The sequence below is a fragment of the Paenibacillus sp. J31P190 genome (assembly GCF_059692075.1).
In genome coordinates this window covers 57672-115342 of the sequence record NZ_JCAUAS010000001.1, presented here as the reverse complement: position 1 = coordinate 115342, position 57671 = coordinate 57672, and the positions used below count along the sequence as shown (strand labels likewise).

The window sequence follows — 57671 nt, the reverse complement described above, 5'->3', positions numbered from 1 at the left end:
TCCTGTCGAAACTAACTTATTCTCCGATAGTGGCAAGACCTAGAAGCCTGTTTGCTAAGGAATATATGATAGTTGCTAAAGAGAATACGGGGCTTTTGTTTCCTGCTTGGAGTAAGTATTTTAAAATAGTTAGTGAGATTGGTAGCGGAACTGCAGCTCGCTTAGTTATCTCTTGTGATATGAAGGGTATTTGGCAGGATAAATATCCAAATCTTTCTTTTCCGGAATTTAAATACCACTTTTTTAGTTCGGAAGAAAAGGTCAAGTTACCGTTTAAAAGCAAGCTAACACCCGTGATGCAGATTATGGTCACGTTAAAGCAGTCCAGTGAAACTGCCTTCTTATCAGAAGCGCGTCTTTGGATTGATCGGATGGGATCTATCATGGGGCGCTATGCAAAAAGTCGTGAATATTTTAATGCTTCCGATATCGCTCTTGATTTACTTGAGACAAATGGAGTAACTTCCAAATATCAAGCGGAGATGTTAGCAGATATTATTCTGAATTCGATGTATGCATTTGACCGCTTGATGCGTAAAGCGAATAATTTCTATAATCGTTATCTGAAATTTGACGAAAGTCGAAATGCTTATCATTTTTTAAACACGGGTTATGCAGGTTTTCTTGATTGGCTTACTCATGAGACGGCGAATCTATTTAAAGAGAATCCAGGGCGTCAGTTGAGTTCAACCGAATTTGAGGTTTATGATCCAAAGGTTTTTGGCCAGAATCAGGAAAAGCGGTTTTTATACCTTGGAATGATGGAAGCAATGGGGCTGATGCTGTACCAAATCAATGGTGGTGAGTGCCCTGAGATATACATTCGTGTGAACTCACGTGCTGTACTTGTACGGACTGTCAATCAACCAGCGGCATATCGTAATACAATTTTGAGCAACGTGCAGATGAGACATGAGATGTCGGTGGAAATGCTGCGTTATTTATTTGAGAAAGAAGCGGATACTTCAATGTTTTGGGAACTGATTGAGGACTATTTCCTTGGTCAAGTTCCTGAGGAAGTTACGCAGAGATTAGTGGCGAGAAAGAAAAGCTAGCTTTAAAATGTATTTACCTCAAAAAACAGGAAAGGTGCCATTGTGCATCTTTCCTTGTGAGGTTTTATTATCATTTACACTATAATATAATGATATATTTTGAATGAAACTAGTTGATAGGAAAATATCAACCAATTAGGTTCCTAAGAGGTAACTCAATGTATAGCGAAAATGATATTTTCTCTAAAATAAGAATCCTGCCTATGTCGAAGAAGGAATTTAATTTTCAATCCTTTGAAAGTGTTCAAAATCAATTTTTTCAAGGAACATTATTAACTCGCGAATATAGATTCAAGTCCCTGGGAATGAAAGCAGATGCTGGTACTCTTGTTTTATTCCAATATGATGGGCATATCATTGCTATGGGAGTTCTTGAAGATATAATCTTATATCAATATTCATATGAAGGGATTTACACTGGGGGATACAAATTTGACCCGCGTTCTATTGTAGTATTTAATCCAATAAGTAAAGATGAAATAAAACAAATTTGGTATAGTTTTAAACAGTTTAGTCAGGCGAAGCAGTATCTTGATCCAGCATTATTTTCAGATTTCTTTAAAAAAGTGCTGAATCGGAAGAGCCTTAAATATGTTTCTGCGTGATCCTATGTAAAGGAAAGGAGTTGCTCTATGGATTTGCACCAAAAAAGAAGAATGCGCAGATTTGAGTTAGATCTACCCGCAGTTGACAAGACATTTGCTCCTCTAGATGCAGGTTTGACTATAGGAAGCCATTCAATGGCCCAGTGGATGGCCGAGGAATTCAACCATAATTTTGATGCTTATGACCAAGCGATTGATTCCGTATATAATTCCACCCATATTGGTGGGTCACAGTACCATCACTTGTTGGATGGACAACATAGTTTCTTAAGCTCTTTACACGCGGTGAAAGATGTTGGCACGGACGATTCGTTTGTTACGGAGCTTTCACAAGCAGCGGAACACCTTCTCCGTGATACCGCTTCTGTAAGTGGGATTAATCCTTTTTTCTCATTAACCCAGCATCAATTCGATCAAATAGCTGATTCTTTGCAGCAGATAGGTATCTCCAAGCCATTCCTTGCTGATGCACTGATGGTTAACGGGCCCGAACTGTTAGGAGGTTCAATCGCTTTATTGGGTGGGTTACTTCTTGGGAAAAAAGGGGATTCCAGTCGTTTATCTAGCTTGGCGGGGTCTTATCTTGTCTCATCCATCGCTTCAGCTAACCCAGTATTGCTGCCTATTGCTGCAGGTGGGCTCGTTTATTCCTTATACAAGGCAGAGGACAAGAAGAAAAGTCTTGTTCAAGCAGGGAAGGGGACGATTGTTTCCGGAAGTGCTCTAGCGGTGGGTGCTTTGATAGGCGGACCCGTATGGATTGGCTGTTTAGCAGCAATTGGCACAGCTGTAGCGGTAAAGTACACGATCGATAATCCTGACAAAGCGTTCCAACGAGTGCAGGAACTAGTCGGGCCAGCTAAACGAACACTTCGTCACATGATTTTACAACCTTAAAGTTGGAGGCTAACTAATGAGCACATACCGGGTACTAGAGCCGATTGTTGGATTGGATGCGTTTCAAGATACCTTTCGTCAATTAAAAGAAATTGATGAAAGCTTAGCGAATAATATTGAACAATCCTTAAAAGCATCTATCGATAAGTTTCACGTTGTTCTCACCGATCCGAATTCCCATACACAGCAAAAACTCGTAGTTTTGCTGCAGGAACAGATTACGATTCAGGCCAAGGCCAGCCAATATTTAAACATCTGTGAGCAGATGACTTTTTGGGAGAAACAGCTTTGGCAGTACGTTCCGGAAAGTGTTGAGTCCTTTTTCGATAACTTATATGAAAAAATGGATGTTTATTTCTTGTCTAAGGAGAAATCCATGTGCAATGAAATTGAAAAAGATGGAGAATGGTATACAGGCATACGTGATACCGCTAAAAAAGCGGGGAGTGTAGTCAATTGGGTAGTTAAGAAGGCTAATGAAGCAAGTAAAGATTTAACTGGGTCAAAATTATCACAACAGGATGTGGTCATTGATGACCGAACCGTGGTAGAACGAGTTATGGAACAACACTTAAAGCCTGATCACGTTGGCAAAGAAATTAGCGCTCTTATGTCGCAGGCGGGCGAGCAGTATCAGGAAGACTGGAAAGCCCATATCCAAAGTCAGGTGCCGGATATAGAGCGACTGTCTGCCTTTAACTTGGCTAAGCAAGCCAATGATTCCATCACAATCGATTTTAAAATGGGTGTCTCAGAGCAAGCTTTTATGGTAGGCATGGGATCGGCTGTAGTCGGAACGCTTGGGCTGGCTGCTGGTTGGCATACAATAACCTATGCCTTGATGAACGTTTTTCCGCCCATCGCTATATTTGCTGTTGCTGCCACTGTCCTACTAGGTGTATTAACGAAACAGCACGCCATTGAACAGCGGAAGAAGCAGGTCCGGGAAGCAGTCAAGCAGTACCAACGATATTTTATGATGCAGTTTAACGTGGTACCGCTGCCGAATGTAAACGGTATGACGCTTAGGAAGTATATGATACATGTGAGTGAGAAGATTGTTAAGCAAACCTTAGAGCAATGGGAAATAGGGTTGCTAGGTGACTTCAAAATGGAGCATTACCGTCTGCTAGTTTCTTCCTTTTCGAAACATTTACTGATGGTACAAGAGGCAATCGATACTTTAGATCAGGACGTATTAAACCATTCCTAGAGAATATTATGGGATGGTTTATTTTTTTAGCGGATTCACTAATAAGCAGAATAAGAGGACTAAAGACCTATTTTGTCGAAATAACAAGAAAAGGAATATTTACCATAGGAACATACATTCCATGACAAATAGATGACCCATTCCTATGATTTAATAGTAGTAATATACGGATAAATGAATCTAAAGGAGATACCATATGGCTGCAAAAGTTAAGAGCAACAAAGAGATGGAAATCGACCAAGAATCTTGGCTTGAAATGATATATCAACTGCTTAATGAAAATGAACTACGTAAGATGGCAACAATGATTCAGCCGCAAATCCAAGGTTTTACGGCGAAAAATCTGATGAAGGCTCCATTAGCTATGCTGCGCAAGAAAACGATTGAGAAACTAAGGCAAAATTTGAATGAATTTATCTGGATGAAAAAATGGTTTGAACCGACTGGATTTAAGGTGAAGGAAGCGAAAATTAATTTTGAAGAGTTTTATCATAGATCTAGGCTTGGAGATAATGTTACACCGGCTGAGGCTGTTGCATTAACCGGTATGTTATTTCCCGAGATGTTTAATGAGAACAAGGACAAAATTCAACAGAACATGGAAGGAAAGAAGCATCCTCTAGAGGATCTGGGGCCGACGAAGCTTGCCCCTAAGAGACAGCTTCAAGTAAAAGCAGCAGCATGGGATGATCCTTCGTCAAAGGAAACGTACCGTTTGCTTATTGAAGAAAGTTTGGATATGAAGCTGGAACTAGAGGGTAGTGTGAAAGATTGGATTCAAGAGAAAAGTTCAGTAGAAATCGGCGAAATTTCTTATCTTGCTTCCACGAAAATTGATGAAATCAATAAATGGCCTGAAGGGGAAAAGGCGGCTTTTTTTCAGATGGCATTTCATGATATTCAAAAGGTAGTCTGGAAGTTGATAGAGGATCTTATAAAAGAAAAAAGTAAGCTAGAAAAGGAAGACAAGGCTAAAGAGAGAAGGCTGAAAAAGCTTGAGAAGCAAAACACCGAGAGAGAAGAAGTAGAAACAGCGCTAAAGAGACAGATTACCGAAATGGAGAAAAAGTTAGCAGATGCTGAAAATGAATATGAAAAGACACGTACCAAGCTGCGAGATGAGATCGCAAGCCTTATGCAGCAACAAGCATCTATGGAGCAGGTAGCTGCTGCACAAGTAATAAATGAAGCCCTGCTAGTTACAGAGTCGGAATTTGTACTGGTTACACGTTTTATCCAGGAAGAATATGCGAGTATGCTTCCAATAGGTCAAATTATACCTATTCAAGATGTTTCTGACTTACTGGATTGCCAGCTCGAAGCAGACGTCAAATACATATTCATACATTCCGATTGTTTCACATCTAAAGAGCAATTTTACTTAGATGAGATCGTAGAACTCTTTGAACGGCCATTCAAATCGGTAAGCGGTAGTAGCGCGGCTGTAACTAGACAAATCATCTATTACCTAGAAGGAGCAATTATCAATGAAATTAACACGTGAACTTACGAGTGACATAGAAGCACGTTTAAAGAAGGCGGTTTTCGTCGGAAGACTAATGACAGAAGAAGAATTAGCCTATTCTATGCTTGAACCAGTGAAAGAAGACAGTCAGGAATTCCTTAGTTTTCAAATAAAATGTTTGTCGGATATACCAGATGAGCTTTCACAACATTTTGTATATCCAAATAAAATCTTTCGCGGCAGCACGCGAAGCCCAAATAATTTACAGAAAATAAGGTCTCTGCTTGTCCCCAATTTCGATCGTTTAAAACTAGACGACCAGAGGAAAAAGTTACAGCAAAGTTTGGAGAACAAACTTTTGCTTTTCTCGCTATATTCAAGCAGTACGAATCTTTTCCTTGATATTCTCAAGATTGAAGAGATGGGAGATCCAATCTTAGAAGATAAATATGAAATTATCTCAGGTCCTCTTTTAGGTGTGAACGAAAAAGGAGGGGACTTTGATGAGCGATTGAAACAAGGTCGGCCTTTCGTTTTGCCGCACCACCCCGATTTATTCCGAAATCCTTCCCTTATTTATCTCGATAAGGTTCTTTACAGTAAGGTTAAGCTGAAAACGTCAGGAAATCCTAGCACATACTATTTGCAAAATCCTGATGAGGTCCGCTGTTTGGAGGTCTCACATGAGTTCTTTAATAACGTACTGATCAGACAAGCGGATCAAGCTTACGTAGTTGCTTCTGGTTATTATCATAAGTTGCAAAGAGAAATAATGGATAATGGTTTTTCTTTGCATGAGGCTAAAGACAAACGGCTTGAGAGAAAGAAGAAACAGCTGTTAACTGGAAAGATGGAGGCAGAGGGTAAAGAGAATGAATCAAAAGTGATTGAACGAACCCAAGAACAAGAAAAGATCGGAACGGTAATCGCTGGTACTAGTGAATCTATCTTTTTGGGTAATTTACTGGATAATGCCATTACGAAGGGGCTATATTTTGACCAAACTGACCTCGTGAATTTACATTTGAGCTTAAAAACAAATATGCTGACCATTATAGGGGGGATGTCCGGAACAGGAAAGTCACAACTCACACTATTGTATGGAGAGACTCTCGGTCTTGAATACGGTACTCACTTGAAATTGCTCCCCATTTCACCATCTTACCACGAACCAGGAGATATATTGGGCTTCATGAACCCAACCACAGGCGTATATCAGGAGAGCGAAACAGGACTCGTTAGTCTTTTGATGGATGCTGAGTCCAATCCTGAGCAAATGTATATGTTTATTTTTGATGAGATGAACTTGGCTCAGGTGGAGCACTGGTTCAGTCCGTTTATTTCTTTACTTGAACTAGAGAAGAGTAAGCGACTGCTTCAGCTGTATCATTCACAGATCCAGTGTAAGAATGCATATCCATCTGAAGTGAAAATCGGAGATAATGTCATTTTCGTTGGAACGGTGAACTTTGATGAAACAACCAAAGCATTTTCCCATCGTCTTCTCGACCGGGCAAATGTCATTACACCACGAAAATTAAGCTTCAAAGAAGTTCGCGACATGCAGCAGCAGCAAACCCCTGGACCATATAGGATCGCTCAGATTTCTAGATCCGTTTTCCGGGAGGGGTGGATGAGCAGATTGGTTGGGGACATCTCAGATTTGACTAACGACGAGATATCATTCATGGATAAAATTCATAGCACGATGCAGCAGGCAGATAGCCAACAGGGAATCTCTTTTCGGGTGATACGTGCGATTGCACATTATATCAGTAATGTTCCTGCTTTAGCTGACGGTTCAATGGCAATAAGCCGCGGAACGGCTTTAGACATACAATTTAAGCAGCGAGTTTTATCCAAGCTATCCGGGATGGAAGCAACCATCGGGAGGCTTGTAGGATTATTTCATGGAGAGGATTATCAGGAAGGCGATCTCACCCGTATTCTTCAATCTGCATCTAGTCAGAAGATTTCTACTTTTGAGCAATCGATTCAATTGCTACAGAAAAAGGCGAAAGAGCTGACGGTACATGGTTATGCCAACTGATTTGCCTTTTCTCTTAACCTTATGGGAAGGGGAAGGCTCGTCGATTAGACGAATTCCTCTAGATAACCTTGCTTTGCAACCGACATTTGTTAGTCCTGTTCAAATCACAGAAAATCTGCCACTAAGTGTGGAGCTTACAGTTTGCGAGGAAGAGGCTGAGGTTATTTTCCTTTGGGATCATTTAATTGATCGGAACGAAACAGCGACAGAACAACCCATCCTACTTTCTTCGGAAAATAAAAAGCATATGTTGACTCGTGGCTTTGAAGAATATCCTTGGCGCTGCGGTTTGTATCAGTATCGAGTTATTTATCAAGGTATTACTTATTATGGAACGTTCGAGATTTTACCTAGAAATGTTACTGAAGAACAGATGGAGTCGATTCATTTAACGTTGAATCAGACTTTAGAAGGCTTGGTTCAGGATTATTTAAAGATGAAACGAGCTGTTGCAGACCCAGGTGAACTTGAGCAATATGCATCATGGAGGTATTTCACTTGGTATAAAGGAGTAGAAAAGCAGCTTCTTCGTGCTATGAAGGCAATTGAGTTGAATTACGAAGTAGAACTAAAGCAGAATTTTGTGATTGAGTCAAAAGAACGCAGACAAACATTAAAAAGCATTCGGTGGAGTGCATTAGGAAACGGAGCAAAATATGATGGAATTAAGACCTTAAACCGTCGTATGGAGCTGCATGCAGATTCAGAGGCGAATCGCCTGATTAAGCATTGGGTGCGCTCAATACTGGATACAATGGGAAAAGTAATCGCTTCTCTCCAAACAGATTACGATATTCTTTCCTTACAACACGATCTAATGGAAAGCACAATTGAACTAGAAGAAATGAATTTTCGAGAGTCGAAAAAGCATAAAGTTGTTTCAGAGGATCACTTAGATCAAACATCTAAAACGATTTATGGGTATAAACAGAATCTAATCAAAATAGCTAAGCAGCTTAGTGAACTTCAAAAATTTGAGCAGCAGTGCCAAAATGATCAAAGTACGATAAGGAAAATGATACATGCTATATTTTGGAGAGATGTACAGGACCAGGCGCCTCGCCGATTGTTGTTGGGTCAGCATCAGGCTTATGGTGTTATTTATGAGATTTGGAAGGGTTCAGCTTCGTGGAATAAGGTAGACCGTTCCCAGTCCAATCATTTGCTGATACCAGTTGCTAAACCTACCTCTCTTTTGTACGAATACTATGTTCTCTTTAAGACCATAGAAAGCTTTCGTTGTCTTGGGTATGAACCACATCAGGATACGATTACTGAGCAGTTACAGAAAAGTTTTTACCTTGGAGGCTTACAAGAAGGAACTATAGTGAGACTAAAAAAGGACTCGAGTATCATTGTAATTACGTATGACCAGCAAGTAGAAAATGTTGAACAAATTGCGCTAGAGAAACAAACTCACTTCTTTAGTCCGGAAGCGAATCGAAGACCAGATATTCGCATTGACTTATATACCGAACATTCAGAATCTAGTGTGCCACGATTTGTTTCTTCTTTAATACTGGAAGTTAAGTATCGTCCTATTTGGAATATTTATTCGGATATAGGTTACACCGAAGTGATGCTGCAAATGTCAAAATACTTCATGTTTCGGTATGTAAGGTTGGAGAAGGGGAGTAAAAAATACGAACGGACACCGGTTCATAATGTAATATGTATCTATCCCGGAGATGCACATAAGGAACCGCTATTAGAAACAGGATGTGGGTCATTTCTTCAGTTATATCCGGGCGAACAGGGTGACACCGTTGGATTGGATTTGTTAGTTTACAATTTTCAAAATTGGCTAGATTTGAAAGCTTCTTTAACGACACATCATTAAACTTTGTGATCTGGGGTGCCTGCGATGACAGATAGTCTACTGAAAATCCGAATTCATAACGGACTTCTCCACACGCAATATAAAATAGAGAATGTTCCACTCGATGCTGCGCTTCATATTGGATGGTTTACCGATGAAAGATTGGCTAAGGACAGTGAGTATCGTCTGAAATATACATTTAGTAAAAAAATGCGTCAAGCTATAAAGCAGGCTATTGATGGAAAGAAGTTCAGGTTTATTCTTGAGAATGGGCCAACGACTATTGCAGTAAATACTAATGTTATTACCTTGGTTTATAAAGGGGAAATCAAGCTAACTAAGGTTCAAAAAGCAAATGGTTTCTATGAAATTAGAGTAACCAATGTGCCCCAGTTCGACTTTTATATGAAGTTTTCAGAAGCCTTTTACCAGAAAGAGTTATCGCAAACTAGTAAAACAAATAAGCCATCGTCAATATCAAATGAAAAGGCCGTATCATCGAATAAGTCTTCAACTAAAAATCAAATGAAAAACGAGAAGAAACCAAAATGGAAGAACAGTAAAAAAGCATCTCCAGTTTCGATTTGGGCACCGGATGGCTCATTGTTAAAAAAAGATAGTTCACCATCGCTAGCTGCACCCAAGCCTCCACCTGTGTATCACTCGAATGGCCAATCGCGTAAATGTGATAAATGTCAAAACCTTAATAACGGAAATTATTGCACAGTCCAGAAGAAGAGAGTGCATGATGATGATGTTTGTTCGCGATTTTATCGCATTTCCATTGTATTGGGTGGAGCGATTAATCCAAGGTAATTTTAAATAAATTAAACAAAGGGGTGCTAGGAAATAAATGATCAACTTATCTCACTACCAGAATATCTTTGATATAGATAACACCGCTGAAAGATGTAAAAAGGTTAACGATACGATGGAACAGTTCTGGAAATCGGAACTGGAACAGTTAGCCGAAGAATTATTGGGTGAGGATTATAGAATTGCTAGCTACGGTCAGACACTAATGACCACTTATCACGATTCATTAAATCCGAAATATGCAGAGCAGAAGAAAGACACGAGCACTGGTAAAAGGTATTTTGCACAAATTGTTCGTAAAATAGGGGATAAGGAAGTCGGTCTGCTGACACTTGAGTTTAACGGTGTTGAGCAACGATTGTATGTTTATACAGAACTAAGTTTTTATCAGGTCTATGAACTGATAAAGACGGGCCGTCTGAATGCAATGTTGAGTGAGCTGGATTCCGACATCAAGACGTTCACCAGAACCGATTCTTTTACGAAAAATGAGATTGAACGTACTACTTTTGAACAATCATTAACCACGATGATTAAACCAAGAATCAGACCATGGATATATTTTGGACTGTCTCTACCTTTGGAAGGGCAGTTTGATGCTGTTGCAATTATTGATCTATTGAGACAAACCTGGGAGAAGACGACCGCATTTAGGATTTACAGTTTGGAGTACAGAGAGCAACGTGCAAGAACAGCACATATAATGAATCTGCTTGGTTCCGTTGAAACGCCTTATTCAGCATTGCTGTTTGGAGATTTATATCAAATTCAATACGGGTCTATGGGGAAAGAGAAGTCTGGCGAAAGAGAACAGGAATTTTCGTTAAAGAGAGATGGACAAACGATCGTGCAAGGCTGTTTCTTATACAGAGAGTACGAGGTAAGAAGTGGTTCATCCAGGCCGATGCTAGCTGTTGATGTAGAAGGTCATAATCACATATATACAAATGTTGAGGTTTTACTCGGAGATAATCGCAAAGAATGGTGGTTAACGAAAGCTTTCCGAACCACAAACCAGAACAATGAAGAATTGAAGCAAGAAGCCATAGAATTACTGAATCAGCATGGTATTCTTGTACGTAATAACGAGTACCGGATGGGTACATACAACAATGGAGAACAGCGATTTGAAGAGGATCCTGCAGAAATCAAAGGGAGATTAGTTTGTGCTGCTCTATTATTTGCTCATGTAGGCGGCCGGGGGAAATTTAAATTTCTTGAAGCTGAAGCACCTATCGATTATAAGGCAGATAATAGATCAACTGTTGATGATAATTCCATGGAAATCATTGAATACAATAGCAATTTTAATTTTACAGTTATTTATGAGGCCATTCAGAACTGTTCTCTGACCTTTGATAAAGATTTGATTCGAGATCTTCATCTGAATTTAACGGCTTTAGACGATAAGCATTTTGTTATCCTAAGCGGCATTTCGGGAACTGGTAAAACACAGCTGGCCAAACTCTATGCGAATGCGGTTTATGGGTTGTCATATGAGGCTGAAAATCCTTATCTATCCATTATTCCTGTCCGGCCTGATTGGGCAGATGCAACTGCTTTGTTTGGGTATTACAGCTCCTTTGAAAATCGGTACATTATGACGGAGTTCCTGAAAGTACTTCTACATGCACATGAGGAGCGGGAGAAGCCGCATTTTATTGTACTGGATGAAATGAATCTTGCAAGGGTTGAGTATTATTTAAGTGATTACCTAAGCGGGGTAGAATCACATAAGGAAATACCTTTACATAACCGGAATGATCTTGATGAAATTCCTTCTAGGATCAGCATACCGCCTAACGTATACCTCATTGGTACGATTAATGTTGATGAAACGACGCACAGTATCTCGGACAAGGTACTCGATCGTGCATTCGTTATGACATTAAGCGATGTAGATTTGGAAACATTTTGGAGCCGGGTGGATGATAGTGTTCGAGTTGGGCTGCAGAACGAATTTACTTTTTTGATGCGATTGCATGGTTTATTAGCTCCTTATCACCTACATTTCGGATATAGGACGATGAGTGAGATGATTCAGAAAATGAGCCGGCATCTTACATTAGACGTTGAGCATCAGGCTTCAAGAAAGGTTATGCTGGATCGTGTAATCTCGGAAAAAGTGCTTCCCAAGCTCAAAGGCGATGATCGGATAATAGAGTTGCTAGGGCAATTGAAAGAAGCTTTCGCTGGACATATGGGTGAAGAATCGACTAGCCATCGTCATATTATTCGTATGGAGAAGGAGCTTGTGCGATATGGAGCAACACAGTTCTGGGGGTAATTTCTTGCTCCGGGTTATTGGTGAAGCGTGGGTTAACTTGGAAGAGGCTTATCTGACCGAAGCAACTACTTACGAGTGGAAGTATCTATTACATGGTTTGGAGCAGGTGCCTTCAATCTTTTTTTGCGGCTTAGCGCATTTTCCGCACCGATTGGGAGAAGGTGAGGCTTACGGTCAATTTGTAACACCATTTAATAGTGGACAGGTTACTTTTGAAATTAATGGGGCGAAAATTGATTCCTATATATATCCGGATGCTCGGAAAATGACACAGGAGCAATATAGCCTCATGCTATGCGATATTTTGCAAGAAGCCTCTCTGTGCTTCGAACATTCGCATATTGAGACTGGTATTGAAGCAGATCAGCATTCGCGTGAGCTTTCTTTGGCCCAATGGAGCTATATTGAAGCATCCTTCTCTTCGTTTGCAAGCATGATCAGGCAAGTAATTGAGAATCCGACCCGTGTACTTCAAGTCCGTGAGCAGCAAATGAGGCGAGATCGCGTCAAGATTGTAGATGCTCAAACACTGTCATGGCTGGAACGAAATAGGGGGCGTAGCAAAGTTGGAACCGTCCCTGAAACAGTGAAATCTTCTATCCGAGAGGATAGTTACAACACGTATGAGAATAGGCTCATTAAGCGACGGTTGGTGGAGCTAAGGCATCTTTTGAAGCTGTATGCGAAAGCAAGTCAAGGTGAGCTGGTTAAAAGGGCAGAAGCCTATGCGGACAAAATCGGATATTGGCTAAGAGATCCATTTTTTAAGCAAGTTATGCCCTATCACGGAGTAATACGAATATCTCAGGTATTCCGAAAACATCCCGTATATCGACAGTGCTATCAATGGTTAGATCGCTTGTATAAGCATGGAAATGAACGAATTGGCATGATGTATAATTATCCACTTCGAGAAACATTCGCACTATATGAAATATGGTGCTATATGCAGCTCATTAAGGCTTTCCGGGAAATAGGCATGCTAAAAGATAGCAAAGGGTTATATCAAACCACAAGGGATGGACTATTCCTTCATTTTGCCGAGCATAAAGAAAGTATAGTACAGCTAAATAATGGAATGCGACTATCCTATCAGCGGGTGTTCCAAAATAATTCACCGCACTTTTACACCTTTACTCAGAGGATGGTACCCGATATTGTCATTGAAGCAGGAGACCGCTTATACATATTGGATCCCAAATACCGGATTGCGAGCAATTTGGGTACAGCACTTGGTGAGATGCATAAATACAAGGATGGTATTTTGAAGTGCCGAAATGATGAACGCGCTGTTCAAAGCGTATTTATCCTGACCCCTGTCCAAAGCGATGAATTACGCTATTTTACAGCAGATTTCCATGAGAGGTATAGGATGGGGGCTATTGCTCTAACGCCGGGAGGCGACGTGAGCTTACTAAGTGATTGGATAGAAAAATTGGTGACGCATGAAGAGGGAGGAATAAATTGATTGCTGAAATTCACAACAAAATCTCAAGATCAGGGAGTAATTTATCTGATCGGCTCGAGGACCAACTAACTGGTGATTTTTTTGGAGCTATTCGTTATTTACCATTTCGCTTGGGTCTGAGGGAAGTATTGAAAGCGGTTCGTTTACAAGATGATGCACACGATTCGGACTGGGAGCAGTTTCTTGATTCTATTAGAGAGTGCGATTATCAATTGAAATTTTGGGTTCGTCATACGGAGGGAGAAATTGATCTGATACTAGATCATCCTGATGTTGTAATTGGCATAGAAGTGAAGTATTTAAGCGGTCTTTCATCGGATGATGAAGACTCAGAAGAAATTATAACTCCTGAAGAAAGCTGTCACCAGTTAGTTCGGTACTCCAGATTGCTTCAGGATATTTGCAATGGACGGCCCGCTTATCTCCTATTCTTGGCACCTTTTCAAATTTTGTTACCTGTCGAAATGGATATGAAAGAACGCTCTATTATATCACCAGACATTACATTAGGGTTTTTAGCTTGGCAAAATGTGTTGGAACAACTGCAAACTATCGAAATAACGGCCCTAGATTGTGGGCAACGGTTTATTATACAAGATTTGATAGATTTGCTGATTAAAAAAGGTTTTGAACGGTTCAGGGGATGTCTTCCGGGTATTAAAAATAGTTCAATTAACGAAAAGGTATATACGTTCAAAGGAAAATCACATTCGCAACTAAAAGTAAATTGGCCAATAAATATGGCGATTCAGGAGGGAAAATATGTCTTTATCAAGTGATCTAGGTGGAAATATCAGTCTTTCGATAAATGTGCTTCGAGAAACCTACAAAAATTTGAATTTGCTCTTCAATGAGATGGACATAATCGGTAAAGAGATGGGGTTCATCCCATTAACCTCCAAATTTCTAAGATGGAAGTCCGATAGCTATGAGGAAGGGTGGTTACTAAGTAATTTCATTAAAATTTACCAATTGGAAGGTGCTTCAGCTGGAAATGATCAGGTTCCAGACTTGAAAGATGGAGCTGTGTTTGTAGTTGAGATTGATTTGGAAGGTCAGGACGAGTACCCAGAGATTACTTTGTCACGATTTCAATTTGATTTATCAAAGTGGGAACGAATGCCCGCCATCTCTGATCATTGGTTATTTCATAACCCCTACCGTTTAGAAAACTACTTCACAATTGAAGAAACTGGTGATGTTTGGAAGAGTAGGACGAAAGAGAAGTCATCCCAAAAGTATTGGGGACTTCAACAGGCAATAGGGAAAAGTATTCCCCTAATTACTGTGTGTGACACAACCTCTATTAAAGATCAAATATTTAAATTATTGTTAGAATTACCAGAGTATTAGAAAAAAATATTAAAAGGGAGCATTGAATGAGAGATTCTTTAAAGATGTGGAATAGGATTATTCAGATGGCATCAGAGTTGGAATTTGAAATCCAGACGGTTCCTAAAACACAAAGAGTCGCAAAATGGTTTCTTGTCGGTGCAGATCGTACAACTTTAGTTATTAAGCCCTCAAAAGATCATCAACCGAGTGTTGAATTAACCAACAACAGGAGAATCGCATATAAAGATTTTGATGTTGTATTTCAGTATTACGAACGATGGAAGAATAATGTAACTGGAATAAGACGTGAGGTTGCCAATTTATCGAGGAATACTGCGTATATTTTTGCATTGATTGAAATGATGGATAAAAGTTTTGAACCAAAGCATCTAATCTAAATCAAATGAAACTTGCCGCTCACTTTCCTTGTTGGAAAGGAAGCGGTGATTTCTATATTTGGGAAATGAAAGATTAAAAGAGTTATTTAAATAACATAATTCACCATATGGTAAAATAGTATTATGACATAAGGACAACATTAGTGTACGGATCGGAGAAATTCAACCTCTTAAACTAAGTGTCATGTAATCATTACTTTTATGGTGAGGGTAAATAATGAGCGACATAAGTAATATCGTACGGGCGCTTAAAATTAGAGACATTTTATTGCGATACACGGATGAAAATAATGAGCTCAGTATCAGCCAAATTATTGAGAAATTAACATGTGAATTTGGTGCGGATTTTAGAATATCTCGAAATACAGTTAGACACGTTATCGAGGACCTTAGAACAAGTAAATTTGATATCGTGGTGTCTCAGAAAGAAGGAGTAACCTTGTACAGTCATCCATACAAGAGTTTTGAACTTCACGAGTTGAGGGTGCTAATAGATGCTGTATCATCGGCTAAATTTATCACAGAAGAAGAGACACAGCATTTAATAAAAAAGATTAAATCGATAACAAGTGAATCAATAGCCAAATCACTGCAAAATCAAATTTCAGTAACAAGCAGCATCAAAGCAGAAAACAAGCTGGTTAGATACAATATTGATAAAATTCATAATGCGATTGCCGGCAGATTTAAATTGGCCTTCCAATATGGTAGTTACAATATAAATAAAGAATTTGTTCTTCGTTATTCAGGGAAGATTTATACTGTTATTCCAGTGGGTTTGGTTTGGAACAGCGATTATTACTATTTAATAGCGAAGCAGGAAGATGAAGATAAAGTTAAACATTATCGTGTCGACCGGATGGTCAAAGTAGAAGTCACAAGTGAACCATTTATTTTTTCGCGATTTAATTTGTCAGAGCACCTTGAAACAACCTTTAATATGTATCCAGGCGAAGTTGAGTATATTGAAGTACATTTTAAGAATGAACTAATCAACGCAGTATTTGATTTTTTGGGTAGGAAAGTGCATATCAGGATTATTGATGATCGAATGTTCGCAATAAAAATAAAAGCTGCTATTAACGAAGGACTAATACGATGGATATTGACCTGGGGGAGTCATGCAAAAGTAATTTATCCTGATAGTTTGGTTGATACAGTTAAGGAAGAAGCCATTAAAATGTTGAAAGTCTATTCGGAGGGTATCTAAATGATACCTTTTTTTGCATACATCAGTGAGCTGTCAAATATTTGATGGGACTATATGATCTAATAAGATTATCAAGTGAAAACGGGGTGGAAAATGGAAAAATGGTTAAAAGCATCGAAGTATGCCGTCATATTTACAGGTGCAGGGATGAGTACCGAAAACGGTCTTGCCGATTTCCGTTCCCAAATTGGGTTATGGAACGGTAAAGATCCGCAAAAGATGGCAAGCCTTAGTGCAATGAAAAATAATCAGCAAGAATTCATCGAATTTTATCGTATGAGAATTGAGAAATTACAAGGCATTCAACCACATAAAGGCTATGGCATTCTCAAAAAATGGGGGGAGGCTGGTCTAACAAAATCAATTATTACACAAAACACAGATGGACTGCACGAGATGGCAGGTAATCTGAATGTTATCCCATTACATGGGACTATTCGTAAACTACATTGCCAAAACTGCGGTTCTTCTTATTCATCTGATCGCTATCTCAAAAATGATAACGAGTATTACTGCACATGCGGTGGTTTTCTTCGGCCCTCCGTTGTACTTTTCGGAGAATCTCTAGATTCAATTGCATTGAAAAAAGCTGAGGAGGAAGCACAAAGATCAGACTTGTTTATTGTGCTTGGATCATCTCTTGTCGTTAATCCAGCTAATACATTGCCTTTAATTGCAAAGCAGTGTGGAGCTAAGTTAGTCATTGTTAACATGGAAGCTACACCGTTAAATAAATTCGCAGACATGGTGATACAAGGACGTAAAATCAGTAATGTGCTTGAGGAGATTAATATATAAATAGTATTGAAAAAGTGATATCTCAAAGTGGGGTAGGAATATAAATGAATGGTAATATTGAATCTTTTATCAACGCTTTAGTTGAATTCGAAGCATCATCATCGACATTTAATCCATGGAAGCAGTATGATCCCTATTACGATATTGGTAAGGATGCACCAATTATTAGGAGGAGTAATTTAGCACAGTATTTAAATCAGCGGGTACCGAAAGCAGAATATTTACTAATTGCTGAAGCTCTGGGGTATCAAGGAGGTAGATTTTCAGGTATAGCTATGACATCGGAACGGATAATGATTGGGAAATATAAGCAGATATCTCCAAATGTCATCTATAAATCTGAAGGAAAAAAGGTGCGAACGAGTAATCCAAATAGTGATTTAAAGAAGGCTTCAAGAAAAATTCATGGCTTTGCAGAACCGACGACAACCATTGTTTGGGATTTTATAATTAAAAACAACTTAGATCCCAATAAGGTAATTCTTTGGAACATATTTCCCTTCCATCCGTTTAATCCGAATGAAGGTTCATTGAGTAACCGTACACCTACGGGAAAGGAACTTCAAGATGGACTTGAGTTTGTTAAGATGCTCATAACACTTAATCCAACTGCCAAAGTAATTACTATTGGTGAACATTCACATAACATCCTTAGCCAAAATGCCATTAGTAATTATCAAGTAGCCCATCCAGCAAACGGTGGAGCCGGAGATTTTAGAACTCAATTTAAAAACTTTCTCAAGCAGAAAAGCTAGACATGAAGGAGGACGAATGCTGTGATAAAGAGTAGAACAGGTCGAGAGATTCTAAGTGTTGATGACTGGTATAAATATGCTCCGCCCGCAAGAGGAATAGCTCAATGGGGGGATTGCCACAGTGCCAAGGAATTAGCGAAGGTATGGTTCAAATCCGGGCAAGATGAGGTACCTAAGGAGTTGCTGAGTCTTTTGGACTCAAATGACTGTACTTCTGGATTTAGAATGGCGTATAGCATTCCAGAGTTTGAAACGAAATTGGATAGTTATGGTAAGGGTAGAAACCATGATCTTTTGCTAATAGGTGAATCTAGATGTGGAAGAACAGTCATCTCTGTTGAAGCAAAGGCAGATGAATCGTATGGAGAAATCATCTCTAAATATATGGTTAAGTCTATGGTCGGAAACCCTAGAAGCAAAATCCCCGACCGAATAAAGTATTTGTTGGAAGGTATTTTCGGATACAAGGAAACTTTACATCTTCGATACCAATTGTTACATGCAGTTGCGGGTACTTTGATTGAGGCAAAAAAAGAAAAAGCTTCACAATGCATATTTGTAGTGCATCAATTTGTACCCAAAAGCGGAAAGTCATCAAAAGTATTATCTAATGATGAGGATCTAAATAAATTTGTTAAGTTGCTTTCAGGATCAAACTTAGTAACAGGCCAGTTAATCGGACCAATTTCGGTTCCAGGAAATGAAAAAGATAACCATGAAAAGATACCTAATGACATACCTTTATACATTGGGAAAATAGAAACTATTATGGAGGGATGTAAGTAATTTTTTATGTTGGCGAATAGACGCTATCACCAATTTTTTGAGAACTAAAATGTCAGCAGGACCGCTGTACTTAGACTTTTCAAGTCACTAATAGCTGTAAGTAGTGTGGATTGGGTGTATCCATCTGCTAAACCTTCATCTAGCCAAAAAATGATTGACACGAACGGGCAAACAACCCGTGTTGATGTGCTAGCTTAAGGGCTATTGAAGGTCAAACCTTCTTATTAGGGACATAACGAGATCAGAGCAAGACGTAAGAGCCATACCCTGATCGCGGAATGGGATTGCTCATCCTGCAGGCGAGCATGCTCTCAGTTATTATTTACCGGTTATTTTTTTGAAGTTAACACGTTGTGCAAAAGTGTTCATGAAATTTTAGCATTGTGGAAGCAAAGTAATTGTCTAAGAAGGGGGATTAAGATTTGGAGTATGCCTATAAGGTTAAACTATTTTTGGAGAACGGGTTTAGATATAAATGCGATGGTTTATGGGAAAAAAACGGCAATACAATTGAGGAAGCTAAATATACCGCGGCACAATTAAGTGACCTAATTGCACATAAGAGAAATGATGATAGGTATGCTCTAAATACTCGAGTTGATGATAAAGGTAAACCATATATTCCGAGAGTCTTTAAAGGAGACGCCGGAGGGCCTAAACACACCGATGCTATGTCCTATCGTTTTCCGGGTTCATATGGAACTGGGAAAAGAAGATAAGGCAAAGTGGTGGTAGGCAACATCCGTTTTGAACCCAATAAACGAATCACTCGAGAAGAAATAAGCATGAAGAGCAGTTCACAAGTAAATGGATCTATAAATTCACGGACAATACGAGAAGTGTGATCGAAAAGCCCGTTAAGACGTTCAAATATTCTGGTCGATGTGTGGCGCTACTTGACAAGCACACTCTTATTTTCATTAAGGATTTGCTTGACGAATAGCTGAAACGGATCCATTACCTGAGATGACTGAACCGGGATATCAGAACGATACATCAATTATCATGGGAACGTTCTGATCCTGGTCTTGTTCTTAGCGTAAATCAAGATATTCGAGGTAATCCCCGTACAATTGTAACTCGTTATCTCGCGCGTTGATACAACAGGCGGAACAGAACGGCTATAGAGCTGGGGCTTCTCTCTAGGGCGTGATGGATATCGGACGAAACCGAAGCAGAACGAGGAGGAGTTTTACGCCTTATTCGGTAAGGAGCAGGAGGGCTTGAAGGGTTCAACACACGACCTGCTCCATCTAGCGGCTGCGAAAGCTGGAAATTTGATGTCAACATATGAAAGGTGCTTTTAGTTAGTGTTCATAATTCGAAAATCCAATCTCATCCACTGTAGCAGTAGGTAAATACCGCAACGTTGTTTCAATAAATTTGTGTCTTAACTGCCTCTGAATGATGGATATATCAACACCTCGACTTAGCAAAAGAGAAGCCATAGTATGCCTTAAACAATGAGAACTGATTTTTGCAATCCCCGCTCTTTGACATAACTTATCTAGAATTGCGTTTAAAGTGAACTGATTGAATTTCTTCCCTTTTGTACTAAAAAATACGTTTGAATTTCCTGACTCTTGCCACTTTTTATGCGTAGGGTGGTTTATTAATCTATGCAATGATAAGGTGAGAATTCTAGGCATGAATACTGTATTGGCTTTTGTTTTTTCTCCTCGATCAACATAAATTATATTCCTGTCAAAGTCTAATTGTTCAATGGTTAGTTCCCTGATTTCTTTGTTTCTCAAACCCGTAGTAAGCATTAGCAAAAGTAATACCGAATGCTTTCGAAAGAATGGATCGGATCTGTCCAGCCATTGTGATGCTTTCATTAGTTTTTCACTGTCTTGTAAAGAAATTGATCTATCGGTGATTTTGGGGTCATAATAAGGATTTTTAAAGTAAGCCATTGGATTGAATTTTATTAATTGTACGTCCTTTAAAAAACCAAAGAAATTTCTTAGGGCACTCACATGCATATACAACGAACGGTTTGTTGTATTAAGTGAACCCAAATAGCTGAAATAGTCATTGATAAAATCTTCGTTTATTGAAAGATACAGATTATCTTCCGGATAGTAAATGAAATTATCAAAATCCAATACGTCAGCTAAGCCTCTTACAACGACAAGATAATATTCAAATTTGTGTAACCGATAGGTGTAATGTTCTAATGTTGATTTTCTAATGTCAGCTAGTTTGTACCATTGTCGAAAGTAGATTGACTCCAATAATAAATGTTCCATTTATTCATCTCCTACCTTATTAGCAAAAGGATGTCTTTCCATGGCTTTGCTCAGTTGATCATTGAAGAGATCTAAATATATTGCAGTTGATTTTATATCTTGATGTCCAAGTAACTTTGAGATTGTGAAAATGTCAAGGCCCCCTTCCAACCCATATACCGCGAAACAGTGTCTGAACGTATGTACATTAAATGGTCTCTTTCTACCATTTCGAATTTTTGGGATTGATGTGCACTCATCATAAATATTCGAAACGAAACATTCGATTGTTTTTGGATCTAATGGTCTCCGACCATTGCTGGCAGAGAAAATGTATAATTTATCATATTCCTCCTTCGATAAGCTCTTTTTTTTCGAGTTGTAAGTGAAGTTAATATAGTTTATCAAGATAGCTTTACCAAGTAGATTAATGTTGCGAATTCTTTTGCCATTTTCATTTCCTTTTGGTATCACAGATAGTAAACCCTTTTCTATATTCAAATCTCCGATTTGTAAGTTAATAAGTTCATTCAATCGGATACCTGATGTTAAGAAAGTCATTACGATTGCATGATTGCGTAATCCATTTCGAGAAGCGGATGCAATTGCTGTTACTTCAGTTAACTGGATCTTAGTCAATGGTTTTGGCAACGAATCTATATTTGTATCACTATCACGCCTCCACTTGATCTTAAGTATTTTCTTTAGATCATCTATATGCTCGTTGAAATATTCTTTTAGTGTCACTTTTAGGAGTGACCTCAGAAATGCGCTTTTTTTCGACTTAGTGTTAACGTGTAGCTCGTTATTTAAGTAGTCAAGTAAAAACTGAGGATCCATTATATCTCTAAGTTTTGCAGTGTTCCCAAGTTTGCTAATGATGTATTCGCTAAATTGTTTGAGCTCTGATGAATATGTCTTTTTAGATGACTTGCTTAATCCTAGATAATGTGCACTTGCTAAAAAGTAAGCAAATGCTTCTTCATAAGTAGGATTTTTTTGTTCCTGAAGAATGTTAGAAGGTAACATTCCCATGTCTTGTAGCACTTTTTCAATCAGATTAGGGGAGTAGTTCGCGACTACATTTTGCAGCTCTGAACGTAAGCTGTTAAGAGGTGAATTTTGTTCAATAATGGGCATTGCGTTTCCTCCTTCAATTGCATAGACAGTCAAGATGAAACCTGCTATCATTAAAACATTACTAGCAAAACTAATTTTCTTCGCCGCTCAATGATTTCGGCGAAGTTGGAGCAGGGCATTCTGCCTATATAAGTAATCAGCTGGGGCCATAAAGACAACCACAACAGGTATGTCTTTTTTGCGTTGTACGTAGCTCTACTACAATGAATAGTCGATCCTTTCGATGGCTTGTTGGAGCACATGGCCGCTACGATGTATATACAGGCTTGTGCTGGCTGGCTTTGTATGCCGAGCCAATTTCATAAGTAGTTTTGGAGTGCATTGTGGATGTTCTGACAGCTTGGTGATATAGGTATGCCTAAAGAGATGAAAACCTCTTCGCTCGAACGTCCAGCCCGCCAGAAGACAATATAACTGATGGTAATTGGAGAGCTGAACTTCGAATGCTGTAGGAACTTTATTAGTGATGAAGCCTTTGGTATTAGATTTGAAGTGGTGGTTTATTAGGTACCTGATCTGCTTGGGAACCGGCAGAATGGAGTATTCGTTGCTTTTGCTCTTAATGGAGACGCTCCAGATAGACCGATTAAAGTTTTCCCACTTAAGATTAATTGCCTCTGAAATACGTAATCCAAGGTATAGCATTAAGCTATATATGAGTAAATGGACAAAAGGTTCTGGAGAATACGTTCGAACTATATCAAAAAATCGCTGGATTTTCTCGTTGCTGGGTATTTCTCTGAAATGATAATTTCCAAAGGGTAATCCTTTGATACCAAAAGCTACATCTTCTTTAATGAGGGACATTTGATGTAGAGATTGAAATAGAGATCGAACGTAATAAAAACTAGTGCTGGCGTTTTTATCATCCTTCAACTTATTCGAAACTTGTCTTTTTATATAGAGTCGGTATTCGAGCAAGTGAGATTGTTTGATTAAACTTAGCGGGACGTTATTAATAGTAAAATTGTTGAACTCACAATAACTGTGGCATAACCAGATGAGGAAATTTCGGCAGGCAGCTGTATTACTGCTTAAAGTGTGATGCTTCCTGCCGTTCCTTTTTAGAGCTTGAAGATGCCGTTCAACTAAAGGGTGACAAAAGGCTGGTGCAATTTTCCTTCTGTAAGGTGGAATCTCTAGCACAGAGAATGGCTGGAATTGTCGGTATAAGGAGCCCAAAATATTGGGTCTTTTGCCACTCAATTCAGCTTTGGTAGCAAATGCTATATACAAATCCTGATTAGAGAGAGTCTTGTGATCAATAGAATCAACACTGATTTGGAGCTCATTCGAACAAAATACAATGAAATCTTTAATTAGAAGATATCGTTGATAAAAACCATAAGGATGCTGATTCGAATGTTTTTTTAGCCAATTCATAACTCCTGTCGGATAGACCTGACTGACTAAATTGGTTAAAATCCATTCGTTGATGCCATTGGGGCCTAGATAGGGAGAGTGTTGTATCTTATGGAAATCTACAGCGAACAAACTGTTCAACATGTCCACCACCCTGATACTTGAGATAGTAACATTCTGATCAGTTAATTCGTTATTTAAACATTCCACGGAAACTTTTTGCGTAGAAGTGGTATTCCACGGAAAATCTTTCTTTATTTCATTCCACTCCGTTGTTTCCTTTAATTGCTCAGAAAACTCGTCCATTATTTTGGATAAGTCTAATGTTTCTGTTGGTTCTTGTTCCTTTTCCATATAAACTGTGCTCTCCTTATCATATAGATTTAATTAGGTGCATTTCTCGTTCCCCCTAATTCAAAAATATGAAAGGAGGTGGGGCTTATGGGTCAGTCAATCAATTCGAAAACCTTTAATTTGGTATTGATTCAAAAGTTAATCCCACGAATTTCTTGCTTGGCAAATGTAAATGGGGATGTAACGGGAAAAAGCTTTGTATCTATTGATGTCCGGTTTAACGTTAAAAATAATTGCACTACGAATTTGTAGCATTATTTTAATTAAGCGCTTAGTGGTTTACATTATCCTTGGTGAGGCTAATGAATAAACCAAAGAAACCGCGACCGGGTTCAATATATCTAAAGCCAAAGCACTTGGAGTATTACGAAAAATTTATTTCAGGTGAAATTAGTGAAGAAGAATATATTTTAATGCATTCAGAAGATGAAGAAGTTTTTTGGCATGAAATCCCTGTGATCAAAAAAAACATGGGTAGTTACAATCGACTTCTTCGGTCGGTAACATTAGCTACTCGAAGAAGAATTTTATTAAATCAGAGTGCAACAGGTATGACATGGAGGGATTTAAACCGATGTTATTCTGTAAATGCAACGTCACTTAAAAACTTATTAAATAACAGTAATAAGACAGGTGACAAAACACTGCTGCTTTCTAAATTAGCCGTTTTATGTAGAGTTCCGTTAAGTTGGCTGATGAATGAAGAGGTTATAGACGATTGGGAGTTAGTCTGCTATTTGAAGCTTTATCCGGAATTTTTATGGGATAAAGCTGATTTGTTAATACGTCTTCAAAATATCTCAACCGACGATCATTGGATCAAACCAGTTGTAATAAAAGACAATGAGATTATTCTTTATTTAAGAGTTGAAGTAAATTCGGGTGGATTCCTTATTGAGATCGTGGAAAGAGAGATTAAGGGCATTGAGGTTAAGTATTTAAAGGAGTTATTATCAGAGTTTGATTGCAAGTTTGGATTCGTTCAAACGGTTATTAGTAACCAAGTCAATTTAGCACTATATCATGGTCCAGTATTACTACCTGTTGAATTTCATGAAAGGTAGCGTGCTACATTTTTGTAGTGTACTTATGAAATGAAAGTAAATTGACGAGCCTTCCTATTAAGGAAGGTTTTTTTGTAATAAAAACTTAAGATAGGAGTTGTGTGATGAAATTTGTTTTAACTGTAAATGAACTATCTCAACTATTGGGCGTATCAACAGATTCTGTTTATGCCATGGTTCGTGAAAAGCAGATACCTCATATAAGGATGAGAAGACGTATTTTATTTCATAATGATACAATTCAAGAGTGGTTGCGTGGTGGAATGCAATAATAATGTAATGTATTAGGATGAGTTGAAATAGGCCATTCATTCAAAGTGAGTTGTTCCCTTTCCTGTATTCAGGGTCATGATTTTGTTTGCAAATCTTATAGAATACAGGGACCTACTGGGACCTCATCTTATTTAGAAATTTAGACTAATCTTTATTTACTTTGTAAAGCATGTGAGTTGATAGATTTAAATTGAAATCTATCAACTCATAGGCTTCTTTTGTTATCTATTGGAAGGGTACGCACCCATATCGTGATGTTCCTGGACACAGCCTTTAAGCATATCCGTAAAAATTGGTGCGTAATACGGGAGTGGTTAACAAATTTCGTGTCTTAACGGTAAAATCCTCGTTATGAACTATTCGGGATGTGTTTGGTAGTGCTTTAGGAAACAATGGACGAGGATAAGAGGAAAATGTTAAGAAATGTCGAATAAATACTACGTTGATTTAGTTCAACATACCTAAGGAAGACAGCTATGATGAGCATGCATGTAATCCGGATTTATCACTGAAGGCGAGAGGTTCTACCTAGGAGAGGCATGCTTTTTTTGTTTCAATCTGTCTCATTCAAAGCTAGTAAAAATTATAGATGCATGTGGGAGAGACTGGCATGGAGTTATACAATCATTTACTTACAGCCTTAGATCAGATTCAAGATGGTATATCCAATCAGAAATTAAGAGATGCCTGGGCGGAGGAATTCGGGGCTCTTGTACGTGATGCGAAGGAAAATAGCAGAGTTTTGGTTATGGGTGAATTCAACGCAGGGAAATCGACCTTTCTTAATGCATTATTGGGGAAGGAGTGGTTAGCAACAGATGTAACGCCTGCTACTGCGATGATCACTGTTTTAAAATATGGCGAAACCGAGTCCTTGGAGATGGTTAATAAGGATGGTAGTCAGCAGCAACTGAATTTTGAACTCCTTCATACGCTATCTGCTGAGGGGGATCCCAAAGCAGCTAAACTACGTGCTGAAGCAGACCATCTCATTGTTAGTCTTCCGTCCGAATTGTTAAAGACAATCACTTTGGTCGATACTCCGGGACTGAACTCAACGCATACGCAGCATACCCAAGCGACGCATGCATTTCTCCAACAAGCAGATGATGTCATTTGGCTATTTCGATACGGAGCTGTCGGGAGAATGTCTGAAATTCAGAGCTTTGAACAGATGAAAGAATATGGAATTGTCCCTCTAGGCATTGTGAATGCCATTGATCTCCATTACGATCAAACCGATGAGGACTTAGACGAGCTGCTGCAAAGAGAACAACGAAAGCTTCGTGGCTACACGCGTGAAATCATAGGTGTTTCTTCAATTGATGCGTTAGAGGGTATTTTGGAGAATGACGCAGAAAAACGGGAGTGGAGTAACTTTTCAGCTCTAGCTCCCTGTCTGAAGCAAATGGAGCAGTTGAAGCTACAGAGGCTGCTGCGGGATATAATTCGATTCTTTGAACGATTCTTAGAAGAGTCGAAAGAGCTGGCTGGTAATCACCGAACGGTTGAGCGAAGCGGGCGGTTGACGCTTTTTATCAAACAAACGGTTCACGCACACATTAACCATCAGCAGAAGCTTCATAAAAATTTATTAGAGCTGCAGCAAGCATCACAAGCATTCAACATATTAAACCCAGCCGTACATGCCTTCGAAGACTTATTACAAGTATTGCAGCAGGTTGATATACAAATAAAGAAAGACTTTATGCAGCTGTCGAATAAGTTCCAATCTATGAAAACGTTCCACGAAAAAAATATAGAGCAATTTGATCGTTATCGGGATGAAACCATCACTCAGCACGCATCTGCAGTTGGGATAGGTATTGGACGGATCAAACAATTATTCACTTCGAGAAAGAAGCTTCAGTCCGTGGAAAGAAGACTCACAAACCTAGAGAAAAAACGAGGAGATTGTGAGAACTCCTGCGAACTCATTAACAAATATCAGTCTGAATTTGGCTCGGATCTCTCTAGGCTGATGAATCGGTTGGAAGTTCAAATCAATGCGAAGAAAAATCATCTTCAAACGGAATCGGTCCAGCTTATCGAAGAATATAAAGAGCGGATTGATAGTGTGAAATCGGCACATGAATCAGACACAATGACACTAGGGCTGTATGCCTTCTTCATTCCATTGGCGGTGCAGTTGGAACATATAAGATCAATTGTAATTGCTTCTGAAAATTCTCATAACGAATATGTCCTAAATCGGTTTAGTGAATCCTTACACAAAGTTATTGAAGGTTTGCAATCCTATACATTTCGAGATTTGGTTGAAGCCTATACAGCTTCAGTAGGTCAGTTAGAAGTAGATGAGGCTTCCATCAAGGTTGAAGACAAGCTGCCCTATGTATTAAGTTCCAGAGCACCTACAACCTTCGAAGGCATAGGCTATACGCCTTATGCGCCCGAGAGGTTTACGCTGAATACGGCATATCTTCGCCCCTATATCATGTCTTTTATCTTGGTTGGAGCACTGTGTGCATCCATTTGGCCAAACCGGGATTTGATGATGTCCTGGGTCGATAAGCTAAAGCCAGCGGTAAAGACAACTGAGGTTCAGGAGGTTAAAGAACCGGTAGAGCCTGAGAGAAAAATTATAGGAATCGCAACCGTAGTTGCATTTGAGCTGAACGTAAGAAGTGAACCGGATCTCAATAGCGAAAAAGTCGGGATTGTGAAAAAAGGAAGCTCCTTCAAAGTTATGGAGGAACAAAATGGATGGTTGCTAATTGGTGAAAATGAATGGATTTCTGGTAAAGAAACGTATGTTTCTTTTGTTCGTCATCCAAAGTGATACATAGAGATTAAGAAAGGGAGTGAAAATGTGTCTTACGCATTTGCGTTATATGAGCGAAAGAAGCAAAATGTGCTAACACAGCTTGTTCAACTCAAAGAGCTTGCGCAGGAAATGAACAATGCACACCTGATGAGTGATGTTGAAGACATGTTTGCGACCTTACAAAGGGAGCAATTTGAAATAATGGTTGTTGGGGAATTTAATAACGGCAAATCGACCTTTGTAAATGCATTGCTTGGTCAGGAAGTACTGCCGGCAGCGGTGCGTCCGACTACGGCTATTTTAAATAAAATTAGTTATGACCCCATTCCGAGCTATCGCATTCATTTTCGAGATGAGAAGCGTCCCCCGAGGGAGCTTACACAGGCGCAATTTCGGAACATCGTTGCCCCTGAGGAGTCATTAGAGGGTGACAACGTCACACGGGAGGCCATACATCGAAACATTTCACTTATTCAAAGCATCGACCATGCCGAAATCGGGCAGCCGGTTGAGCTATGTAAACATGATGTCGTCATGATTGATAGTCCTGGTACGAATGATCTAGACCCGGGGCGGGAAGCTATAACGAACTATTACATACCTAAATGCGATGCGGCCATTATCGTATTGAATGCTCAAAGGGCTTTATCTGAATCAGAAATGAGCTTTATCAAGCATCGGATCTTGTCTTCGGATATTCAAAAACTGTTTTTTATCATGAATTTCAAAGACTTGCTGAATGAATCGGAACTCGGGAAGGTGCACGCCTATGTGATCCAGAAGCTTTCAACCGTCGTGGATGACCCTAAAATATTTGCCCTATCCTCTCGGCATGCCTTATTAAACCGTTCCCCTCAATCCGAGACAGGACATGCAAAGAGAAGAAGACCGATTCTGCCTCTGGAGGAGACTGGGATTCAAGAGTTTGAACAAGCTTTAATGGCATTTTTAGAATTTGAACGAGGTCCCATTAAGCTGGACAAGCCGATCCGCCGAGGGGTGAGAGCTGCGGAAGATATGCTGGAGCGGTATGTGCAGTTTGAACGCTCGACGCTAAATAACAATATTAAAGACTTGAAAGAGCAGATGAAGGGTCTGTCTTTTCAGTTGGAAGAAGTGCGCAAGAAAGGTAAAGAATCCGTAGTTAGAATCGATATGAGGCTGCAGCAGCAGGGTATCGAGCTGCGGAAATGGTACGAGAAGCAGCTTTTGGATATTTCCCGAAAAGCAAAGGATGCACTTGAGCAGCATTATATCCAAGGGCATGATGTAGACAGGGTTAAGCGAAAAGTAGAGGATCAAATCGCTCCGCTAGAGACAGCGTTAGGACAGGAACTGCAAAGAAAAGCAGAGCAAATGATCAGCGAAAGTATAGAAGACGAGAGTAAACCGCTCGTTGAAGGACTGAAGGATATTCAGAGGCAATGGGCAACTCCTTCATTTGGTAATTTAATCTTTAACCCGTTCACGGGCACCTTTGTGACGGGCAATTTCATACAATCTATCTTACAAGCAGGCATAATTGGTATTTTAATAGCCAAACTTGCAATAGTAGGCGTTCTGATTGGCGGAGCGATTCTATTAGTAAAGAATTTTTTTAATGGTATTAGTGATTTTTTTACAGGAAGGGATCGTAAAAAGGAACAACTTGATGAAGAGATCAAGCAGCGGTTTGAAACTCCCATTGTTGAGCGAGTGAGTAAGCTGCGTGAGCACTGGACTAGCATCGTGCCCGTCGTTAAAGAGAAATATGAAGCTCAAGTACAGCGCACGATGGATGAAACAGCGGCTCAAATGGACGTGATGATTCAGAACAATCAAATGAACGAGACAGAAATTACCCAAGCACTGAAGAAACTGGAAATCAGAGAAAAAAGGCTTTTAACGATCATTCAAGAATTACTCAATAACCAGTTTAAAGCAGCAGGAGGTAACAGATCATGAAGGGCTACGAGGCTAGAAAACAACAGATGATCGAACTTCTAGGCGGGATGCAGCAGCGTCTGACCTCCTTTCACTATGAACAACTTCTTGAAGATGTGAAACAGCTTAAGGCAGCTATTGAAGAGGATCAAATTCTAGTCGTAACTGTGGGCGAATTTAATAACGGCAAATCTACTTTCGTGAATGCTTTGCTTAACGAGGAACTGGTGCCAATGGGGATTACACCTACAACAGCAACGATCAATATGCTCGTGTATGGGGAAGAGCGAGAATTGTTCGTTCATAAGCAAGATGGCTCTGTGGAGCAATTGCCGCTGCAGCTTGCCCATTTAGAGCCTTATATAGCGGAAGGAAAGCAAATTTCCGAAGAAATTCGTTATTTGAAGATGACACTGCCGAGTGCAGTCCTGCACAATAAGGTTGTATTAGTGGACACACCTGGTGTAAACGATTTGAACACAGCACGATCATCCATTACTTATGGGCTGATGCCTCGCGCGGATATTGTATTGTTCATGCTCAATATGACGACGCCGGTAAGAAGGACGGAGTTTGAATTTTTGACAGAAACGGTTCTGAAGCAAGGTCTTGACCGTATTTTATTTATTGCCAACTATGCGGATGTCGTAGACGATTCGGCGGATGAAGTCATCCAGACAATTCGATCTCGGCTTGCAGCCGTGGAGGGACTTAAGGATCCAGTGGTGCTTCCCTTGTCGGCAGTAGAAGCGTTAGAGGGTAAACAAAATCAGGACATGGAATTGATTCAGCTTTCAGGCATTCAAGAGGTTGAGCAGAAGATTCAGGAGATGGTGGCAACCGGTTCCCGTTGCGAAGAGAAATTGGCCAGATACGGTTATAGATACTCCCGCCTTCTTGCGGATATTGCCGCTGATATCGAACGTCATCTGCTTCTAACCAAGCAAACGGAGGAAGAACTGGAAGCTGGCATGCAGCAGCTCATAGCGTGGAATGAGGGGATGCCGGAAATCGAAGAGCAGGTGGAGATTTATATCTCTGATCGATATATGGAAATCAAGCTGATGTTGGATAAATCGATCGAGTACTTATTCGAGAATGTACAGCGTGAAGTGGAGGAGTCCATTAACATTTATCATGGTTCCGATATCGGTCAATATTTTCAAACGCATATTCCGCTTCTTATAAAAAGAAGATTAAAGACATGGATTGAGCATTATGCTGATCGGATCGACGACCTTCTTGTTAAGCTGGAGACGGAAATATCCAAAGGGCTATCGGAGTCGTTTGAAGAATCGATTGAAGTAAAAAGAGTACGATCGGCTGGCTTGGATTATGATGAGCAAGCACTCATGCAGGCGCCTGAGCTTGATGATCCCATGGTGAAATCAGGCCTTTTGGTCGGTGGTGCGGGGGCGCTTGCCATGGTGTTTGGTGCTCCAATTTTTATCCCGATCATTGCTATGGCTGGTTTGCCCTATGTTCAAAAGAAGATGCTTAAGCACCAGTTAGATACGGTGAAGCCGAAATTAAAATTGGAAGTTGTAAACAATATGAGGGTGATTAGAGAGGGCTTCTCGGATTGGGTGGAGTCTTATGTCAATCGTTCAATTCGTGGGATTCAACGGGAAGCTTTCGAGCAGATCAAGCAAAAGTCCAAAGCATATGCCGTAGTGCTTGCAAGGGAGAAGGAAATGAAAAAGCAAGGGATTCATGCTCATCAGGACTTGCAAAACGAGCTGCAGCAGTTTTTACTAGAAATAAATGAACAGCGACAATTATTCGTATAAAAGGACGGGATAATCAATGAGCGATTTAACTCCGAACCACGATAACCTGAATCATCACGGAAATTCTTTTGGAGATCATCAGGATCTTATGGATCATCAGCATCAGCATCATTCGCATAATCTCTTTCCAGACAGTTCCCATGGCATATTCGGAAATGAAACTATTATGCACCATGTTGATCCATTGAGTACGTCCCATAAATTTACGATGCCTCCTTTGAAAGTGCATATCGTTAAACCACATTTGGTTCATGGGTATATTAAAGAAGATGGAACCGTGACTAAATCGTATATTCGTGATGGCGAGGGAGCCGGTTATCTGCGAACGAATCCGGATGGAATCTTGACCAACAACTTAGATTATTTACTTGGAGATTAGATGCTAGTAGTACATAATAGCTCGGCATTCAGAGGGTCAAAGGAAGCACAAAGACGCTGGTATACAGCGTCTTTTTTGACATAGGGTATGGGGGGAGAAGCGATAGCGTTCGTATTTGAAATCATGTTATTACCGCGGAGTAAATTCAATGAAACATGATTTCAAGAAACGGTTGGAATCCCATACCCAATCCCTCTCCATGCTCCAAAAGTATACGATAGACATAGGATCTGAGGCGGACGTTGTTATCGCAGATTTCTTCCAACAATGGTAAAATTCTGTCGACAACATCCTTTTTTTGCCGTATTATTAATACTACAGGAAAAATATATGAGCCATAAGAACTATATGTTAGTTAGCAAAAGATAAGCCTATTGAAAATTATAACGCAAAGCTATAGGTCTACAGCAGTCAAGACAGCAGGGGTAATATTGCAGCTTTGCTTGTTCCTAGCCCCCTGTTTGGATGCAGGGGGCTTTTTATTATTTATAAATTATATATCCATCTCGGATTAACCATTGTAAGAAAGCCTCTTTGTCAATTGATAACTGCTCAATGATTTTCTCGCATGATATAACCATAGCTGAATCCTCCTAAGATTTACTTCTTTACTTGTAACTAGTTTATCATCCAAGTTGGACAGTTCATGTCCACTCTTATATTCCATCATCATCGTAATAGGAAGTGATAGCGCATGATTCAAGAATCTACATATGGATTACAAAAAGTCATGAGATTGCTGCAGTTATTCGAGCGGTTTCTCCAAGGGGCGTGTATTTCTAAGAGATCTGTTGCAGAAGAGTTTGGCGTAAGTGAAAAGACGATTCAAAGGGATCTAGAGGACCTGCGAATTTACTTTGCGGATTTCTCCAGAGGAGAAGGAAAGGATGTTGTCAGCTATAGTCATAGCGCCAAGGGATATATTTTAGAATCCGACCGTATTCAATGGCTCACAGCCCAAGAGATTATGGTAATGGCCAAAATCTTGCTGGAAAGCCGTGCACTGCTAAAGGACGAGTTAGATCTGCTCCTAGATAAGTTGGCTGACCAATGTGCCAAACAGGATCGAAAACAAGTTCTGGATGCCATTAATAATGAGCGATTTCTCTATCAAGCCGTTAGTCATAATCGACCGCTATTCCGTATTTTATGGGAAATCAATCAGGCTGTAAGAGAACGGCGCATTTTGGAGCTTGGTTATGAGAAGGCGGGAACGGATGAGGAGGTAAACCGGACCGTCGAACCGTTAGGCATTATCTTCTCCGAATACTACTTCTATCTCATTGCCCATCTCCATAAACAGGATAAGGAATACCCGGCCATTTATCGTATTGACCGTATTCGTCGTTGTCAGGTTACGGATAAGCGGTTTTCCCCTCGTGAACAGGACCGGTTTCAGGAAGGGCAGTTCCGTCAAAAGATCCAATTTATGCAAAGCGGAGAGCTGCTTAAAGTAGTATTTCGATATAGAGGACTTTCTATTGAAGCAGTCGTAGACCGTTTGCCCAACGCGTATATCACAAAAGACGGGGAGCAATACATTGTCAAAACGGAAGTATTCGGCCGGGGGATTAAAATGTGGCTGCTGAGTCAGGCGCAGTACATAGAGGTGTTAATGCCTTCTCACTTTCGGGCTGAGATGATCCAAACCATTGATGAGATGAGAATGAATTATTCTAATGGGTAGGAATGCTCAATTGGACAGGATATGTCCAACCCCATGTGATATTGTAATTATGCACAGAATGTTGGGTGGCTTGCATATCTCCGGTACACGATAGCTTCCATATGTTAAAGGACGTGACTTATGAAGGAATTAGAGATACTTCAAGAATTAGAATGGGCTTTGATTCACCCCGAAATCCCGGCGATCTATGTCCAGGGTGACCTGGAGTGGATTCATAAGCGAAGCTTGAACTGGACAAGGTCTAGCTGGCGCATTGGAGTTCTTGGTGTAACCAGCTCCGGGAAATCTACCCTCATTAACGCATTCTGCGGAGAAGAAATTTTGCCCCAAGAAGCAAGGCCAACATCCGGGGTATTAGTATCTTGTAAAAAAAGTTTAACGCGAAAAGGTACACTTATTCGAAAAGATGGAACTACACAGTCTCTAACTAAAAATAATTTTAATAAAAAGGTCATTGCTAGATATGCGGATGAGTTAAGAAATCCGGGGAACGAAGAACAAATCGATGAAATTTGTCTCGAGTTCCCAGAGTTCCTCATCGGAAATAACATTGAAATTGTCGATTCTCCTGGCCTAGATGCTTTTGGCCTGGAAGGCCATGAAGAAATTGCATTACGTCAGTTGGTACCGACTGTTGATCTAGTTCTGTATCTTACGACTACAAAAGCGAACAGTGACCAATCTAACTTGCACGCGTTAAATCAGATCGCGTTGGAAAATAAACCTGTACTTATAGCACAAAATTTTATAGATTGCGTAACTTCCGAATTCACCTCGGGTGGGGCTATCCGTAGAACTGTGCAAGATGTCGAGCAGCGATTGCGTCTGCGAATTGAGAAGATATTGAGTGAGACTTCCAACAAGACATTAAGACAGGCTCCAGTGTTTCAAGTCTCTGCTTTAGATGGCTTAAAGTCGAAAGGTGGTAACCTTATCGAGTTTTGGATGAAGTCCAGATTGCAGCCTCTCCTTAGCTACATCCATACTATCTGCGAGCAGATGGAAGGACAGCGATCCTATAGACGCTTAAATCAACTGTTAAGACATTTGGATGTTATAAAAGAGCGCGCTCTGGCAGACCTTCATACCTATAATCAAGATGAACAAATTACGGTTGAGGTAATTGGAAACTGGAGCACGACGCGAAATCAAGTGGAAGATTTCCTTGATGAAGCCGAATGGACGAACGGTCAAATCGATACTCAAATTAAAGAGGGAAGAAGGCAACTTGCCGATCAATTAACCGAGATCCGTAATCAAAACCTAAAGCATGATGCAGAACGGATCAATGAGAAGGACTTACTAGCAGCTGGCAAAAGCCTACATAAAAATGCACTGCAAGTTCAGAGAAATGTGCTTCAGTTTACAGACTCCTGGGATAAAAAGGAGGAAAAGCTTTTAGGTACATTAAATCTTACTATGGAAGATGTTCGTTCTCACCATCGCAAGTTTGTACCTGATGATACGCTAGAAATTTATAAACAAACAAAAACGAAGATCACAACTCGAAAAGAGAAAAAATCTAATGGATTTCTTGGGTTAAGTAAAGTAAAGCGTTTTTTTACTGGAGAAAGTGATTATGAGACGATTACGACAGAAAAAGAAATTTCAGTTGTTAATATCTATAAGACACTTGAGGAATTCAAATTGTATTTGGATCGCTTTGACAAGCTTCTCGAAGCTTTTCTAATCTCCTGGCAACAGGAGAAAGAAAAGGGATACCGAGCCATTAAGGAAGAAACGATAAGAAGAGAGCAGATCATTGCAGCTAGAAATAATAAACCGAAAGATTCTGAAGTGTTAAAGCATTTCATCAAAAATCTTGAATTAATAGAATCAAAGTGGTTCGGCCGGAGGTATAGTAGAGAGGAAGAGCCGGATCTCAAATTTGAGCCACCTGTTGTTGAGCAGCCAGTTCAAGAACTCACGACTATGATCATGGGCTCTCGTCAATTTTCCTATACCAAATCCTTGATTGCACTAGCAAAAAAGCAGCAACGGACTTACGCACAAGCGATCATAACGAACCATTTTAAGCGCCACTCACAGGATCAGATAGCCCAAGATCTCTGGTTTTTTGGCCGAGATTCGCATTGGATGGATCAAGCTTTTAACGGCATGTTTGGTGTTCAACCCCGATTTTCAGAAAAAGAAACAAGAACGATTCGCTTCAAGCTAAAACAAACCGAACTTCCTTTCGAAAAAGCGTACTTGACGATTAGACAGGATATAGACGAATCGGTTCAGATGAAGGGCTTTGCATTGATCCAATTGGATATCCATCAACTAGGGGTGACCCAAAAATTTTTAAGAAGCCATTTGATTCTAAATATCATGAAAACGATGCCTTACGTATTCGTATTACAGTCACTACAAGAGTATATCCAGGATGCCGGGATATCAATGGCTTATAAGAGCTACAGAGAGCTTATGGACTTTGCATCAATCAAGAATCCCACGAGCATTGTGATTCATGATAATCCCCTCTATACAGCTTTATTTCATACGGCAGATCAATTTGCTTGGCAAGCTGGCAAAGGGGAAGAGCAGGATGCACTTCGGAAGATGTTCACCCTGTTCCCTAGGCTGGATCATGCAATCAACAGAAACGAAGCTGGTCAATTCTTTAAGGAAATTTCTTTGGCACTTCGAAGCTAAAAGTATGGAAAAAGAAAGGAACTAAGCGCTGTGAGCATTCCAACTGACGATCCGATCACGTTATTTGTTGACCAAGAAACAGAACGAATTATGAGTGAGCTTCAACAGGCTGTACAAGGCGGCATTGAAGATGTTTTGAAACAAGCTAAACTAGCTAAGCAGCATCAAATAGAAGAGTTGGAAGAGTCGATTATTCATGCCTTGAAGATGATGGATCAGGGTGGCGATAAAAAGTTCGAAAAGGTAACAAAGCTTCTTCTTGAAGCAGCGGATCAGGTGCAATCCTCGACCTTGACCAAGGCGGAGGAGAATCTTCAGGCCAGTAAGCAGCTGCAGGTGAAATTGGAGGACGTTCTGGTCCATCTGCTGAGCGAACTGACGGTTTTAAAAGCAGCAATTAAAGATAGTCATCAATTGCAATATCAGGTGATGCAAGAAGCGGCAGCCTCTGTTCAGGGGCACTTCTCCGGAATGGACGAGCAGATGAGCTCTCTTCAAAATGGATTCGAAGAACGTCTTAACCGGCTGTCTAATCGCATCGAACAGCAGCAAGAGGATTTGAGAGCCTACCGTGATGAACAAGCTCTTATACAATCTGTTCCCGGGTATATTTCCTTTTTCTTCGGAAAGCAGAAAGCTCTTGAGAAGGCAAGAAAAAATCAACGACAGTAGGAGGCTTTTTAGATGTCCTCGATCATTCAATTATTAAACGATGAGCAGCTCATCAACACCATTCACCACATTCTTCCGGATGAGCATTCCAAATCATCATTTGACCAAGTTCTTGCAAGCAGAAAGCAAAGTGTTTCCGCAAAGAAGTTTGTGATTGCGGTGCTTGGTATTCAGGGAGCGGGAAAGAGCTCTCTTCTGAATGCGCTTGTTGTCGGTGACGACATTCTGCCTGTAGAAGCGGATGAAACGACTTGCATTCCGGTTGAGATCCATAAAAGCGAAGTTGAAGGCCATCGCGGTATCGTTCATTATAAGGATGGACAAATAGAAAACGTTGCCGTTGACCGGGAAGTATTAAACCGTTTTGTGAATCATGAATTCAACCCTGACAACCAATTAGGGGTACATCATATTGAACTACATATCTATTCTCATCTTCTGCGTCCCGATGTAGTATTTGTAGACCTGCCCGGAGTGGCTAGCTTAAGTTCCGCAAACCAAGAGACAACCATGAATTACATCATGTCATGCTCGGGCGCTATTTTCCTTTTGCGCACGGTTCCCCCGATCACTCGCATAGAATCGTTGTTTCTTAAAGCCGTATGGCCACAATTATCCAACACCTATTTTGTGCAAAATTGGTGGGAGAACGAGACTAAACGTGAGCTTGATGGCGGAATGAAGCACAACCAGGAGGTGCTGGAGAAAATTTCTCTGGAGCTTGGCGTACGATACGAACAGCAAATTATACCGGTACAAGTAAAAGATGCGGTGAAAGCGACCTACACTAAGGATCTGAGTCTACGCGAGAGGTCCGGTATTAAGGGGGTTGAAAACCGACTAGAAGAAAGCATGAAGATATGGTCCCAAGAGGTCATGAGGGATAATGTTCAATGGATGGGGCAGAAGATCCTTGAAAGTGAACGTATATATGGGTCCATTTTAAGAGACTTGGAAAAAGACATGGAGACAGCGAAGACGGAGCTTGATGTTGAAAGGAAAAAATTCCATGAGGAACGCGAAAAAATTAATGTCCGTTTCGAGGAGCTGCAATCCGAGGCGGAGAATTTGTCCCGTGATGTCCGTAGGAAGATATCTTGCTTCGTTGAGGAAGTAGAAGAAGGTGCCGCGAAACGTATTGACGATAAAATATCTGCCGGCATTTACGATGGTTCTTATTTTGAAACCATTGTGACGGAGCAGCTTCAAGAGGCCCAGCTGTTGGTTGTAAATGAGCTGCAATACCGGATCCAAGAGATGGTGAAGAAGATTCTCACGGATTTTGAGTCGATCCTCAAGCAAGTGAATGAAACGAACCCGAGGATTTCCTTTGAGGTTCATTCGGAAGGAAGCTTCAAGTATGAGCGGGCTGCACCTGCACTGCTTAGCTTAGGGCTGGTGGCAGCAGCCCCTTATCTGCTTGGATTAATCGTTTCTAATCCTGTGGGTTGGGTGATTGGAGGGGCGATTGCGGTAGCGGCCGTGGTCGGGAATCTGCTCGGTTTCTCCATTAAATCGGAAGTAGAAAGACGGAGGAAGGCCGGGGCAAGAAAAGCGTCAAAATCGATCGTTGCAGATGTTATAGGACAGCTTCAAGAAATGGTTACGAAGGAAACACAGCGTTACAAGACGCAGCTTATCCAAGCGCTTGAAAAGCTCCTTATCGATGAGCTGAATCAAATTGAAAGTCAGTTTACTCAGCGTCAAGTAATCTTAGAGGAATGTATGGATGACCGTGATCAGCTCTCAGAGGATACCAAGAGACGATTGCAAATCCTAAAGAACGGTAAAGCTGAATTGGAAAATGCGAGCCTTGCGTTGAAGGGAGAGCCTGCCTTGTGAGAACGTTTGAATATGAACGCAACTTGCTAATAGACTCCACTGAGCGAGCTTGCGAGCTTGCTAAGAGAATAGGCTTTTCAACGATGCAAGGAGCCGCAGAAGCTCTTCTGGATAAGCTAAAGCAGCCTTCGTTTTATATGACGTTTGTTGGACGAACGAGCGCTGGGAAAACCAGCATTATCAATAGCCTTATTGGAAGAGAGAAGCTCAAAGTATCCCCTGAGCCTACGACCCCTATCGTTACCGAGGTGATTGGTGGAGCGGATTATGTAGAGTCTTATGCGATTGTACATCATAATGGGAAAAGGGAAGAGATATCGGAGGAGCGGTTCGACCAACAATTCGTCGAGCCTGTGCTTACGCTGCGGAGGTTACAAATTCAAACTTCTATGGGTATGGAAGTAGAGGCTCATATCTTGGACACGCCTGGTTATGATTCCATCTACGAACAGCATACGGAGGTACTTAATAATTTTATCCCCGAAGCGGATTATCTTGTTCTTTGCGTGATGCACCGAAGTGGGATCGTCGAAGCGGATAAACAATTTTTAGAGCTATTACACCAAGTGTTTGAGAATGATCTCCCTCCATTGCTGCTTGTCATTAATCGTGTTCCCATTGGAGCAGATGAATCGGACCGCCGTGTTGCGGAGATTCGAAAGCATGTACAGACTCTTATTGGGCGTGAAGTTCAAATGTTTCTTGTAGCCGAGCAAGCGGGAGCGCCGGTTCCCCAGGCAGATCAAGTATGGCAATGGCTAGGTCAGGAGATGGCTTTGCCGGAACGAACCAGAGCATGGCTTGAACGAGCGAAGCTAGTTTTGCAATCCATCTATGAAAATCTGGAAAGCGCTGCTATGACCAAATGGCAAATGATGGAGCTTGATTCGGAGCAAAGGGAGTTGTTAAGGGAAGAGATCGTATTGTTCCGGGATAGTCAAAGGAAAATAAAGGACCTTGTTTTGCAACGCAGGAATGAAATGATCGAAGAACTGAAAGCACATGTTAGTCAAGAGCAAGATGTGATCTCAAATGCGTGCAATGAACATATTGATACGTCCAACCGATGGACCCATGCAGCCGATTGCAATGCTTTTATCCAATCGCATGTGCTGCCACGGGAAGCAAACCTTGCCTGCAGACGCACAGGGGAGCTGATGATTCATCACTTAGAGAGCTTGAATCAAGAGATTGAGGAGCTTGCGAATACAGCCATTGGCAGCTACACCCGGAATGTGAATTTGATTGTTGATAAGTTTGAGAAGCTGAAGAAAAATGCACTTAAGGGGATTTTAAACGAAGGCCTTAAGAATGTGGCTTTTCAATTTTTCCAACGATTCGGAGGCCGAGGTGGAGCCGGGGCCGGAGTTGCTAATTTTGGTAAAATGGCATTAAAGCAAATCGGTAGATTATTTAATAAAACGTTCTCCAGAGAAGTCCATAACCAAGTAGCTCACATTCTGGCGAAGCTAGGCTTGACAAGTACGAGGGCGATCGGGAACGTGATTGCCGTACTCATTGAGATTGGCTTTTATTTATGGGGCGTCGCAACATGGCAAGGGAAGCTTAAAGATAGTATCGGAAAGTCTTTACATAAGTGGGCGGATGAGCTCAACCCTAAAATTATTGAAGAGCTTGGTTTATCTATACAAGAAACCTTGGTTCTTGTGAACGAGCATTTTGATACAACCTGCTTGGAACACGAAGAAATGCTGAATGCGCATCTTGATAATGACCAATACCATCTTGAAGGCTTTGAGAAACTAATCGAAATGATTCAACAAGAGCGAGAGCATATTCATACTATTTTGGATTTAGGAGTAGCTGACCATGACAGATAAAAACTTGATTCCGCGAGAACCGAAGGTTGAAGTGATAATGCCGGGGCAAAGTAAATTGCCCGGTATGGATACGGATGCCCTTAAGCAAGAAGCTCTGAAAAATTTAATTGGCAAAATACCCGATGTCATTTCCACGATTGAGCATATTGCTAAGACCTACTCCGATACGAAAAACTCGGTTGCTCTGATAGAAGCGGAAGGCTATAAAATGCTTTTAGAGGCCGATGCCTATGTCAAGAAAGCACAGGAGGATCGGCTCTCCGTAATTGAGCGCGGTAATCTGATTCTTCAGGTCATGGATAAGGCTAACGATATTCTGACCAATGCGAATGTGCCGGAAGGTGCGAAAGAAACGTATGCTGCTAATCTGCATATATGGATGACTACACTCATTTCCAAGGTTTAGCCAATGTGGGATGAGATTATCGATGGGTTGTTGGAGGCTGTTCGATTAGACGCTCTGGATAAATGTCGAGAAATGCAGGAGAAGGCGTTTAAAGAGTTTCAACGTAGACGGACGCAGGCTGCTCGCGAGAGTATTTCCGAGATTACAAGGCAGATAAAAGAGATTGACCGGGTCATCCAGAAGGTGATTTTCAAGAGCAAAATTTTGAAATTGACAATGTTCCAACAAAATCTGATTGCGGATGAGGTCATTGGAAAGTTTGCGGGGATGCGTGAGGAGCTCGTGAAGGAAAAGCTGGAGCTAGCAAGATAGGAAGCATCATTTATGTCACGGTGTCGACGGAAGAACAGAAAGTCTTTCTTTGATTGATTTGACTTATGAAACAGTAAGAGGTCAACCTCCCGGTCGTTTACAAGCACCCAATGAAGAGCATGTTGTTACTTATTGGTGAAAAATTGGTGTTAAACTGGTGATAATATGTAGCAGGAACCATCTATAAGCTACCTTTTAGGGCCGAAAGTAGAGTCGAAGAATCCAGCAAAATCATGGCTTCAAACGGATTGAAGCAGTTTCTAGACGAAGCCTGATTGACTCGCATACAGAGAATGTTCAACATGTTTTTATTGGGGCCTAGTTTGGGGACGAAATGGGGACGAAATTCCACATATGGCATCATAAACCAACAGAAGTGAACGGAATTAGAACTCTGGGAACCCTTGTAAATCAGGGATTTAACGGATTTTACCGGTCTTAAGCATAAAGCATAGTCCATCTTGAGGGGGTGGCGCTCACAAGGCGTGAGGGTTCAAATCCCTCCGACCGCATCCCAGTTTTACAAACTTCGTTCAATAACTCTTACTTGTATTCGAAAGACGATCCAATGCCTTTAATGGCGGTGGGTCGTTTTTTTTGTTTATTAATCGCGAATTAAAAAAAGCCCCGAAGGGCTTTACAGTAACAGTTGCAGTCCATATTCATGCTGCTATGAATTCTACTCATGTATCACATACCAAGTGCCGTGAAGCCGAATGTACCCCATTACATTCACTGACTTCGGTTTGAACCACCAGAAAATCCGTTTCAAGGCTGCACAACCTTTCCTGTGGAGTGTTAGGCTCTTGTGTTTAACAATTTAACTAATCAAATAAAGTGATGCGACTCCCAGTATTGGAACAACAATGAGCATGACCCCGAGTCGAATTGAAATTAAATCTTCGTGTGAGTACAGGGAAGCCACAACCTTTCTATGTGTAGTACGATATTTATTCAATTTGAGTCTTGTCGAATCCTTTGATGAAAAAACACTTCTTTTGTCGGCGGGCAGACAGATGAAGACCTTGTGCCGTTCGTAGGAACAGGGTGACCGACAGTTTGAAGTGAGAGGGTATTTTTATATGGATATATGTTGAAATTTAGTTAAAGCTGATCATCTGTTCCCAAAGTATATGATTCTTTTTTTACTCAATTGGGTAAAATGAAATGAACTTAAAAAAACATGGCAGGTGTTAATCATGTTATCTGTAATTAAACGATTTTTAATCGGTCAGCCATTAAAGTCAAACGAACTAGGGGAACAGAAGCTTAATAAAAAGAAAGCTTTAGCTATCCTCTCTTCCGACGCTTTATCATCCGTTGCTTATGGGCCTGAGCAGATTCTACTCGTTTTGATTACTGTAAGTACTGTGGCTTATTGGTACACAATTCCTATCGCAATAGGCGTTCTGTTTCTTTTATTAGCACTTATTTTGTCATATCAACAAATCATATATGCCTATCCGCACGGAGGCGGGGCCTATGTCGTATCGAAAGAAAATCTCGGGATGAACGCGGGTTTATTTGCAGGAGGTTCCCTTTTAGTTGACTACATACTAACGGTGGCGGTCAGTATCTCGGCTGGTACGGATGCCATTACTTCTGCCTTTCCGCACTTACATCCTTATAATGTGGTTATTGCCATTGCTCTGATTATATTCATTACAATCTTAAATCTCAGGGGGATAACGGAGTCGGCTTCTATTTTAGCTTATCCTGTGTATCTATTTGTTCTGGCTTTGTTTATCTTAATTGGTGTCGGATTATATAACATTGTAAATGGGAATGTCTCAGCTGAACTGCATGCACCAACTGGCACGCCTGTTGCAGGAATCTCCTTGTTTCTATTACTAAGAGCGTTCTCTTCGGGCAGTTCTGCTTTAACAGGGGTTGAAGCTATCTCTAATGCCATTCCGAACTTCGAAGATCCAGCTCCCAAAAATGCTTCCAAAACATTGATGGCTATGGGCCTATTGCTTGCCATTTTATTTGCGGGAGTCGTTTATCTATCGTATTACTATGGGATATCTCCCAAGGATAAGGAAACGGTTGTCTCACAAATTGCTGCTGCAACGTTCGGCAGAAATTTCATGTATTACATCATCCAAGGTACAACCGCTATGATTCTTGTTCTCGCTGCGAATACGGGATATTCCGCTTTCCCATTACTAGCTGTTAATCTGGCCAAGGATAAATTCATAGCAAGGATGTTTACGATTAGAGGAGATCGACTAGGGTATTCAAACGGGATTATTTTCCTGGCGGTTACATCGATCTTGTTAATCATCCTTTTCAAAGGAAAAACGGAGCATTTAATCCCTCTGTATGCTGTCGGGGTGTTCATTCCATTTACTTTAGCTCAGACGGGCATGTTGATGAAATGGATCCGTGAGAAACCGAAAGGCTGGATTGTTAAATTAACGATTAATTTAGTTGGAGCATTCATGAGCTTTACGGTCATGATGATTTTCTTTATTACCAAGTTTGGGCAGGTATGGTCCGTTCTCATCTTCTTGCCCCTTATTGTTTTTATTTTTCATCAAATCAAAAAACACTATGAGGCCGTTGGCGAACAATTACGAATTACAACTTGTGAACCAACGATTCCTATTGAAGGAAATGTGATGATTGTGCCTGTTGCGGGCATTACGCATGTGGTAGAGAATTCCCTGAATTATGCCAAATCCCTTTCGCCTGATCAGATCATCGCCGTTTATGTGGCTTTCGAACGAGACGCCGAGAAACAATTTGAGGAGAAATGGAATACGTGGCAACCCGATATAAGGCTGGTGACATTACATTCTCAATATCGGAGCATTGTACAACCATTGACGAAATTTATAGATACGGTCGAGCATAAGGCGACTGAATCCAATTTCCGGGTAACGGTCCTAATCCCACAGTTTATTCCTAAGAAAAGATGGCAAAATATTCTCCATAACCAATCCAGCTTACTTATTAGAGCTTTCCTGCTTTACAAAAGGAACCTTATCGTAACGACAGTACCTTATCATTTGAAAAAATAAGTAGGGTGGCCTTACTTCATAGTAGCTATTCAGAGAAATAAGAGCCTTTGGGAGCTTCTATTTGCGCAGAAAGTGGCTAAAGGAGCGGGATAAGAGCCTTTAGAGGCTCTTATTTGTCGTTGATAGGGTAGGAATGCCAGCTACTCAGAGAAATAAGAGCCTTTAGGAGCTTCTATTTAAGTAGAAAGTGACTAAAGGAGCGGGATAAGAGTCTTTAGGGGCTCTTATCTGTCGTTGATAGAGTAGGAATGCCAGCTACTCAGAGAAGTAAGAGCCTTTGGGAGCTTCTATTTGCGCAGAAAGTGGCTAAAGGAGCGGGATAAGAGCCTTTAGGGGCTCTTATTTGTCGTTGATAGGGTGGGAAAGCTAGCTACTCAGAGAAATAAGAGCCTTTGGGAGCTTCTATTTGCGCAGAAAGTGGCTAAAGGAGCGGGAAAAGAGCCTTTAGAGGCTCTTATTTGTCGTTGATAGTGTGGGAAAGCTAACTACTCAGAGAAATAAGGGCCTTTGGGAGCTTCTATTTGCGCAGAAAGTGGCTAAAGGAGCGGGATAAGAGCCTTTAGGGGCTCTTATTTGTCGTTGATAGTGTGGGAAAGCTAGCTACTCAGAGAAATAAGGGCCTTTGGTTGAGCATTCTGTGCCGTATATCTCTTTCTAAATCCAGCATTTTTATGCTTTTTTTATACGGATGCTATAGATTCTTTACCTCATTTTTATACGGTTCGGCGTTACAATGTTTCAGGGAAGCACTTGGTTCTGTCTGATTTCAAGGAGGTGCGTTATGTACAACGATGTAACGATGGTCTTATTAATGGCATTAACATTTCTAGGGTTTTGGGGGTTTTCAAAATACTGTGAAAAAGCGTGAACGCATGCACCATAACGAGGGTGCTGACCAATCCTTTTAGGAGGCAAACATATGATTGTTATTGGACTAATTGCATTTGCCATCATGGTGTATCTCGGTTTTGTTCTAGTGAAACCAGAGAAATTTTAAGCGTAGAATATAAGCTTATGTAAGCAAGGAGAGAACCTACTATGGGTATGGGATTGTTACAGGTGATCATTACACTGGGTATTATCATGCTTTTGGTGAAGCCTGTGGGGAGTTATTTGGTTAAAGTGTTTGGAAATGAAAAGAGTCGTCTTGATCGTGTTTTTGGTCCTTTTGAGCGTGTATCCTATCGTTTGATGGGGGTTAAAGAAGAGGAAGCGATGGGCTGGAAAAAGTATGTAGGAGCCGTCTTATTACTCAATTTGGTCATGATGCTTTTGATATATGCGGTATTTCGACTTCAAAAATATTTGCCTCTAAATCCAGACAGCATTGGTAGTATGCCTCCGGCACTAGCTTTTAATACAGCTGTTTCTTTTATTACAAATACGAACTGGCAAGCGTATAGCGGTGAAAATACATTGTCCTATTTCTCTCAAATGGTAGCGATAACGTTCCCAATGTTTACATCGGCTGCAACTGGATTTGCAGTGGCGGTTGCATTTATTCGCGGTTTAATTGGCCGTCAAGATAATCTGGGTAACTTCTATGTGGATATGACCAGAGCGATTATAAGGGTATTTCTACCGCTTAGCTTCATTGTTGCCTTAGTCTTAGTTTTTCAAGGTATTCCGCAAACATTACTGGGAGCCGTGCAGGCTACAACAATGGAGGGAGCCCAGCAAACGATTACTCGAGGGCTAGTTGCTTCTCTGGAATCGATTAAGCATATCGGTACAAACGGTGGCGGGTGGTTCGGTACGAACGCTGCGCATCCTTTTGAAAACCCGACACCGGTGTCTAACTTGATCCATATTATTTGTATGATGCTGCTGCCTACATCTCTTGTTTACGCATTCGGTCTAATGATTAAGAACAAAAAGCAAGGCTGGACGATCTTTGCTGCTATGGGGATCATTTTTATCGTGATGTTGTCAACTGTATTCTATGCTGAGTATCGGGGTATAACGGCGGTTGATGCGATGGGTGTACATGGCAATATGGAAGGTAAGGAAGTTAGGTTCGGATTGTCTGAGACTGCCTTATTTACAGCTGTAACCACGGCTGCAACAACAGGCAGCGTAAACGCGATGCATGAATCGCTCACACCGCTCGGAAGTATCGTTCCTTTCGCAGAAATGATGTTGAACAATGTCTTCGGGGGTAAGGGGGTTGGGTTGTTAAACGGCTTGCTTTACCTCATTTTATCGGTTTTCATTTGTGGACTTATGGTTGGGCGTACGCCAGAGTTTTTAGGTAAAAAGATCGAGGGAAAAGAAGTAAAGTTGGCGGCCATCGCTATTCTGACTCATCCGCTTATCATTTTGGCGCCGACAGCGTGGGCACTAATACGGCCTGAATCTATTACCTCGATATCCAACCAGGGGATGCATGGGTTATCTGAAGTACTGTATGCTTTCACGTCAGGTGCTGCCAATAACGGCTCCGCTTTTGGTGGGTTAAGCGCCAATACGAACTTTTACAACTTGGGTATCGGTATGGTCATGCTGTTTGGCCGTTACATTTCAATCATCGCGATGTTGGCCATTGCGGGTTCACTTGCTGCTAAGCGTGTCGTCCCTGTTACAACAGGTACATTGCGTACAAATACACCCTTATTTATGGGGATTTTAATCATGATTATTCTAGTTATCGGTGCTCTTACGTTCTTCCCGGCGCTGGCATTGGGTCCGATTGCTGAACATTTGGCGGCGCGCTAAAGGATAAACGAAATAGAGAGGAATGATTCACATGGCTGTGGAACGTAAAAAAACAATGACAAAAGAAATTATGAATCAAGCTATCGCTGATTCCTTTAAAAAATTAAATCCTTGGGTGATGATCAAAAATCCGGTTATGTTTGTGGTTGAGATCGGTACGGTCATTACGCTTCTGCTTTCACTCGCACCCGATCTATTTGGTACCACAGAAGTAGGGCGGGGTTATAATATTGCTGTTTTCTTGATCTTGCTTTTCACTTTGCTTTTCGCTAATTTCGCTGAAGCTTTGGCGGAAGGGCGGGGCAAGGCGCAGGCGGATTCCCTGCGGAAGACGAAATCCGATACGAAGGCTCGTTTGGTTCAAAAGGATGGTTCTTATAAGGATGTGTCTTCGACTTCTCTCCGTAAGGGAGACGTGGTCCGTATTGAAATCGGGGAGATCATCCCATCCGACGGCGAGATCATTGAAGGCTTAGCCTCCATTGATGAGTCAGCGATTACAGGGGAATCCGCTCCGGTTATCAAGGAAGCAGGCGGCGACTTCTCATCCGTTACAGGTGGAACACGGGTAGCATCTGACTATATCGTTGTCAAAGTGACGACCGATCCTGGCGAATCGTTTTTGGATCGCATGATTGCGCTCGTGGAAGGCGCCAAACGGCAGAAAACGCCGAATGAAATTGCTTTAACGACGCTGCTAGCTGTACTGACCTTGATCTTCTTAATCGTCATTGTGACCATGGTGCCGATGGCAAAGTATTTGGACGTGAAATTGGAAATTTCCACGCTGATTGCTCTGCTGGTTTGTCTCATTCCGACGACAATCGGTGGACTTTTGTCAGCTATCGGCATTGCAGGAATGGACCGCGTAACTCAATTCAACGTGCTTGCCATGTCAGGTAAGGCGGTTGAAGCAGCTGGCGACATTGATACGATGATCCTAGATAAAACAGGTACGATCACATTCGGGAATCGGATGGCTTCGGAGTTTGTTCCAGTGAATAACGTACCAGCTAAAGACATCATCTTTACTGCCCTGCAAGCATCTGTGAAAGACGAAACACCTGAAGGACGCTCCATTGTGGAGCTTGCGAACAAGCTTGGGCAGACTTGGCCAGCAGACAGCTATCAAGGTGCAGAAGTGGTGGAGTTTACCGCTGAAACACGGATGTCGGGACTTAATTTAGCTGATGGTAATCAAGTCCGTAAGGGTGCAGTCGATGCGATTAAGAAATATGTAGCAGCTAGGGGCGGGAAAATTCCTAGTGATTTAGAAGCAATCACAAACCGAATTGCCAAAGCCGGAGGCACTCCGTTGGCTGTCGCAGTTAACGAGCGGATCTACGGCGTTATTTATCTCAAGGACACGGTAAAACCGGGCTTGAAGGAACGATTTGCGGAACTTCGGGCAATGGGAATCAAAACGGTCATGTGTACAGGGGATAATCCACTTACAGCTGCGACGATTGCACTTGAGGCCGGTGTAGACGAATTTATTGCTGAGGCGAAGCCGGAAGATAAAATTGCCGCGATCAAAAAAGAGCAGCAAGAAGGTAAACTTGTAGCCATGACTGGCGACGGAACGAATGATGCTCCTGCACTTGCTCAAGCTGATGTAGGTTTGGCAATGAATTCAGGCACGATGGCTGCGAAAGAAGCTGCCAACATGATCGATCTGGATTCCGATCCGACCAAGCTGCTTTCTGTCATCTCCATCGGTAAACAACTGCTGATCACTCGCGGAGCTTTAACAACATTTTCTATCGCTAACGACATTGCCAAGTATTTCGCGATCATTCCTGCGATGTTTATCTTAGCTATGCCGCAGCTGCAGGCCTTGAATATTATGAATTTGGCTTCGCCGGAATCGGCTATTTTATCAGCGCTCATATTCAATGCAATCATCATTCCGCTGCTCATCCCCATTGCCATGAAGGGTGTTAAGTATCGGGCGATGTCAGCAGATAAATTGTTGTCGCGCAATATTTTGCTGTACGGTATCGGCGGTGTGATTGTGCCTTTCATCGGGATTAAAATCATAGACATGGTACTTCACGGATTAAATATCGTTTAAAGAGAAAGAGAAACGAGGAGATAGCTTTATGAAATCGGTTTTAATAGCTGTTCGGGTGTCTTTATTATTCATGATCGTCTGTGGGCTCATCTATCCACTCGCAACAACAGGTGTGGCTCAGGTCCTATTCCCTAAACAAGCGAATGGAAGTCTCATAGAATCAGGCGGTGTCGTGATTGGATCGGAATTGCTAGCTCAAAGTTTCGAGTCGCCGAAGCTCTTCCATCCAAGAGCATCTGCAGCCAAGTATGATCCGACCGCTTCATCTGGCTCGAATACAGCGGTGGCTTCAAATGATTATGCAGCAGCGATGGCAGAGAAAATCGATGCCTTGAAGCAAGATAATCCTAATCTAACGGATATACCGGCGGACTTAGTCACTGTCTCCGGCTCCGGCTTCGATCCTGATTTATCACCGGAAGGCGCAAAAGCCCAAGTGCCGAGAATTAGTAAGGAAACAGGGATCTCTGAGAAAAACCTGAATGCTCTGGTTGACCAGCTTACAAAAACGCGTCAACTTGGCGTATTCGGTGAGCCTAGGGCCAATGTGACCGAATTAAATATGGAACTGCTTAAGCAAGTGAAATTGTGAGGTAAGCAGGCAGCCACTCTCGTTTATAATGAGGGTGGTTTCTGCCCATTTTAGGGATAAGGGAGAATGTTGCCATTTGGATGGTTTCAAAAGAAAAACACCGGAAGAAATTCTATTATCCATCTCTAGACTGCACCGCGGCACCTTAAAAATATATATCGGCGCAGTCAGTGGCTCAGGTAAAACCTATCACATGCTTCGCGAAGGGCAGAACCTTAAGCAGCAAGGGATCGATGTGGTTATTTGCGCTGTATCGACGCTCCAAAGACCGGAAACCGTGGAACAATTGGGGGATCTGGAAAGGGTCCCGAGCATTCATTGGATCAAGAACGGTATAGAGCAAAAAGATCTCAATTTGGATGCGTTAATCGAAAGAAACCCGGAGGTCGTCCTTGTAGATGGGCTAGCCCATTGTAATCGAGAAGGCGCACGGTTTCCGTCACGGTTAGACGATATCAAGTTTTTAATTTCAAATGATATTAGTGTAATTACCACGGTGAATGTGTATGAGCTGGAAGAGGCGATGGAGGTTGCTCATAAACTAACAGGTGTTGAGGTGGGACACTGTGTTCCCTCGGATACGTTGGAACTCGCTGATGAGGTTCGATTAATCGACGCGACGCCGGAAACGATATTAAATCGATTGGAAGAAGGCCATTTAAAGGGGAATAAAGATACGGCTTTATTCAAACGCGGTAATTTGGGCGTGCTGCGAGAACTGGCTCTTCGTCTTGTTGCTGAGGATGTTAATGATTCTTTGGAAGAACATCGCGAACAAATGGGGATTCTGGGTCCATCTGGAGCGACAGAGCGCATCCTTGTTACGACGCAGTATCATTGGAACGGTTCTATTTATGTGCGCAGAGGACAACAGATCGCTAAACGATTGAATGGTGATCTTCATGTGGTTACGCTGCGTAATTTCAATAAACCGCTCACCAAAGAAGCGGCCGCTTTTCGCAGGTCCATTATGAAGCTTGTCCAAAAAGTAGGCGGCAAATTTGAAGAACTGCCTTTTCGGAACCGTCGCAGCATCCCTCAAATATTGGTGGACTATGCGATAGCTCATCATGTAACCCGCATTGTGTTAGGTCATTCTAAGCAAACCCAATGGCAAACTTTTATACAAGGATCGGTCATCAATGGCGTGTTAAAAAGAACTAAAAATATCGATGTGTTCTTGATTGCTGATCGTGCTTCTCAGGAGGGTGAGCGAATTTTGCCTGCCCATATCCACTCGCAGAAGGAATCTTACAAATATAAGCGTTTGAGCAAACAAGAAGTAGAGGAGAAAATCGAAAAAATCAAACGCGGGAGATTTAAAGTCTATATTGGAGCTGCCCCTGGAGTCGGCAAAACGTATACGATGCTGCGGGAAGGCAACGATCTGCTCAAAAAGGGGATTGATGTGAAGATTGGCTTACTTGAAACCCATGGAAGAAAAGAGACGGTCGCACAGATTGGCGAACTCGAAGTCACACCCAGGGCAGAAATTAAGTATCAAGGTGTAAATCTGGAGGAAATGGATACCGAAGGTATCATACGTCTTCGACCTGAAGTGGTTTTGGTTGATGAATTGGCCCATTCGAATGTACCCAGCAGTAAGCATAAAAAACGGTATGAAGATGTGCTGGAAATTCTGGAAGCGGGTATATCGGTCATTGCAACCGTTAATGTGCAGCACTTGGAGAGCTTAAATGATGCCGTAGAACAAATTACGGGTATTCGGGTTAGAGAAACGGTTCCCGATAGTATTCTTCGTATGGCGGATGAAGTGCAGTTAGTCGATGTTGCCCCTGAGGCCTTACAGCTTCGGATGAGAGAAGGTAAGATTTATACGATGGTAAAGGTAGATCAAGCTTTGAACAATTTCTTTAAAACAGGGAATCTAATCGCTTTACGGGAACTCGCGCTTCGCGAAATCGCCGATGATGTAGATGAACGTCTAGAATCTATGGAGCGCAAGAGCTCACTTCGTGGCCCATGGCGAAGAAAAGAAGTGATTTACGTGTGTGTCACGGAAATCTCACAAGCTGATCGTTTAATTCGTCGCGGTTTTCGGATTGCGCATCGGCTTAAAGCAATTTGGCATGTAAGCTTTATTGCGATAGGAAGCGCAGAGGAGTGGAAGCAGAAGCTAGAGTCATTAGAGAGGTTGACCAATAGGCTCGGAGGCGAATTTTCGTATCAAGAGGTGGCTAACCGCAACCAAATTCCGCAGGTGTTTGCTTCCAAAGCACGTGAGGCGGGAGCGACTCAAATTATTGTGTGGAAAGACGCTATTGTCAAAAAGCTTGTGCCGCTTGCTAGTACAATGGATGTGCTGATTGTTGCCGATTATGAGATGTGGCAAACTTCTGGAAATAGGGTAAAATGAAAACATGGTAAATAAAACAAATGAATTTGGTAGCTGGAAATCTTATTTTATTATCGCAATTTTTATTGCCATATTAACCATATTTCTGCGAGCTTTTGGTCTTTTTCTGGATGTAGTTAACATTGCGCTTCTCTATTTATTTCCCGTTCTTTTGAGCGCAGTGCGATGGGGGAAGGGACCTTCCTTTTTTGCTGCGGGAATGGGGGTTTTGGCGTTTGATTTCTTTTTTGTGCCGCCCATTTTTAGTCTTACAGTTGAAGACTTGCGTTATTTAATCTCTTTTGTAGTATTCTTATCTGTTGCAGCCCTTACGGCAAACTTAGCTTCTAAACTGCGGAGTCAAATTCATCATGCTCAACAGAGAGAAGCGAGTACGGCTGCTCTGTATGCGCTAAGTCGTAAGATTACCGCTATTTCAGACTTAGATGTACTACTTAATCAGATTGTTCAGCATGTTTCAGATACGATTGATGCTAAGGCTGCAATCATTTTACCCAACCAGTTGGGTGAACAGCAGTTGGAAGCCTACTCTAAGGATGATAGAGATTGGGCCTATGATGAATCCCACCTGTCTATCGCCGCATGGGTGAACAAGCATAATTCCATTGCGGGTCGAGGGACTCTTACATTGGGGGAATCATCGGATCTGCATGTCCCTTTAGCTACGGATCAGCAGGTCCATGGCGTGCTTGCTGTTCATGTTGGCGATAGAAATCTGTCAGACATGTCGGAACTTATTCGGATCATCGAAGCACTCTCGGATCTTGCAGCCGTTGCGATATCTCGCGTTAAACTCGCGAATGAAGCCAAGGTGGCGCAGTTAACCGCGGAATCAGAGAAGCTGCGTACAGCGCTGCTGGACTCGCTTTCACACGAATTGCGAACGCCTCTGGCAACCATCATCGGTTCAGTAACCGGACTTCTAGAAGGGGAAGACGTCTTCAGTCCTGAAGATCGACGAGAGTTATTGCTTACGACACGTGAGGGAGCTACCCGCATGAACCGGTTAGTAGGCAATTTACTGGGTATGGTTCGGATTGAGAGCGGCATGCTGCGTTTAAATAAACAGTGGTGTGGGGTAGAGGATATTGTAGGAGTTGCGCTTACGCAATTGAATGACGCTTTGCTGCACAGAAAAGTAAACATACATCTTGCGCCAGATCTTCCATCGGTGCCTATGGATGAGGTTCTTATTGAACAGGTGTTGATTAATGTGATTAGTAATGCCATTAAGTATTCGCCTGATGGAAGTGAAATTATGATTGAAGCGGATCATAATCAAGACATGCTTGATTTGACCATCAAGGATGAGGGTGCAGGCATTGCTTCAGCTGATTTGGAGCGGGTATTTGAGAAATTTTATAGAGGCCATTTAACCAAACATATCCCTGGAACAGGGCTAGGGCTTGCGATCTGCAAAAGCATTGTGGAAGCACATGGCGGCCATATTGCAGCTATGATGAATGGGAATCGAGGAACCGCTATTCGGATAAGCTTGCCTTTACAATTCGCTGAGAAAGATGGGGATGGGAATGACAACCACAGGGGCGAAGATCTTAATCATTGATGATGAACCACAAATTCGAAAATTATTGCGCGTCACTCTAACCGCACACGGCTTTGAAGCAGCTGAAGCTTCCACCGGACAAGAAGGCTTGCTGCAGGCTACGATGGTGCGCCCTGATTTAATTGTCTTAGATCTAGGACTGCCTGATATGACGGGCATGGAAGTACTGGCGCATATCCGTGAGTGGTCGCAGGTGCCCATCATTATTCTTACGGCTCAAGACCAGGAACAAGATAAAGTCGCTGCTTTGGATCGCGGCGCTGACGATTATGTAACGAAGCCGTTTGGTATGGGCGAATTTATGGCCCGCATGCGAGTTGCCTTACGGCATATCGCCAAGACGCAAGATGAACCAGTGTTGAAACTGGGTCATTTAGTTATTGATTTATCTCAGCGTAGTGTAGAGTTAAATGAGGAGAAACTCAAATTAACACCGACCGAATACGATTTGTTGAAAGTACTTGCTTTAAATGCTGGACGAGTAATGACTCATAAACAACTGCTCAAACAAGTTTGGGGCGGTCAGCAATATGAATCAGACAGCCAATACTTGAGAGTGTATGTCGGTCATCTGAGGAAAAAGATTGAAGAGGACCCGACAAGACCGAAGTATATCCTTACGGAGCCTGGGATCGGATATCGCTTTGCTTGGCAGGAGGGTTGAAGAAAAGAAGGCTATCATTCTCTTGATGAGAATGGCAGCCTTCTTTATTTACATATAGGAATTTATGGTCCATGAAGTGAGTAAGGCAACTGAAGATGCTTATTTGTCTTAATAGTCCCTGTTATGATTACATAGGCAAGCTAGGTGTGCTTATTCCTAACTAATACGCTCTGAAAGTAACGTTTAACAGCTAATAAGCACGCACTTTGGTCTAATATGACGAGATGCTTCGATAATAGAGTCAATAAGCAAACTGAGCTTGCTTATTTATTTCTAGCTAACTCGCTACATGAAAAAGTGGCTCAGGGTTTTTCTTTTTGCACTATTTTAACAAGTAAATGAGTCAATGAAGCGCAAATCGATACCGAAATACATCCAAGAGAACCCAGTCCAACGGAAGCCTGCGATCGAATTGCGTCCGACAAAAATAGGGTAATACCAGAACTGTTGACCGTTGCTGAGCCAGACATAGGTGAAATTAAACAAGCAGCGGCGAATACCACCCGGGTCTACGGCATAAGCGGAGACACCTTCCGCTTTAAACGGCTTCTGCGGTGTATAAGCTGGAGGCGCGGAAGTGGGGGCTTGCTCTCCTCCTTGCTGTTGGCCAGGGAAGCCGGGTTGGCCCGGGAAGCCGGGTTGGCCAGGAAAGCCAGGTTGGCCAGGGAAGCCAGGTTGGCCGGGAAAGCCAGGTTGGCCAGGGAAGCCGGGTTGACCTGGAAAGCCAGGTTGCCCAGGAAAACCAGGCTGCCCGGGAAATCCAGGCTGCCCGGGAAATCCAGGAGACATGCCGGATCCGGGAAATCCAGGCTGACCCGGTTGGCCCGGGAAACCCGGAAGTCCGAACATGCCGCCTAAGCCGCGCGGATCATAAGCTGGTACCCAAGCGTAAGCATGCGGTACAGCATAGCCGTATGGATATGGTGCAGTTTGTGGGTAAGAAGCAGGGGAGAACTGTTCCGTAGTTTCAGGCTGAGTTAATTCAGTTTCCAATTCACGAAGCTCATCTTGTTTGTTATTTGAAGCCATTGCGCAATTTCCTCCTTAGGTAGAAGCGGATTAGTCGATACTTACTATATGCAGCAGGGTAGACGGATGTCACGATGTGGAGATGGCTTCAATTGAACATAAAAAGCAGACCAATAGTCCTACTTTTGACGGTTTCGAGGAATGGAATAGGAGATTTATCCTACATCTTCCAATAAAATATGGGATTTCGACCCATAGATTGTACTAATTTTGTCGTATATAATTGAAATTGGTTATATTTTGAAATAATTGGAGCGAGCTTTATTGAGAGAACTATTGGGTAAGATGTTGAAATACGATGTGACAACAAGCCATGGACTTGTCTTAGTACCTAGTCAATCGGTTCTCAATCAAGAGCATTTGGATTTGTTTCGGCAGCATCGCATTGACTTTATGGGTATCATTACAACAACCATGCATGAGCATAAGCTTGATTCAGTATCCCCACCAGATTCTTCAGAGCTTCTTGTCCAAAAAGCTTCCCAATATGCCAAGGACTTATTCGAGCGTATTCAATCGCAGAAGAAGATTCCGCTGCTGGAAATCAAGAATGATTTGATTCCTATCGTTCAGCAGGCTGCGGAGAACCCCGATTTATTTCAATTGTTTCAGGCTGTCAAAGCGAAAGACGAGTATACGCATCAGCACAATATTGGTGTAGGCATACTCTCAACGCTGATTGGTAAATGGTTAAATTTGGCTGACAATGAAGTGGCGTTATTATCACTGGCAGCTACGATGCATGATGTTGGTAAGATCAAGATTTCACAAGAGATTCTATTGAAGCCGGGGAAATTAACCTCAGAAGAGTACGACGAAATAAAGCGGCATACGATTCTAGGCTATAACATGCTTAAGGAAACGGTAGGGATTAACTACAGAGTGGCTTTAGTTGCCCTACAGCATCATGAGCGGGCAGATGGCACTGGATACCCATTGCAATTAAAGGATAGCCAGTTGGATCGAATGAGCCGAATTGTTGCTGTTGCCGATGTTTTTCACGCGATGTCATCGAAGAGGCCTTATCACGAAATGATGCCCTTTTACGAGGTTGTAAGTCGGATGAGGAAAGGGTTTTTCGGAGAATTGGATCCTCACATTGTATCTGTATTTCTTACCAATATCATACAAAATTTGATCGGCAGGACAGTCAAGCTAACCGACGGACGTTGGGGAGAAGTTATTTATATTAATCCTACGGATGATACGAACCCGCTTGTTAAGATTGACGAGTCATTTCTTGATCTAAGTCGAGAAAGACATATCCATATAAGTGAAGTTGTAATATGAGATCGTTTGACAATCAATTAGACATATATATAAAGGAAGTTATCGGATGACAAATAGGTTGATTACGGAACATGAAAGTTACGTAAATGTGGAGCTAACCAAGGAACCAGAGCTGGTTTTTCATCAGTTTTTTGCGAATTACGGCCTTACGCAGCGTGAATCGGAAATTCTATCTCTACTTGTTACCCATGGATACACCAACCGTGAGATAGCTGAAAGTTGTTACATCAGTGAGAAAACTGTGAAAATTCATCTGGCTAATATTATGAGCAAAATTGGTATAGGCTCGATGCGGAAGCTGCTTGCGATGCTTCTGCAGCAGGCTCTAACCCTTTCGAACCGAACGAGTGATTCAAGTAGAATTACGACAATAGGGATGAGTTAAAGATCCAAGAGAAGACTCCTGAAACAGGAATTCTTCTCTTTTTTTATGAGGATTTTATCTGATACAATTTGGAACCTAAACAGCAAATATTGTATTGACATGATACAAAAAGTATCTTAAAGTAGTACTATAATCATGATACAAATAGTATCAAAGTATGAATGGTTTGCTACAGAGTGCAAAAGTAGACTTCCTACGGAGGGGAATCATGGAGATTAATTTTAAAGAATATTTAATGATTATAAAAAAACGTTTGTGGCTCATCGTTTTAGTCGT

At 41.4% G+C, this 57671-nt stretch carries 47 protein-coding genes (2 of these 47 cut by a window edge); 43 read left to right on the top strand and 4 right to left on the bottom strand.

Annotation, left to right across the window (positions count from 1 at the left end):
- From AC58U0_RS00515 to AC58U0_RS00430, 18 genes are all read left to right on the top strand, one after another.
- Window positions 1–1055, top strand: the end of a protein-coding gene (locus tag AC58U0_RS00515) for a DEAD/DEAH box helicase (RefSeq protein WP_497377065.1). 2200 nt of this gene lie to the left of the window's left edge; only the last 1055 of its 3255 coding nucleotides appear in the window; the start codon falls outside the window, past its left edge; it ends in the stop codon at window positions 1053–1055.
- Window positions 1056–1213: 158 nt separating this feature from the next.
- On the top strand, window positions 1214–1660 hold the full coding sequence (locus AC58U0_RS00510) for a hypothetical protein (protein WP_497377064.1): 447 nt from the start codon (window positions 1214–1216) through the stop codon (window positions 1658–1660).
- A 27-nt stretch (window positions 1661–1687) separates the two neighbouring features.
- Window positions 1688–2557: a hypothetical protein gene (locus tag AC58U0_RS00505; protein ID WP_497377063.1), complete on the top strand. Its 870-nt coding sequence runs from the start codon at window positions 1688–1690 to the stop codon at window positions 2555–2557.
- A gap of 16 nt (window positions 2558–2573) precedes the next feature.
- Complete coding sequence (locus AC58U0_RS00500; RefSeq protein WP_497377062.1) at window positions 2574–3770, top strand: hypothetical protein; 1197 nt, start codon at window positions 2574–2576, stop codon at window positions 3768–3770.
- 196 nt (window positions 3771–3966) lie between these two features.
- The gene (locus AC58U0_RS00495) at window positions 3967–5274 is read left to right on the top strand and encodes a coiled-coil domain-containing protein (RefSeq protein ID WP_497377061.1); all 1308 of its coding nucleotides are present in this window, start codon (window positions 3967–3969) and stop codon (window positions 5272–5274) included.
- The gene (locus AC58U0_RS00490; RefSeq protein ID WP_497377060.1) at window positions 5258–7285 is read left to right on the top strand and encodes an McrB family protein; all 2028 of its coding nucleotides are present in this window, start codon (window positions 5258–5260) and stop codon (window positions 7283–7285) included. The genes AC58U0_RS00495 and AC58U0_RS00490 overlap by 17 nt, the downstream gene beginning before the upstream one ends.
- Window positions 7269–9125 (top strand): hypothetical protein, encoded by a 1857-nt coding sequence (locus AC58U0_RS00485; protein WP_497377059.1) that lies wholly within the window; start codon window positions 7269–7271, stop codon window positions 9123–9125. The genes AC58U0_RS00490 and AC58U0_RS00485 overlap by 17 nt, the downstream gene beginning before the upstream one ends.
- A 24-nt stretch (window positions 9126–9149) precedes the next feature.
- Entirely contained in the window at window positions 9150–9920 is a 771-nt protein-coding gene (locus AC58U0_RS00480) for a hypothetical protein (protein ID WP_497377058.1), read from the top strand.
- A 37-nt stretch (window positions 9921–9957) separates the two neighbouring features.
- Window positions 9958–12207 (top strand): McrB family protein, encoded by a 2250-nt coding sequence (locus AC58U0_RS00475; RefSeq protein WP_497377057.1) that lies wholly within the window; start codon window positions 9958–9960, stop codon window positions 12205–12207.
- Window positions 12182–13675 (top strand): DUF2357 domain-containing protein, encoded by a 1494-nt coding sequence (locus tag AC58U0_RS00470; protein ID WP_497377056.1) that lies wholly within the window; start codon window positions 12182–12184, stop codon window positions 13673–13675. Before AC58U0_RS00475 ends, AC58U0_RS00470 begins: the two co-directional genes overlap by 26 nt.
- Entirely contained in the window at window positions 13672–14454 is a 783-nt protein-coding gene (locus tag AC58U0_RS00465) for a hypothetical protein (RefSeq protein WP_497377055.1), read from the top strand. The genes AC58U0_RS00470 and AC58U0_RS00465 overlap by 4 nt, the downstream gene beginning before the upstream one ends.
- Complete coding sequence (locus AC58U0_RS00460) at window positions 14438–15028, top strand: hypothetical protein (RefSeq protein WP_497377054.1); 591 nt, start codon at window positions 14438–14440, stop codon at window positions 15026–15028. The genes AC58U0_RS00465 and AC58U0_RS00460 overlap by 17 nt, the downstream gene beginning before the upstream one ends.
- Before the next feature lie 26 nt (window positions 15029–15054).
- Complete coding sequence (locus AC58U0_RS00455) at window positions 15055–15408, top strand: hypothetical protein (RefSeq protein ID WP_497377053.1); 354 nt, start codon at window positions 15055–15057, stop codon at window positions 15406–15408.
- Window positions 15409–15625: 217 nt separating this feature from the next.
- Window positions 15626–16618 (top strand): helix-turn-helix transcriptional regulator, encoded by a 993-nt coding sequence (locus AC58U0_RS00450; protein WP_497377052.1) that lies wholly within the window; start codon window positions 15626–15628, stop codon window positions 16616–16618.
- Between the two features lie 93 nt (window positions 16619–16711).
- On the top strand, window positions 16712–17416 hold the full coding sequence (locus tag AC58U0_RS00445) for an NAD-dependent deacylase (protein WP_497377051.1): 705 nt from the start codon (window positions 16712–16714) through the stop codon (window positions 17414–17416).
- 44 nt (window positions 17417–17460) lie between these two features.
- Window positions 17461–18171 carry a uracil-DNA glycosylase gene (locus AC58U0_RS00440; protein WP_497377050.1) on the top strand — a complete coding sequence of 237 codons (711 nt, stop codon included), beginning with the start codon at window positions 17461–17463 and terminating at the stop codon, window positions 18169–18171.
- Window positions 18172–18192: 21 nt separating this feature from the next.
- Complete coding sequence (locus AC58U0_RS00435; RefSeq protein WP_497377049.1) at window positions 18193–18957, top strand: DUF6946 family protein; 765 nt, start codon at window positions 18193–18195, stop codon at window positions 18955–18957.
- Between the two features lie 422 nt (window positions 18958–19379).
- The gene (locus AC58U0_RS00430) at window positions 19380–19676 is read left to right on the top strand and encodes a hypothetical protein (RefSeq protein ID WP_497377048.1); all 297 of its coding nucleotides are present in this window, start codon (window positions 19380–19382) and stop codon (window positions 19674–19676) included.
- 588 nt (window positions 19677–20264) lie between these two features.
- Here AC58U0_RS00430 and AC58U0_RS00425 read toward each other — a convergent pair.
- The 3 genes from AC58U0_RS00425 to AC58U0_RS00415 form a co-directional block, all read right to left on the bottom strand.
- Window positions 20265–21209 carry a tyrosine-type recombinase/integrase gene (locus tag AC58U0_RS00425; protein WP_497377047.1) on the bottom strand — a complete coding sequence of 315 codons (945 nt, stop codon included), beginning with the start codon at window positions 21207–21209 and terminating at the stop codon, window positions 20265–20267.
- Entirely contained in the window at window positions 21210–22328 is a 1119-nt protein-coding gene (locus tag AC58U0_RS00420; RefSeq protein ID WP_497377046.1) for a tyrosine-type recombinase/integrase, read from the bottom strand.
- Between the two features lie 198 nt (window positions 22329–22526).
- Window positions 22527–24044: a tyrosine-type recombinase/integrase gene (locus tag AC58U0_RS00415; RefSeq protein WP_497377045.1), complete on the bottom strand. Its 1518-nt coding sequence runs from the start codon at window positions 24042–24044 to the stop codon at window positions 22527–22529.
- Window positions 24045–24346: 302 nt separating this feature from the next.
- On the opposite strand from AC58U0_RS00415, the gene AC58U0_RS00410 reads away from it, so the two are divergent.
- The 22 genes from AC58U0_RS00410 (at window position 24347) to AC58U0_RS00305 (ending at window position 54691) form a co-directional block, all read left to right on the top strand.
- Window positions 24347–25108: a hypothetical protein gene (locus tag AC58U0_RS00410; protein ID WP_497377044.1), complete on the top strand. Its 762-nt coding sequence runs from the start codon at window positions 24347–24349 to the stop codon at window positions 25106–25108.
- Window positions 25109–25212: 104 nt separating this feature from the next.
- Complete coding sequence (locus AC58U0_RS00405) at window positions 25213–25380, top strand: helix-turn-helix domain-containing protein (protein ID WP_497377043.1); 168 nt, start codon at window positions 25213–25215, stop codon at window positions 25378–25380.
- 611 nt (window positions 25381–25991) lie between these two features.
- Window positions 25992–28181 (top strand): dynamin family protein, encoded by a 2190-nt coding sequence (locus AC58U0_RS00400; RefSeq protein WP_497377042.1) that lies wholly within the window; start codon window positions 25992–25994, stop codon window positions 28179–28181.
- Window positions 28182–28211: 30 nt separating this feature from the next.
- Window positions 28212–30110 carry a dynamin family protein gene (locus tag AC58U0_RS00395; RefSeq protein WP_497377041.1) on the top strand — a complete coding sequence of 633 codons (1899 nt, stop codon included), beginning with the start codon at window positions 28212–28214 and terminating at the stop codon, window positions 30108–30110.
- Window positions 30107–31879 carry a dynamin family protein gene (locus AC58U0_RS00390; protein WP_497377040.1) on the top strand — a complete coding sequence of 591 codons (1773 nt, stop codon included), beginning with the start codon at window positions 30107–30109 and terminating at the stop codon, window positions 31877–31879. The genes AC58U0_RS00395 and AC58U0_RS00390 overlap by 4 nt, the downstream gene beginning before the upstream one ends.
- 16 nt (window positions 31880–31895) lie before the next feature.
- The gene (locus AC58U0_RS00385) at window positions 31896–32258 is read left to right on the top strand and encodes a DUF3892 domain-containing protein (protein WP_497377039.1); all 363 of its coding nucleotides are present in this window, start codon (window positions 31896–31898) and stop codon (window positions 32256–32258) included.
- Between the two features lie 148 nt (window positions 32259–32406).
- Window positions 32407–32532 (top strand): hypothetical protein, encoded by a 126-nt coding sequence (locus AC58U0_RS00380; RefSeq protein WP_497377038.1) that lies wholly within the window; start codon window positions 32407–32409, stop codon window positions 32530–32532.
- 420 nt (window positions 32533–32952) lie between these two features.
- Window positions 32953–33945 carry a helix-turn-helix transcriptional regulator gene (locus AC58U0_RS00375; RefSeq protein ID WP_497377037.1) on the top strand — a complete coding sequence of 331 codons (993 nt, stop codon included), beginning with the start codon at window positions 32953–32955 and terminating at the stop codon, window positions 33943–33945.
- A 120-nt stretch (window positions 33946–34065) separates the two neighbouring features.
- Window positions 34066–36603, top strand: a complete 2538-nt coding sequence (locus AC58U0_RS00370; protein WP_497377036.1) for a dynamin family protein — start codon at window positions 34066–34068, stop codon at window positions 36601–36603.
- Between the two features lie 30 nt (window positions 36604–36633).
- Window positions 36634–37275 (top strand): hypothetical protein, encoded by a 642-nt coding sequence (locus AC58U0_RS00365; protein ID WP_497377035.1) that lies wholly within the window; start codon window positions 36634–36636, stop codon window positions 37273–37275.
- A gap of 12 nt (window positions 37276–37287) precedes the next feature.
- Window positions 37288–39117, top strand: coding sequence for a dynamin family protein (locus AC58U0_RS00360; RefSeq protein WP_497377034.1), 1830 nt, complete (start codon window positions 37288–37290; stop codon window positions 39115–39117).
- On the top strand, window positions 39114–40958 hold the full coding sequence (locus AC58U0_RS00355) for a dynamin family protein (RefSeq protein WP_497377033.1): 1845 nt from the start codon (window positions 39114–39116) through the stop codon (window positions 40956–40958). Before AC58U0_RS00360 ends, AC58U0_RS00355 begins: the two co-directional genes overlap by 4 nt.
- Window positions 40948–41364: a hypothetical protein gene (locus tag AC58U0_RS00350; RefSeq protein WP_497377032.1), complete on the top strand. Its 417-nt coding sequence runs from the start codon at window positions 40948–40950 to the stop codon at window positions 41362–41364. The genes AC58U0_RS00355 and AC58U0_RS00350 overlap by 11 nt, the downstream gene beginning before the upstream one ends.
- A 3-nt stretch (window positions 41365–41367) precedes the next feature.
- Window positions 41368–41676 carry a hypothetical protein gene (locus tag AC58U0_RS00345; RefSeq protein WP_497377031.1) on the top strand — a complete coding sequence of 103 codons (309 nt, stop codon included), beginning with the start codon at window positions 41368–41370 and terminating at the stop codon, window positions 41674–41676.
- Between the two features lie 1199 nt (window positions 41677–42875).
- Window positions 42876–44702, top strand: coding sequence for an APC family permease (locus tag AC58U0_RS00340; RefSeq protein ID WP_497377030.1), 1827 nt, complete (start codon window positions 42876–42878; stop codon window positions 44700–44702).
- Window positions 44703–45621: 919 nt separating this feature from the next.
- On the top strand, window positions 45622–45699 hold the full coding sequence (locus AC58U0_RS00335) for a potassium-transporting ATPase subunit F (protein WP_082562338.1): 78 nt from the start codon (window positions 45622–45624) through the stop codon (window positions 45697–45699).
- 47 nt (window positions 45700–45746) lie between these two features.
- The gene (kdpA, locus tag AC58U0_RS00330; RefSeq protein WP_497377665.1) at window positions 45747–47417 is read left to right on the top strand and encodes a potassium-transporting ATPase subunit KdpA; all 1671 of its coding nucleotides are present in this window, start codon (window positions 45747–45749) and stop codon (window positions 47415–47417) included.
- Between the two features lie 31 nt (window positions 47418–47448).
- The gene (gene kdpB, locus AC58U0_RS00325; protein WP_497377029.1) at window positions 47449–49491 is read left to right on the top strand and encodes a potassium-transporting ATPase subunit KdpB; all 2043 of its coding nucleotides are present in this window, start codon (window positions 47449–47451) and stop codon (window positions 49489–49491) included.
- A gap of 28 nt (window positions 49492–49519) precedes the next feature.
- A complete protein-coding gene (gene kdpC, locus AC58U0_RS00320; protein ID WP_497377028.1) occupies window positions 49520–50083 on the top strand; it encodes a potassium-transporting ATPase subunit KdpC in 564 nt (187 codons plus the stop codon).
- Between the two features lie 76 nt (window positions 50084–50159).
- Window positions 50160–52460 carry a histidine kinase gene (locus AC58U0_RS00315; RefSeq protein WP_497377027.1) on the top strand — a complete coding sequence of 767 codons (2301 nt, stop codon included), beginning with the start codon at window positions 50160–50162 and terminating at the stop codon, window positions 52458–52460.
- A 4-nt stretch (window positions 52461–52464) separates the two neighbouring features.
- Complete coding sequence (locus AC58U0_RS00310; RefSeq protein ID WP_497377026.1) at window positions 52465–54027, top strand: ATP-binding protein; 1563 nt, start codon at window positions 52465–52467, stop codon at window positions 54025–54027.
- A complete protein-coding gene (locus tag AC58U0_RS00305; protein WP_497377025.1) occupies window positions 53993–54691 on the top strand; it encodes a response regulator in 699 nt (232 codons plus the stop codon). The genes AC58U0_RS00310 and AC58U0_RS00305 overlap by 35 nt, the downstream gene beginning before the upstream one ends.
- Before the next feature lie 327 nt (window positions 54692–55018).
- Here AC58U0_RS00305 and AC58U0_RS00300 read toward each other — a convergent pair whose 3' ends face one another.
- The gene (locus AC58U0_RS00300; protein WP_497377664.1) at window positions 55019–55480 is read right to left on the bottom strand and encodes a collagen-like triple helix repeat-containing protein; all 462 of its coding nucleotides are present in this window, start codon (window positions 55478–55480) and stop codon (window positions 55019–55021) included.
- Window positions 55481–55984: 504 nt separating this feature from the next.
- Between AC58U0_RS00300 and AC58U0_RS00295 the strand changes: the two genes are divergently transcribed.
- The 3 genes from AC58U0_RS00295 to AC58U0_RS00285 form a co-directional block, all read left to right on the top strand.
- On the top strand, window positions 55985–57010 hold the full coding sequence (locus AC58U0_RS00295) for an HD-GYP domain-containing protein (RefSeq protein ID WP_497377024.1): 1026 nt from the start codon (window positions 55985–55987) through the stop codon (window positions 57008–57010).
- Window positions 57011–57056: 46 nt separating this feature from the next.
- Window positions 57057–57395, top strand: coding sequence for a helix-turn-helix domain-containing protein (locus AC58U0_RS00290; RefSeq protein ID WP_497377023.1), 339 nt, complete (start codon window positions 57057–57059; stop codon window positions 57393–57395).
- Between the two features lie 208 nt (window positions 57396–57603).
- Window positions 57604–57671: the 5' end (the start) of a YveK family protein gene (locus AC58U0_RS00285; protein ID WP_497377022.1), read on the top strand. Its footprint extends 694 nt past the window's final position; 68 of the gene's 762 nt are visible here — the first part of the coding sequence; its start codon is at window positions 57604–57606; its stop codon lies beyond the right edge, outside the window.

Coding starts and splice junctions, on each gene's coding strand:
- AC58U0_RS00510 (WP_497377064.1), top strand. CDS start 1,214: ATGTATAGCGAAAATGATATTTTCTCTAAAATAAGAATCCTGCCTATG.
- AC58U0_RS00505 (WP_497377063.1), top strand. CDS start 1,688: ATGGATTTGCACCAAAAAAGAAGAATGCGCAGATTTGAGTTAGATCTA.
- AC58U0_RS00500 (WP_497377062.1), top strand. CDS start 2,574: ATGAGCACATACCGGGTACTAGAGCCGATTGTTGGATTGGATGCGTTT.
- AC58U0_RS00495 (WP_497377061.1), top strand. CDS start 3,967: ATGGCTGCAAAAGTTAAGAGCAACAAAGAGATGGAAATCGACCAAGAA.
- AC58U0_RS00490 (WP_497377060.1), top strand. CDS start 5,258: ATGAAATTAACACGTGAACTTACGAGTGACATAGAAGCACGTTTAAAG.
- AC58U0_RS00485 (WP_497377059.1), top strand. CDS start 7,269: ATGGTTATGCCAACTGATTTGCCTTTTCTCTTAACCTTATGGGAAGGG.
- AC58U0_RS00480 (WP_497377058.1), top strand. CDS start 9,150: ATGACAGATAGTCTACTGAAAATCCGAATTCATAACGGACTTCTCCAC.
- AC58U0_RS00475 (WP_497377057.1), top strand. CDS start 9,958: ATGATCAACTTATCTCACTACCAGAATATCTTTGATATAGATAACACC.
- AC58U0_RS00470 (WP_497377056.1), top strand. CDS start 12,182: ATGGAGCAACACAGTTCTGGGGGTAATTTCTTGCTCCGGGTTATTGGT.
- AC58U0_RS00460 (WP_497377054.1), top strand. CDS start 14,438: ATGTCTTTATCAAGTGATCTAGGTGGAAATATCAGTCTTTCGATAAAT.
- AC58U0_RS00455 (WP_497377053.1), top strand. CDS start 15,055: ATGAGAGATTCTTTAAAGATGTGGAATAGGATTATTCAGATGGCATCA.
- AC58U0_RS00450 (WP_497377052.1), top strand. CDS start 15,626: ATGAGCGACATAAGTAATATCGTACGGGCGCTTAAAATTAGAGACATT.
- AC58U0_RS00445 (WP_497377051.1), top strand. CDS start 16,712: ATGGAAAAATGGTTAAAAGCATCGAAGTATGCCGTCATATTTACAGGT.
- AC58U0_RS00440 (WP_497377050.1), top strand. CDS start 17,461: ATGAATGGTAATATTGAATCTTTTATCAACGCTTTAGTTGAATTCGAA.
- AC58U0_RS00425 (WP_497377047.1), bottom strand. CDS start 21,209: ATGGAACATTTATTATTGGAGTCAATCTACTTTCGACAATGGTACAAA.
- AC58U0_RS00420 (WP_497377046.1), bottom strand. CDS start 22,328: ATGCCCATTATTGAACAAAATTCACCTCTTAACAGCTTACGTTCAGAG.
- AC58U0_RS00415 (WP_497377045.1), bottom strand. CDS start 24,044: ATGGAAAAGGAACAAGAACCAACAGAAACATTAGACTTATCCAAAATA.
- AC58U0_RS00410 (WP_497377044.1), top strand. CDS start 24,347: ATGAATAAACCAAAGAAACCGCGACCGGGTTCAATATATCTAAAGCCA.
- AC58U0_RS00405 (WP_497377043.1), top strand. CDS start 25,213: ATGAAATTTGTTTTAACTGTAAATGAACTATCTCAACTATTGGGCGTA.
- AC58U0_RS00400 (WP_497377042.1), top strand. CDS start 25,992: ATGGAGTTATACAATCATTTACTTACAGCCTTAGATCAGATTCAAGAT.
- AC58U0_RS00390 (WP_497377040.1), top strand. CDS start 30,107: ATGAAGGGCTACGAGGCTAGAAAACAACAGATGATCGAACTTCTAGGC.
- AC58U0_RS00385 (WP_497377039.1), top strand. CDS start 31,896: ATGAGCGATTTAACTCCGAACCACGATAACCTGAATCATCACGGAAAT.
- AC58U0_RS00380 (WP_497377038.1), top strand. CDS start 32,407: ATGAAACATGATTTCAAGAAACGGTTGGAATCCCATACCCAATCCCTC.
- AC58U0_RS00375 (WP_497377037.1), top strand. CDS start 32,953: ATGATTCAAGAATCTACATATGGATTACAAAAAGTCATGAGATTGCTG.
- AC58U0_RS00370 (WP_497377036.1), top strand. CDS start 34,066: ATGAAGGAATTAGAGATACTTCAAGAATTAGAATGGGCTTTGATTCAC.
- AC58U0_RS00360 (WP_497377034.1), top strand. CDS start 37,288: ATGTCCTCGATCATTCAATTATTAAACGATGAGCAGCTCATCAACACC.
- AC58U0_RS00350 (WP_497377032.1), top strand. CDS start 40,948: ATGACAGATAAAAACTTGATTCCGCGAGAACCGAAGGTTGAAGTGATA.
- AC58U0_RS00345 (WP_497377031.1), top strand. CDS start 41,368: ATGTGGGATGAGATTATCGATGGGTTGTTGGAGGCTGTTCGATTAGAC.
- AC58U0_RS00340 (WP_497377030.1), top strand. CDS start 42,876: ATGTTATCTGTAATTAAACGATTTTTAATCGGTCAGCCATTAAAGTCA.
- AC58U0_RS00335 (WP_082562338.1), top strand. CDS start 45,622: ATGATTGTTATTGGACTAATTGCATTTGCCATCATGGTGTATCTCGGT.
- kdpA (WP_497377665.1), top strand. CDS start 45,747: ATGGGATTGTTACAGGTGATCATTACACTGGGTATTATCATGCTTTTG.
- kdpB (WP_497377029.1), top strand. CDS start 47,449: ATGGCTGTGGAACGTAAAAAAACAATGACAAAAGAAATTATGAATCAA.
- kdpC (WP_497377028.1), top strand. CDS start 49,520: ATGAAATCGGTTTTAATAGCTGTTCGGGTGTCTTTATTATTCATGATC.
- AC58U0_RS00310 (WP_497377026.1), top strand. CDS start 52,465: ATGGTAAATAAAACAAATGAATTTGGTAGCTGGAAATCTTATTTTATT.
- AC58U0_RS00305 (WP_497377025.1), top strand. CDS start 53,993: ATGACAACCACAGGGGCGAAGATCTTAATCATTGATGATGAACCACAA.
- AC58U0_RS00300 (WP_497377664.1), bottom strand. CDS start 55,480: ATGTCTCCTGGATTTCCCGGGCAGCCTGGATTTCCCGGGCAGCCTGGT.
- AC58U0_RS00290 (WP_497377023.1), top strand. CDS start 57,057: ATGACAAATAGGTTGATTACGGAACATGAAAGTTACGTAAATGTGGAG.